Source organism: Sulfitobacter sp. PR48, from assembly GCF_028807335.1.
GTDB lineage: Bacteria > Pseudomonadota > Alphaproteobacteria > Rhodobacterales > Rhodobacteraceae > Sulfitobacter.
In genome coordinates this window covers 447,911-505,581 of record NZ_JARAMM010000001.1, presented here as the reverse complement: position 1 = coordinate 505,581, position 57,671 = coordinate 447,911, and the positions used below count along the sequence as shown (strand labels likewise).

The following is a 57,671-nucleotide window of genomic DNA, read 5'->3' as shown; positions in this document are numbered from 1 at the left end:
ACCGGCAAGGCCGCAGCGGCCAAGGACAACAGGTCGGCGTTCCAGCCGACCCGCGATGTGATTTCGACAACAACCGGTGCCGGATCGACACCGCCGCCGCCGTCGCCTGTGACAGCGGAAAAGAAGTCCGGCAGCATTTTCCTGCCGCTTGTGCTGGGTGGTGTGGTTGCGGCGGCCCTGGGGTTTGCCGCGTCAGAGGCGAACCTTCTTGGATTGCGCAGCCAGGGTGGTGATCTGCGCAGCGAGCTTGAAAAGCAGTCAGCCGAGATTGCGGCCCTGAAAGATGCAGCGCCGCCCCAGGTGGACCTGAGTGGTCTGGAACAGGAAATCGCCGGGTTGTCGGAAAATGTGCAATCCTTCGAGAGCCGGATTGCGGCACTTGAGGCGCGCCCGGTTGCGTCATCCGGCGATGGCGGCGGTGGTGATACTTCTGCCTATTCCGCCGAGCTGGCGCAGATGCAGGCCGCCCTGGAAAAACAGCGGTCCGAGATCGAGGGATTGCTCAAGAATGCGCAGAGCATCGAAGAGGCGACAGCCGCATCCGCGCGCGCCGCTGCTGTTCAGGCAGGCGTGAGCAAACTGACAGCTGCGATCGGCACGGGATCAGCCTATGACGGGGCTCTGGACGCGCTCAAGGAGGCGGGCGTGAATGACTTGCCGCAAGCGCTGGTCGATGGTGCGGCTGACGGGGTCGTCACGCTGAACAACCTGCAAAGCCGGTTTCCCGATGCGGCCCGCAGCGCATTGGCTGCAGCACGGGCAGGCGGGTTTGATGCCCAGGACACCGGCGGTGTGACCGGCTTCCTGCGGCGGCAGCTTGGCGCGCGGTCGGTTGAACCGCGTGAAGGGACCGACCCCGATGCGGTTCTGTCCCGTGCAGAAGCTGCGGTGCGGGATGGCCGCCTGTCCGTCGCGCTGGAAGAAATCGGTACCCTGCCCGAGGAGGCACAGTCTGCCATGTCTGACTGGATTTCCGACGCGCGCCGCCGCGCCGCAGTCGAGGCTGCGGTCAATGACCTGTCACAAAGCCTGACGGCAAACTGAGGAGACCCCGATTATGCTGTGGTCATTGATTAAGATCGTCTTGTTCGTTGCCGTCGTGGGGGCCCTGGCCTGGGGCGCCGGGTTTCTGTTGGAAAGCCAGGGTGGCGTACAGCTGACCTTGCTGGGAACGGAATACAGTTTCGGACCGCTGCAATCCGTCATCGCGGTGATTGTCCTGCTGCTTGCGGTCTGGGTGCTGCTCAAGATCCTGGCCCTGCTGCTGGCTGTCTGGCATTTCCTCAACGGGGATGAGACTGCGCTGACCCGCTATTTCGACCGGAATCGCGAACGCAAGGGGTTCGAGGCGCTTTCCGAAGGGTTGATGGCGCTGGCCAGTGGTGAAGGCAAGGTGGCGATGTCGAAAGCCGCGAAGGCCGACAAATACCTGAACCGCCCGGCGCTGACCAATCTTCTGACCGCGCAGGCGGCGGAACTGGCAGGCGACCGCCACAAGGCCGAGGAAACCTATCGCAAGCTGGTGGCCGATGAGGCAACCCGGTTTGTCGGGGTGCGCGGGATCATGAAGCAGAAGCTGGCAGAGGGTGACACGGAAACGGCCCTTCAACTGGCTGAAAAGGCATTCGCACTGAAACCGAAACATGAGGAAACCGGTGATGTGCTCTTGCGGCTTCAGGCAGAGAAGGAAGACTGGGCCGGCGCCCGCAAGACGCTGAGCATGAAGCTGAAGAACGGCCAGCTGCCCCGTGACGTGCACAAGCGCCGCGATGCCGTGCTGGCGTTGTCAGAGGCACGGGAGGTCTTTGCAGAAGGCAACGACATCGAGGCGCGCGAAGAGGCGATCGAGGCCAACCGCCTGTCGCCCGACCTGATCCCGGCGGCTGTCATGGCGGCGCAGGGGTATATTGCGCAGAACAAGCCGCGCTATGCCGCGCGGGTTCTGGCAAAGGCCTGGAGCGTTCATCCGCACCCCGATCTTGCCGCGGCGTTTGCCGCCATTGAACCGGATGAAAAACCGGCGGCGCGCATCAAGAGGTTCGCCGCGCTGACCAAGTCTCAGCCGGGGCATCCGGAGACCAAGATGCTGCAATCGGAACTGCACATCGCGAACGAAGATTTTCCCGCCGCGCGCCGCGCGCTGGGCAAGCTTGCCGAAGAAGACCCGACTGCACGTTCGGTCACGCTGATGGCGGCGATAGAACGGGGTGAGGGGGCTTCGGACACCATTGTCAAAGGATGGCTGGCACGCGCGCTGACGGTGTCGCGGGGGCCGCAGTGGATCTGCGACAATTGCCAGCACATCCATGCCAGCTGGAAACCCATCTGCGAGAACTGCAAGAGCTTTGACACCCTGGCCTGGAAGACACCCCCCATGTCCGAGGTTGCGATGCCGGGCGGTGTCCAGATGTTGCCGCTGATTGTCGGCACTGCGGATGATCAGGCAGGCGCCGATGGCGCAGGCAAGATCGCGACACGCAGTGACATCGAGGATGTTGACCTGATTGTCGAAGGCGACGAACCGCGCGCGGAAGAGGACAAGCAGGCGTCGTCCTGAAACGGGCCTCGCCGGACGCTGTCACAAGTGACGCCGCGCCGATGCGCGGGGCGCTGGCGCTGCGTTGATATCAGCCTAGCCTGACCCTCGACAGTTTTTTGACATCGGACGTTCAATTACAAGTAGAACTTCTTTCCGATATTTCGTGAAATTGAGGGCAATTTTTCCTAGAAATCCTCGAAGCGAAACAATACCAATGAGTTATGCATAATGTGAGGATAAGAATTCATGCTGAATATACAGTTTTTCCAATCGATAGACGATCTCTTCGAACTGGCTTTTTACGATCCGATTGACGACGAATTTGATGTTGACCTGCAAAACTGGTCTTCAACAGAAATCAACGTGGTGAACCCGATTACCGGGTGGACAACCTCGATCACCGGCAGCGGTTTCTCCAATCCTGAAGTGACGCTGACCGGAGTCCTCAACACACTTGAAATCCGTGATCAGAACGGTGACCTGGTCGCGTCCTTCAGCAATGCCAACTGGACTCTTGCGGCGTTCATCAACGCCATGGAAGAACTGCTGATCAATGACAACGAGGGGCCGTTCAACAACCTGCTGAACCTTCAGCCGATCAATGTGGACGCCAGTGCATCCACCGGTGCAATCGAGGGTTACCTCGACGGCGTGACCGTGCCGGTGACGGCAACAGGATCCGATTTCAACGATACGCTTGTCGGCGGTGACGGAAACGACACCCTGCTGGGCGGCGACGGATCTGACGAGATCCGCGGCGGCAATGGCAATGATTCCATCAACCCCGGCGACAACACCGATTTCGATTATATCCTTACCGGAGCAGGCAACGACACTGTCAACCTGGGCGATATCCAGGTCGGGTTTGTTGAGATCGACCACCGTGATCTGAATGCGGGGATCACTGCAACCATCAATGGCAACACCAATACCGGGACGATCAACAAGGGCGCGAACGGCACGACAACCATTCTGGATGTTGCGGGTGCGATGTTCTCCGACGGTTTCCTGCTGACCGGGTCGAACCATAACGACACGTTCAACGTGACCGTGGCAAATGGCGGATGGATGTCTCTGCGCGGTCTCGACGGCGTGGACAACTATGTGATCAACCCGAGTTCCGGCAATGTGCGCATCGATTTCCGCTCCAACTCCGTGCAAAATGGCGTGAATGTGAACCTGGCCACCGGTGTCATTGCCAACGATGGCTTTGGCAACACGGAAACGATTTCCGGGAACGGTTCTGTGTGGGAAATCCGCGGCACCCACCTCAATGACACCATGACCGGCAGCAACGGCAACGAAAGCTTTATCGGGCTTGCCGGGAATGACAACATCAACGGGGGTGGCGGTTTCGACCGGCTGCGGTTCGACAGCGGTGCGAATGTCACCAGCCTGTTTGTCGACATGCAGAACGGGACGGCCAGCGGTTTCGCGAACGGGGTTGCCCTGAACACGACCTTCACCGGGATCGAACATATCCGCGGGACGCGCAATGGCGACAACATCATCGGTGCCGATGGCGGTGTCCGGATCGAGAGTTTTCAGGGCAATGACACGCTGGCCGGTGGCAATGGCAACGACACCCTCGAAGGCGGCACCGGCAACGATATGTTGAACGGGGTAGCCGGGAATGACGTCATTCGCGCCGGGATTGGCAACGATTTGGCAGATGGCGGTGACGGTAACGATGCGCTGTTCGGTGATGGCGGCTTTGACACCATGCACGGCGGTGCGGGCGATGACACGGTCGATGGCGGTAACGGTGCCGATTCACTCTATGGTGGCGCGGGCAACGACCTGATCATTGGCTCCGACGGCTTTGACCAGCTGTTCGGTGAAGCGGGCAATGATACGCTGCAGGGCGGCAATACCAATGATTACCTCTTTGGCGGTGACGGGAATGACCTGCTGCTTGGCGGTCTGAACATCGGCACATCCACCGAGCTGCTGGACGGCGGTGCGGGCAACGATACGCTGCGGGGCGAAGGCGGGTTTGACCTGCTGCGCGGTGGCGATGGCGATGACGTGCTGGACGGCGGCAACCAGGCGGACAACCTGTACGGCGATGCCGGGAACGACACGCTGTTTGGCGGTGCCGGGTTTGACCGTCTGTTTGGCGGCACCGGGGACGATGTGCTGAACGGCGGCGATGGGCCTGATGGCCACTTTGGCCAGCAGGGCAACGACACCATCTATGGCGGCGACGGCAACGACCGGTTCTTCGGCGGCACCGGCAACGACCTGATCCTGTCGGGCAACGGCAACGACACGATCTATGCCGACAGTGGTTTTGATACGCTGAACGGCGGCGCGGGCAATGACCTTTTGTTCGGGTTCTTCAACGCGGATACCTTTGTCTTCGAGGCGGGTCACGGCAATGACACCATCGGTGATTTCGACGAGTTCAACGCCGGCGAACGGATCGATTTCAGCGGTCTTGGCACGATGAACAACCTGACCCAGGTGATGAACGCCTCGGCCCAGATCGGCAACAACGTGGTCATCAACACCGGTGGCGGCAACTCCATCCAGTTGAATGGCGTGCAGCTTGCTGACCTCGACGCGAGCGACTTCATCTTCTGAGGAAGCAATCAGCCGCGAGCGCCCCAGGGGGTGCTTCCGGCGCTTTATCTACCTTTCCAGACCGGATCGCGCTTTTCCGCAAAGGCGCGGGCGCCTTCCATCTGATCTTCGGAGGCATAAAGCGCATCGACGGTCCTGAGCTGGCGCCGGGTGATCCGGTTCATCGCATCCTGAAACTTCGAATCCTCCGCGTCGCGAACGATTTCCTTGATCGCCGCATAGACCAGCGGCGGGCCGGACGCGAGCAGGCGGGCGAGCTCCCAGGCCCGGTCCATCAGTTGATCGGCGGGCAGGATTTCATTGACCAGCCCCCAGCCCTTCGCCTCCTGCGCATCGAACCAGCGGCCGGTCAGCAGCAGTTCCATGGCGATGTGATAAGGGATGCGTTTCGGCAGTTTCACCGATGCCGCATCTGCAACCGTACCTGACCGTATCTCGGGCAGGGCAAAGGTGGCATGATCGGCGGCAAGGATCATGTCCGCGCTCAGGGCGAGCTCCAACCCGCCGCCGCAGGCAATCCCGTTCACGGCCGCGATGACCGGTTTGTTCAGATCCCGCAGTTCCTGCAGCCCCCCGAAACCGCCGACCCCGTAATCGCCATCAACCGCGTCACCCTCGGAGGCTGCTTTCAAATCCCAGCCGGGGCAAAAGAACTTGTCTCCGCCCCCGGTGATGATGGCCACCCGCAGCGCCGGATCATCGCGGAATGCGGCAAAGACCTCACCCATCTGGCAGGAGGTTTTCAGGTCGATGGCATTGGCCTTTGGCCGGTCGAGCGTGACCTTGAGGATGGCACCGTCGCGGTGGGTCTTGATCGGGGTCTCGGTCATGTTCAGTCCTTTTCAACGTCGCGCCGCAACAGGGCGTCTGCGGCGATTGCATCGTCCCTCGTACAGAGCAGAGGGTTTATCTCGACTTCCTGCAAGCCCCGGGCATGTGCCAGGACAAAGTCCTGCACCGCCATGACGGCATCCAGAATGCGGTCCATCTGCGCGGGCGGCCTGCCCCTGTATCCCGCCAGTATGGGCGCCATGCGCAGCCTGCCGATTGCTGTCAGGATAGCGTCCCTGCGGGCCGGCACCAGCAGCGAAACAGTATCATCCAGCAGTTCCGCTGATGTGCCACCGGCTCCCACGGTCAGGATGAACCCATGGGCCGGGTCATGCACAACCCCGATCAGCAGCTCGGCGATGCTGTCGGTGATCATTTCCTCGACCAGGTAGCTGTCAACCGGCATAGCCGCGGCGGCAGCGGCAACATCATCACCGCAAGTCAGGTTCAGGCGCACTGCACCTGCCTCGGTCTTGTGGGCGATGCCCGCTCCTTTCAGCGCGACCGGAAATCCGATCTCCTCGGCTGCGCTTGCCGCTTGCGCGCTTCCCTCGCAACGCCGGGATACGGGACAGCGCAACCCGTGCTCGGCGAGCAGATCTTTGGCGTCTCCCTCGGCCAGCAGAACGGGGGCCGTGGCGGGGGCCGCGACATGAACCGGATCGACGTCGCTTTCGACCGGGAGAGCGGCATGGGCGCAGGCCATCAGCGCCTCGTTCAGGCCGCAGAAAGGGGTAATCCCCTGCGCCATCAGCATATCTGCGACGTGCTCGGGCATCAGTTCGGGCAGGGTGGCGACCATGCCGTATCTCGCACCTGTCTGTTGCGAAGCCGCAATGACGGCCTCGATCACGCAATCCCAATCGGAGGGGTCACATCGGTCGCTTCGGGGGAAATCGACGATCAGCAGCGTGATCGCAATACCGGGGTCGGCCATCCCGGCAAAGGCGGCTGTCATCGCGGGCACATCCCGCCAGATGTAGGTGTGATAATCCAGCGGATTGGCCAGCGCGACACGTGGGCCAAGCACATCCCGCAGGGTGGTCTTTTGCCTTGCCCCGAGCGGCGGGAAGTCGAGCCCCGCAGCGGTGCCGGTATCGGCCGCCAGGCTGGCCTCTCCGCCGGAGCAGCTGATCGTGGCGATCCTGTTGCTTTCCAGCGGACCCGCCACATGCAGCAGTTTCAGGGTTTCGAGAAAGGTTGGTAAATCGGTCACCCGCGCAATGCCGAGCCTGCGCAGCAGAGCCGCTGCACCTGCATCCCGCCCGGCCAGAGACGCAGTATGCGAGATTGTTGCCTGCTGCGCCTGTGCCGATTGCCCCACCTTGATCGCGACGATGCGTTTGCCAAGGCTTTGCGCATAGCGGGCCAGCGCTTCGAACTTGCGCAGATCCCCGATGCCTTCGATATGCAGGCCCAGGGCCGTCACCCTGGGGTCCTGCAGTACCGCCATGCCGATGTCGGAAAGTCCGCATTGCGCCTGATTTCCGGCGGTAATCACATAGGCAAGGGGCAGGGCGCGTGCCTGCATCGTCAGGTTGATCGCGATGTTGGAGCTTTGCGTGACAATCGCGACGCCCCGTTCCACCCGCTTGCCGCCATGCTGATCCGGCCAGAGCAGCGCGCCATCCAGAAAGTTGATGAACCCGTAGCAATTCGGCCCGAGAATTGGCATGTCGTCTGCCGCCTGCAAAAGAGCGGCCTGATGATCCACGCCTTGCGCGTCTTCTGCCTGAGCCTCAAGAAAGCCTGAGGCAAAGCAGACCGCGCCGCCCGCACCGCCCCTGGCCAGTTGTCCGGCAATGTCGATGGTCGCGGCCCGGTTGACACCGATGAAGGCGGCATCCGGCGGGGCGGGCAGCGCATCGACGTCGGGAAAAACCTTCAGGCCGGAAAAGGTGCCGGCGCTGGGGTGCACCGGCCATATCTTGCCTTCGAACCCCATCTTCTGGCATTGCGCGACAACCGCACGGCACCATGCGCCACCGCCGATGACTGCGATGGACCGGGGTTTCAGCAGCCTGGACAGTTCCCGTGTCATGCGCCCAATGGCCGCAACAGGTCGCGCGAAATGATGTGGCGCTGGATTTCCGATGTCCCGTCCCAGATCCGCTCCACCCGCGCGTCGCGCCAGAACCGCTCAATCGGGAAATCGTCCATCAGGCCCATGCCCCCGAAGATCTGGAGGGTGGTGTCGGTCACCCGCGCGAGCGCCTCTGATGCGTAGAGTTTGGCAGAGGCGATTTCGCGGTTTGCCGGCAGGCCCTGGTCCAGCCGCCATGCCGCAGCAAGGGTCAGCCAGTCGGCAGCGTCGATTTCAGTGATCATATCGGCGATCTGAAAGCTGACGCCCTGGAACTTGCCGATCTGCTGGCCGAATTGCCTGCGCTCGGCCGCATAGTGCAGGGCGTAGTCGAAACACCGGCGCGCGCGCCCGACGGAGAATGCCGCAACCGTCAGTCGCGTGGCATAAAGCCATTCATTCATCACCTCGAACCCGCCGTCGACCTTGCCCAGCACCTGGGCGTCGGACAATCGGCAGTTGTCGAAGTAGAGGATGCAGTTCTTGTAGCCCTTGTGGCTGACGGAGTTGTATCCGTCGCGCACTTCGAACCCCTTGGTGCCCCGGTCCACGAGGAAGGTCGTTATCCGCTTCTTGGGTCCTTTTGGCGTTTCGTCCACGCCGGTCGCGACGAAGACGATGAAGAAGTCGGCATGTTCCGCGCCGGAAATGAAGTGTTTGGAGCCATTCACGACCCAGTCGCCGCCATCCCGCACCGCACTGCATTTCATGCCCCGCACATCGGAACCGGCGTCGGGCTCTGTCATTGCCAGCGCGTCCATCCGCTCGCCACGCACGGCGGGAAGCAGGTAGCGTTCGCGCTGATCATCGTTGCAGGCCATCAGGATGTTCTGGGGGCGGCCAAAGAAATGGGTCAGCGCCATAGAGCCGCGTCCAAGTTCGCGCTCGACCAGGGTAAAGTCGGTATGGCTGAGCCCGGCACCGCCGACCTCTTCGGGGAAATTGCAGGCATAGAAACCAAGGTCGATCACCTTTTGCCTGATCTGTTCGCCAAGTTCGCGCGGGACCTGTCCGGTCCTTTCGACCTCTGCCTCGTGGGGGTAGATCTCTTTCTCCACGAAGCTCCGCACGGTGGAGACGATCATTTCCTGTTCTTCGGTCAGTCCAAAATTCATTCCCGTTCCCTCACGCGATCCATTCCGGGGTCAGGCTATCGCTCTTGCGTAGTCGGGATGTGCAGACTTATGGTCTGACTATGCAGAGTTTGAATAATTCAGGCAAAGCCGCCACCCGCATCGGAATCCTGCTGTTTGACGGGTTTTCGAACCATTGTCTGGCCAACACGGTGGAGCCGTTGCGGGCGGCAAATCATCTGGGCCGACGGGTGCATTACCGGTGGGAATATCTGACGCTGTCGGGCGCCCCGGCTATCAGCTCAAGCGGATTGCAGATCGTGCCTGACGGACCGCTGAAGGATGCTGCGGGTGATCTGCTGATGGTGATGCCGTCATATGGGGTCAGGTCGTATCTGACTGACCCGGTGTTGCGCGGGTTGCGGTCCGCATCGGCGCGTTTCGCGAACCTGGCGGGTCTCGACATGGGCAGTTGGCTGCTGGCGGCGGCGGGGTTGCTGAACGGGCGGATTGCGACGATCCATTGGGAGGAACTGACCGCCTTTGCCGAAGCCTTTCCCGATCTGACCGTGGCGCGGGAACGCTTCATCCTGGACGGCAACCGGATCACCTGTTCCGGGGCGATGGCGAGCTTTGACCTGGTGCTGCATCTGATCGTGCAGGCGCAGGGACCCGCGCTGGCACTGGAGGTCGAACAGCTTTTCATGGCGCCGGGCGCGGCGCCGTCTGTTCCTTCGGTGACAGCCAGAACGCGGCTGTCCCGCCGCGCGGTGGCGGTGATGCAGGACCACATCGAAACTCCCTTGCCCTTGCCGCAGGTGGCCGAAGCCAGCCGATGTTCGCAGCGTGCGCTGGAACTGGCGATCCGCAAGGATTTCGATATGACCCCGCAGCAGCTGTACAAGGTGCTGCGTCTGAACATGGCGCGGCGGCTGGCGGAAACGACGTCACTGCCGCTGGCCGAGGTCGCACTGAGATCGGGCTACCGAAACGCCAGCGCGATGACACGGGCCTTTCGCGAAAGGTTCGATATGACACCGGGTCAATGCCGCAACCATGTTGATGATCAATTGCCAGACAGAGACAAATCGGATAGGACTTAATGCGCCTGATTATATGAATTAATTTACTGTTTCGGGGGAAATTCAATGTCTATCACCGTCACCAGCTCCGGGATGAGCCCGGATCACGATCCGACTGCGTTCTTCTGCGGATGCGATTCCTGCATGGCTGAAAAAGAAGAAAGCGGGGCCCTGCCTGATGATGCAGCGCCAGAGATTGGTCCCGACATCGGTGAAACGCCAGGAACCGCCGGTACGATCAACGTTGGGCAGACCATCGTCAACACGATTGACGTAGCGAATGACAATGACTGGTTCCGCATCACGTTGACCGCCGGGCAAAGCATTCAGATCACGTTGAACGGGTCGTCCGTTGGCGGCGGCACCCTGTCCGATCCTTTGGTGCGGCTATACGATGCATCCGGCAGTATTATTGACAGCGATGACGATGGTGGTCCGGGTCTGAACTCCCTGTTGAACTTCTATTCCGAAAACGGCGGCGTTTTTTATATTTCTGCTGAAGCTTACGGGTCCAATACGGGCACATATACGCTTTCGGTTCAGGAAGTAACGTTCAACCCCAATGATTCCTGGGAGGACTCGCCAGACTTCGCCAGCCCGCTGCTCGACTCGATTTCCTGGGATACACGGTTCGATCACAACGTGATCACAGTCTATTTCGGCGAGGCTGGCTATACTGCAGATGGCGTTACCTCCGAGGGTTTCAATGCCTATGAGCGGCAGCAATTCATGCGCGCTTTCGACGCGATCGAAGCCGTCACGAACCTGACCTTCAACATCGTGAACTCCGGTGACGGGGCCGATTGGGAACTGATCCTGGATACCAATGAACTGGATGGCGTCTATGGCCGTTTCAACCCGCCGGGCTATGGCGGTGACGGGAACGATGGTGTCGGCCAGTTTGCCGGCAACCTCTGGGATCGCTTTGCCGGTGGCGACCTTACCGAAGGCGGGTTCGGGTATTTCACCATCATGCACGAGTTGCTGCACGGCCTCGGGCTGGCGCACCCCCATGATACGGGCGGCGATTCGTCCGTCATGCCGGGTGTGGGATCTTCGCGGGATGATTTCGGGGACTTCAACATCAACCAGGGTGTGTTCACCATGATGTCCTATAACCCGGGGTATCACACCGGCACGCCGGGGTCGGCCCCCGCCGATGGGACCGGTGACGGCACCGGTGTTCCCTACGGCTACGCCGCCGGACCGATGGCGCTTGATATTGCCGTTCTTCAGGGTCTCTATGGGGCCAATAATTCACATAATAACGGCAATACCACCTATGTCCTGCCGACCGGCACGGGCGCGGGTGTGTTCTGGTCGACGATCTGGGATTCCGGTGGCAACGACACCATTCGCCACAATGGTGCCGGGGCGGCCGTGATTGATCTGCGGGCCGCGACCCTGGCGGTCGAAATGGGAGGTGGTGGTTTTGTTTCCGCCGTCGACGGCACCCGTGGCGGGTTCACCATTGCGGCGGGTACGGTCATCGAGAACGCGGTTGGCGGAAATGCCGGCGATCTGATTTTCGGCAACCAGGCCAACAACCAGCTTTCCGGCTTCGGTGGCTTTGACACCATGCACGGCGGCGCGGGCAATGACACGATTGATGGCGGTAACGGCGCCGATTCACTCTATGGTGGCGCGGGCAACGACCTGATCATCGGCTCCGACGGCTTTGACCAGCTGTTCGGTGAAGCGGGCAACGATACGCTGCAGGGCGGCAATACCAATGATTACCTCTTTGGCGGTGACGGGAATGACCTGCTGCTTGGCGGTCTGAACATCGGCACATCCACCGAGCTGCTGGACGGCGGTGCGGGCAACGATACGCTGCGGGGCGAAGGCGGGTTTGACCTGCTGCGCGGTGGCGATGGCGATGACGTGCTGGACGGCGGCAACCAGGCGGACAACCTGTACGGCGATGCCGGGAACGACACGCTGTTTGGCGGTGCCGGGTTTGACCGTCTGTTTGGCGGCACCGGGGACGATGTGCTGAACGGCGGCGATGGGCCTGATGGCCACTTTGGCCAGCAGGGCAACGACACCATCTATGGCGGCGACGGCAACGACCGGTTCTTCGGCGGCACCGGCAACGACCTGATCCTGTCGGGCAACGGCAACGACACGATCTATGCCGACAGTGGTTTTGATACGCTGAACGGCGGCGCGGGCAATGACCTTTTGTTCGGGTTCTTCAACGCGGATACCTTTGTCTTCGAGGCGGGTCACGGCAATGACACCATCGGTGATTTCGACGAGTTCAACGCCGGCGAACGGATCGATTTCAGCGGTCTTGGCACGATGAACAACCTGACCCAGGTGATGAACGCCTCGGCCCAGATCGGCAACAACGTGGTCATCAACACCGGTGGCGGCAACTCCATCCAGTTGAATGGCGTGCAGCTTGCTGACCTCGACGCGAGCGACTTCATCTTCTGAGGAACGCGTAACTTTGCCGACAGGAATTTGTCTGCGGCTTCACCTTTTTGAAATTCCCCCCTATGACAGGGGGGAATTATTTTTTGCACTGAGCATTGAGGTTTATCGATGGTTCGTTCGTTCAAGACGCCCTATACCCGCCCGCAGCTGGGAGCTTATTTCAAAGGCGTGATGCAGTACCATTATCGCGATGTGATGTGTAACAAGTCACCCTTGGACATCGCATTGTTCCTGCACCTGATTCATGCGGCCAAACCGGCAACTTATATTGAGATTGGCACCAAATTCGGCGGATCGGCCCTGCTGATGCGCGACATTGCCAAGATGTACGACATGGACATGAAGATCGTCACCATTGACCGAAGCCCGCCCGAGGTGGACAGCCGGTTTGATGGCATCCAGTTCGTGCAGGGCAATGTTATGGACATGGAAGGGACGTGGGCACGGAACAACCTGTTCGATCTGCCGCGGCCCTGGCTGATCTGCGAGGACAGCGCGCATACCTATGATGCCTGCATGGGCGTGCTCAGGTTCTTTCAAGAGCATCTGTACAAAGGCGAATACCTGGTCATGGAAGATGGCATTCTGGCGGAGCTTGACCTGGGCGATAAATTTGACGGAGGCCCCAGTCGCGCGCTGGAGGAATTCCTGGACAACAATCCCGGCGTTTACGAGATCGACACCAGCTATTGTGACATGTTCGGGATCAACGCCACGACGAACCCGAACGGCTATCTGCGCAAGCTGTAAGCGAGACTTGGAAAAACTGCCATGACGACACCGGAATTCTCTGAAAACATCAGGTTGATCATCTGGGACCTGGACGAAACCTTTTGGGACGGGACGTTGACCGAGGGCGGCATCTCTTATCGCGACGATCACCATCAGCTGGTTATTGACCTGGCCAAGCGTGGCATCATGAGTGCGATCTGTTCGAAGAACGAACATGAACCGGTCGAGGCGTTGCTGAAGGAAAAGGGGCTGTGGGACTATTTTATCTTCCCCAGCATCGACTGGACGCCGAAAGGCCCCCGGATCAAGGCGATGCTTGAGACCATCGGGTTGCGGGCCGCATCGACCCTGTTCCTGGACGACAATGCGATGAACCTTGCCCAGGCCGAACATGTGAATCCGGGTCTGAACTGTGCCTTGCCGGATGTCATTCAGCATCTGCGGGACGCGCCGCAGTTGCGCGGCAAGGATGACAGCGGCCTGACCCGCCTGGCGCAGTACAAGGTCACCGAGAAAAAGGCCGAAGCGGCAAAAGTCACCGGCGGCGACACCGCGGCCTTTCTGCGGCAGTCCAATGTAAAGGTCTTTATCGAATACGACGTTGAAGCGCATCTTGACCGGGCCGTGGAACTGGTCAACCGCACGAACCAGCTGAATTTCACCAAAAACCGGCTGCCTGACGATCCTGAGGTGGCCAGGCAAGAGTTGAGCAAGAGGCTGGCGCATAACACGACCGATGCGGCATTGATCCGTGTGCGTGACGATTTCGGCGATTACGGTTTTGTGGGATTCTACATGACCAGGCGGGTGAACAATTCACGGACGCTGGAACATTTCTGTTTTTCCTGCCGCACCCTGAACATGTACATTGAGCACTGGGTTTATGCATTCCTCGGCCGTCCGCGCCTGACCGTGGAAGGCGAGGTACTGTCAGATGTCCATAATCCCGATATCGACGTGGACTGGATCACCCCCGCCAACATCGAAGACATGGATGCGCCCAGTGCAGGCGCTGATCTGAGGTTCGATCACATCTTCGCGCGGGGCGGCTGTGATCTGGCAAGTCTGATGCATTACTTCACGCTGCATGCCGACAAGATCGTGGAAGAATTCAACGAACCCAGGAATGGACAAATGTTCCGCCGCGATCATTCGGCGTTCCTGATGCCTGCGCTGGAGGGGGGGCTGACCCCTGCCCAGATCGATGCGGCCGCCGGCCTTGGTTACATGCCAGAGGACTTTCACAGTGACCTGCCGGATCTTGGAACGGGCCATGGGCTTTACTTCCTGAGCTTCTGGGCCGATTCGGATCTCCCCATCTACCGGCATCGTGCAACTGATTTGCGTGTGCCCTATTGGCTGATAGGGGCCCAGAACCACAACCTTATCGACCGCGCCGACTTGCGCGCCACCATTGCGAAGACCGATCTTCATAAGGAACGTCTGGAGGTTCTGTGCAGGGACTATGAGTATGAGGGAATCATGTCTCAGTCAGAGATGGAGCAGCGGTATGCAGCGGTACTTGACCAACTTCCCGCAATGGCCGAGGTGGTGATGATCCTTGCGGCTGAGCGTGGTCCCCTGCATTTCAAGGACCCGAACAAGCCGTCGCATCCATTTCATCAGCGCCTGAACGCGGCGCTTAGAAATGTGGCACAGGGCCGGACAAACGTCATGTTGCTGGACCCGGCGGCGCTGATTGAGGGTGCTGAGGATATGATCGACCTCAACCACTTCAAACGCGATGTCTATCATCGTATGTACCGCGCCATATTGGACCGGTTCACAAACGCCAAAGCTGCCTGAGCGGCCAAGAAGACTTCAGATCGGAAATCGACTAATGCCCAAGACCTTCAACAATCTCTTTCTGAGCATCGGTGCCATGAAAGCCGGGACAACCTGGCTTTATGCGGTTCTGGCACAGCATCCGGCGCTCCACTTTGCGCTGGAGAAAGAGATTCACTATTTCTACCACAAGTATGTCGACAAGAACATGCTGAGCGAAAAGTACCGGCTGGCAGAAGCAAAGAACCGGTACCTGATGCGGTATGACCCTGAAAAGGCGAACATCGACGCGATCCAGAAAAACCTGCATTGGGTCAGCGCCTATCTGAACCGTCCGGTGGATGATTTCTGGTATCGCAATCTGTTCCAGATGCGCGACCGCGAGATCTACGCCTGCGACTTCTCGAACCTCAATGCCCAGCTCCCGGTGGAAGCATGGCCGCAAATTTCCGCCAAGTGCAACAATCTCAGGGTGCTCTATACCATGCGCGACCCGATCAAGAGGTTGTGGAGCCATGCCAAATTCCACCTTCAGATCACCGGTGCTGTGGACAACCTGAAGACCTGGGGCCCTGATCAGTTCAACGAATTCGTGCGCCGTCCGCACATCTGGCGAAACGCCGAATACGGTCAGGTCCTACGCACGATGCGCGAGGGGCTGGACCCGAAACAGCGAAAAGTCATCTTTTACGAGGACATCCACGCGGACCAGCGTGGCATGTTGCGGCAAATTGAAGAATTTCTGGGCCTTCCGGCCTTCAATTACTCACAAGCAATCCTCGACCGTCGGTTTACAGAAAGCGTCAAACACGAAATGCCGGCATTCTTCCCCGAGCTGTTTGCAGACGACATCAAACGCATACGCTCGGAAATTGAAGCCGAAGGATTTACCCTGCCCGTAAAATGGGGCTGACAGTGCCTCACCTTGCGGGGTTATTTATCCATCATTTCGCGGTGGTAGCGCCGGAGCAGGAAGAGCCCTGCCATCAGCGTGACCAAGCCGATCAGTATCGGGTAACCGATTGAAACATAATTCGGATGATAGAACGGATAATATCCGTCTCGCATCATGCCGACGATATGGATGAGCGGATTGTACCAAAGGTATTTGGCGTATTGCTCTGGAACACTATCAAACAAGAAGAAAATACATGAGATGATAAGCAGCGGTCGATTCAGGATCGCCCAGGCCGTCTGCCAGATCGGGTATGAGAGAATCATAAAGGAGTTCAATGTGCCGATCCCGGTCGCCAGAAAGACAAGCATGACGTAGGCGGTCACGATCTTTGTAAAATCAAAGGTCGTCGATACGTTGGAGATCGAAAGGATAAATATCACGACGATGCAGTGCACTGACAACAACGTGACCAGGCCGAGAAGCAGCCTCGCTATGAGCGCATCGACGAAAGTCACCCTAGGATAGGCCAGCAGTGCCCGATTGAACATCATTGATTGGCCCAGTTTTCCCGACAAATCTATATACATCAAAAGTGGCAAGATGCCCGTGGCGTAGAAAAGGGAAAAAACAGTTCCCAACGGCGGTGATCTGAAGCCTGCAGAGAAGATGAGAGTCAGCAATGCGATACCTGCCGCCGGTTCAAGAACGGCCCAGACATACCCGCCGGGTGAACGCCCGTAGGTGGTCGCAATTTCGCGAAGGATCAGCGCCATGATCGCCCTGAAGGACGCAAAAGACGTGCGCTGCTCACGCAGAGTGGCTGTTTGTTCTGTCGACATCGGGCCATCCCTCCTGTCTGGATACCACCTGCGTTCTGATGTAACGGTACGCGAGATAAGGCAAGTTCTTTAGACAGAAAAGACATCTCAATGGCTGAACCCAAAGTGCAAACTCCCAAGCCGGCCGGAAATGCTCAGCCGAAAACGCCGAACGAAACATCGGCAAAGGCTGACAATCAAGCGAGCCAGCCCGCAGCCAAGCCCGCTCCGGACGCCGCGAAACCCGCAGCAGCCGGAACAGACCCGAAACCGGCGACTCCAGCACCTGCGGCCAAACCGGCCGGAAACGCTCAGCCGAAGCCGCAAAATCCTGCACCCGCGGCCAAACCGGCAGCCCCAAAACCGGCAGCCGGGGCCAAGGTTGATTCTGATCTGGCGGAGCCCGCGCCGCCGCGCCAGCAGCCCGGAGAGGCCAAGATCCCTGTTGGCAGGACTGCAATTCCCGCGAAAACCAAGGGGCGCCACGTTTTCTTGCTGTCTTCCTTCGTGTTTGTCGTTCTTGTGCCCGCGTTTTTCACGGCTTTCTATCTGTGGACCCGGGCAGCAGATCAATATGCGTCCGACGTGGGGTTCTCTGTCCGGACGGAGGAAAAGAGTTCGGCCATCGAGCTTCTGGGCGGCATAACGGAATTGTCCGGCTCCAGTTCATCAGACACGGATATTCTATACGCGTTCCTGTCCAGTCAGGAACTGGTCCGCAAGGTCAATGCCAAAGTGGATCTGCGCGCGATCTGGTCCCGCGTCGATATAGAACAGGACCCGTTCTTTGCCTTTGATCCTTCGGGAACGATTGAGGATCTTCAGGATCATTGGGATCGGATGATTTCGATCGTGTATGACAGCGGAACAGGTCTGATCGACCTGGAGGTCCTGGCCTTTGATCCCGTAGATGCGCAGAAAATCGCGCAGGCCATTCTTGAGGAATGTGATTCCATGATCAACGCGCTTTCCAGCATCGCGCGGCAGGATTCCATCAAGTACACGCTGGAAGAACTGGAAAACGCGGTCGAAAGGCTGAAGAATGCGCGCCGGACGCTGACGGAATTTCGCAACAGAACACAGATTGTGGATCCCAGCATCGACACGCAGAACCAGATGGGTCTGCTCGTTACCCTGCAGCAACAACTGGCTGATTCGCTGATCGAATACGATCTGCTGCAAGACACCACGCGGGAAAACGATCCTCGCGTCACACAGGCTGAACGCCGGATTGAAGTGATCAATGCCCGCATCGCATCAGAGCGGCGCAAGCTGGGGCTCGGTGAAAATGGCGGCAGCGGCGAAGCCTTTGCCAACCTTGTCGGCGAATATGAGGGTCTGATTGTGGACCGCGAATTTGCCGAACAGGCCTATACGGCCGCTCTGGCTGCGCATGACGGGGCATTGGCAGAAGTCCGCAAGCAAAGCCGATATCTTGCAGCGCATGTGAAACCGACATTGGCAGAAAAGTCCGAACACCCCAAACGGGTCAAGATCATGTTGTTCCTGCTGCTGTTCAGCTTCTTCGTGTGGTCGATCCTGTGCCTGGTCTTCTACAGCTTGCGGGACCGCAAGTAGGAGCGTCCGATGATCCAGCTGGATAACCTGACCAAGTATTTTCGGACGCGAAACGGATATCAAACGATTGTCGAGAACCTGACGGCAACGTTTCCGACAGGGGCGTCCGTGGCTTTGTTGGGCCGCAACGGTGCGGGCAAGAGCACATTGCTGAAGCTCATTGCCGGGACGATCCGGCCGACATCGGGCCGGGTACTCTCGACGGGAAGCATCTCGTATCCTGTTGGCTTTGCCGGGTCATTTCACCCCGATCTGACAGGTGCGCAGAACACACGTTTCGTGGCGCGATTGTACGGGTACGATACGGACAGCCTGCTTGAGTTCGTGACCGAGTTTGCGGAGTTGGGCGGCCATATGCACATGCCCTTGCGGACCTATTCCTCTGGTATGCGCGCGCGTCTTTCTTTCGGGGTCTCCATGGGGATTCCATTCGATACCTATCTGGTCGACGAAATTACAGCAGTTGGTGATGGTGCCTTTCGGGCGAAATCGGCAGCAGTTTTTGATGATCGGATGGAAAGATCCGGTGCCATCGTGGTAACCCACTCGCCCCCGATGGTCCGCCGCATGTGCAACAAGGCTGTTGTTCTCGAAAACGGGGATATCCAGTTTTTCGACGATATCGAAGAGGCGCTGGAGCTGCATGAAATGCAGATGAAGCAGCCGCCAAACCGGTAATCAGTTTGCCAAGAGCCTGTGCAACAGAGCCCGGGCCCGTTCATCAAAGACGTCTGGTGACCATTCGCGGTGCCAGACCGTTCTGATCTGCTGCCGCAGCGCGCGGTCAGCAGCACGCGCATTGCGAAGAAACTCGGTTACCTGTTTGCCAGATGTTTCCAGATCGGAAGGGTCAATCTTGATGCCCATCGGATGCCTGTCGACCAGCGCATCGGCACCTTCGAAGTCGGCCAGGATAATGGGCAGCCCGGCCTCAAATGCCTCAAGGGTGCCGATGGGTGTTCCTTCGTAGCGCGATGTCAGCAAATATGCGTCTGCGGCCCTCAGCAAAGGGCGAACATCCTGCACCGGACCGATGCAATAAATCCGGGCGCATGTGGCTGCGGGGACAAGCCCGGCGATTTCGGCCTGGAACTTTTCCGTATCCGTTCCCGTACCGCACAGCATCAGATGGGTGTTTTCTGGCAGATGGTTCATGAGCCGCACAGCACATGCGTAGTTCTTTTGCCGACCGGCGCGTCCGGTCATGACGAGGGTGGGGTCCTTCGGGCGGGTGAAAGGGGGCAATTCACCCAGGTCGGAACAATTGGGCAGAACGTGAATGCCATGGCGCGCCAGGCGACTTGCCCCGATCATTTCCCGTGCGCGATCCGCCATGTCCTGGGACAGGAAAATGATATTGGTCGGCGGGCACGTCCGCATCAGGGCCTTTTCCAGCGTCAGGGACAGAAAGCTGGCGTAGGGTTTGTGCCCCTTTCCATAGGGCAATCCGTGAATGGTAAATGCGGTCGTACCCTTTGGCCGCCACAGCCGCAGCGCCAGGGCCATCCGCCCCATCAGAGAGGGAAACCGGGGGTGAATCCAGGTCAGGTCGGCCTGTGATCCGCGCAGAAATGCCAGAAGGCCCCGCCAGCCCCGCCAAATATGCCCCAGCGACAACCTGCTGCTGAGACCGCTCAATGTGATGTGGCGGGTGCCCAGCTCTGCCAGCGCATCGTAACCGCCATGGTTGATGTCGCTGATCACTGTCACGTCTGCAATGCCGTCAAACGCCTTGGCGAGGTGGCAGATATGACGCGGCACACCGGATGGAATGCCTTCTCCTCCGACGAGAAGCACCTTTGGCAATGGGTCAGATCCGGCCAAGTGTTGCGGCCCCCCAAAATCCGATGTTGCCCAGCACAGTTTGCCGGAAGGGCCCGATGCGGCGCAAACCCGTAAGCCGGGGCATGAACGGCGCGCCGCGCGCAGCAGAGAATTCATCGAGGATTTGCCGGTTCTCCTCTGTCAGCAAGCTGCGCGCCTGATCCAGCGCGAGGATATTGCTTTGCAGCCGGTCAGAGAAGGCACCGCGCAGAACGGCCAGTTTGCGTTTGGCCTGTTGTGCCAGGCTGTGGCCTGCACCGATCACGTTGGCTTCATGCTGCCGGTACAGCAGGCAGGGAGGCCCGTTGTCAAAGATGACCTGGCCCCCGGCGCCGGTGATCAGAAGGTAGAGCCACCAGTCATGGGCAAAAACGCGGTCCGTCAGCTGCGCAGCCTCGCGGGCAAGGCGCGCTGCAGCGGGATTGAGCAGGATCGCATTTCCCGAAGCAACGTTTTCGATCAGGGCATTGCGAAAACAACATGACCTTTCGATCAGGGGCGAGGGATGCCGCTGATCCGTTTCGGGCCGCCAATACCATCTGCGCGCGGCATAAAGCGTCGGAATCTCGCCGCTGTCCTGCAACGCTGCCATCCCGCGCGCCAATTTGTCCGGCATCCAGATGTCATCCTGATCGGCAAAACCGACATGGTTCGCATCGTCGGGAAGATCGCGTATCAACTGCATGAAATTGGCGGAAAACCCCAGTTCAGGGCCTGCTTTGACAACCACCTGTCCAGGGTGTTTGGCGGCAAAGTTCTTCAGAACCGATGGCGTATCGTCGGTCGAGCCATCGTCGCTGAAGATCACGTGCCAATGGGGGTAGCTCTGTTCGGAGATGCTGCCGAGTTGTTCAGGCAGGAAGGCGGCACCGTTGTGGACACCCATCAACAGGGTCACATCCTTGGAAGGCAGGAGGTTATCGGGGGGCGTCATGTGGTATGTCCGTCCATTCCAGGGCCACGAATGGTGTAGATATTCGGGCTGAACTAGACTATCCGTGCCGCGGCGGAAAGCTCAAGGGAACACTTTTGTGGCAAGACTTTTCAGACTGAATTTGATTCGACGTTTTATTTCCAGCTATCGCGAAGAAGGACCAGGAGAAGCATTTCGCAAGGCCCGTACCTATACCGGGATGAAGCTGCGCAAACTGGGCGCGGGCACCATTGGCCAGACGGCGCAGGGGGTTGCGCGATCTGACGACCAATACCTGCATGGCATTTGGCAGGACCTTGCCCGCAAAGAGGCTTTTCATATCATGACGGCCCCCGCCGTTTTGCAGAAACGTCGCCAGATTGCGATGATCGGTGACCTGAACCTGCCGCAGTGCCGAAAGTACCGGGTGGAGCAGTTGGCAGCCTTCTGGCAGGGGCGTGGGGTTGATTTCGAGTATTCGCATTACCAGGATGTTCCGCGCTCGGCGCGCATCATGCAGAATGCAACACATCTGATGGAATATCGCCTGCAGACCATGCCGGTGACTGAAATGTTCCGGTATGAGGCACGGCGGTTGCGGCTGCCGGTGCTGTATGATCTGGATGATCCGCTTTTCTCTGTCTCTGCCTATGAAACTTACCGCAACATGGAATCCGTCGGCGCCAAACTGAAGGCGCATTTCCTTTCGGAAGCGCCAAAGTACCTTGGCATGATGAATGGTGCGGACATCCTGCAGGTGTCGACTCCGGGCATGGTGGAACATACCGGGCTTTACACATCCAGACCTGTCCACCTGCGCCGGAACTTCGCCGATCAGGAGACACTGGATGCCGGGCGTCTGGCAATGGCGACCCGCCCCGAAGACGACGGCATTTTCCGCGTGGCCTTTGCGAGCGGTTCACAGGGTCACGAGATTGATCTGGCGGAAATCCTCGAACCGCTGGCAGCGTTCATCCTGGATGATCCCAACCGTCGCCTGATGCTGATCGGTCATTTCAAGCCTGAACACCTGCCAGAGGGGCTGATCAAACAGGTAGAGACGACAAAATTCGGGACCTATGCCCTTTATCTCGAAGCGCTTGCGCGGGCGAATTGCGCGGTGATGCCGCTGTGCGACGATATCTTCAACCGGTGCAAGTCTGCTGTCCGGGTGCTGGATGCCTCTGCGGTGGCCGTGCCTTCGCTGGTTGGAACGGTTGGAGATTTGGCCGCGGTGGTGAAGCATGACCAAACGGGTTTTGTTTGTGCCCAACCCGCTGACTGGATCGACGCGTTGGAGGCGCTGGCGGCCGATCCTGCGTTGCAGCGCAAGTTGGGACAGGCGGCGCGGGAAGAACTGGAAACACGCTGGCACGGTTCAGACGGTACGCATATCATTTCGCCCGAAATCCTGAAGTGGGTCGAAGCATGAGCGCACACCATATTCTGCTCGCGAATGTCTTTTTTGCGCCGTTCTCCTATGGGGGCGCGACCGTGGTGGCAGAACAGGTCGCCCATGCTCTGGTCGACAACCATGGTTACCGGGTGACCGCCGTTTCCATGTGCTGCCGTTATGACCTGGCACCCTACGTTGTGGTCAAGTCAGAGCAGAACGGCATCACCAACTACCTGATCAACGTGCCGGCCAGCCGCAGTTACGGTGAACTTTACGATAACCCGAATGTCACGTCCCGACTGGCTGAGCTGATCGCGACATTGCAGCCGGATCTGGTGCATGCGCATTGCATCCAGGATATGGGCACCGGCATCCTGACCGCTGCGGCAACGCATGATGTGCCGGTTATTCTGAGCATCCACGACTTCTGGTGGATCTGTGACCGTCAGTTCATGATCAAGGTGGATCAGCAATACTGCGGGCAAAGCCCTGTCCGGATTGAACAATGCAAAGGCTGTGTCGACAACTTCTGGGCGGCAAAGATGCGGTTTGACCACGTCCGGCAGATCGCTCAGAAAGCGGCGCGCATCACCTATCCCAGCAACTTCGCTCTGGATCTGTGCGAGGCTTCCGGTCTGGCACCTGGCAGCGGGGTGGTTTGGGAAAACGGGGTGCATCACCCCAAACAGGACTTTTTCCAGCGTCAGGCTAAGCGGCGGGAAAAGGACAACCGGTTGAGTTTCGGGTTTGTCGGCGGGCCATCGCAGATCAAGGGTTGGCCATTGATCAAACGGGCGTTTTCCGAAGTCGATACCGAGGATTTCCGCGTGGTTCTTGTGGACGGGTCGCTGGATGGCACCTGGTGGAAGGACCATACCTTCGACGACCTGCCCGGCGACTGGGAAGTGCACCCGAGATTCTCGCAAGAGAAGATGGACGATTTCTATGCTGAGATCGACGTGCTGCTGTTCATGTCACAGTGGAAAGAGACCTTTGGCCTGGCCATTCGCGAAGCGCTGGCCCGTGGCATTGACGTGATCCAGACGGACAGTGGCGGAACAACGGAACATGGTGCGATTTCCCCAGACAAGCTGATCCCGATCGGCGCACCGGCAAGCCAGTTGAAAACCCAGGTGAAAGAGGCGATCGACGGACATCCGCATGCGCAGACAGTGCATTCAGTCGCCAGTTTTGACGATCAGGCGCGAGAATTCGACGCCATCGTCAGGGATGTTCTGGCCAACGTCAAAAGATGAAGTCGCTTGCGTCCAGGTCCCCGAGGTCGGTCTGCACCAGACGGATGGAGCTGCTGCTTCCGGTTTCGATGATCACGTCCCAACCGGCCTGACGGGCGTTTCCCAGCACATCTGCGAAGGCTGCGAACCGGGACAGATGCGAAAAGTCGATCAGTTCCAACGGGTTTGTCGCATCGAAATCGGCGATGGTGTCGTTGCCATGGTTCGCGGCAAAGACAAAGGTATCGGCATTGAAACTGCCCACCAGCATGTCGTTGCCTGCCCCGCCGATCAAAGTGTCAAAACCCGCGTCTCCGTAAACCGTGTCGTTCCCGGTGCCGCCATCGATGATGTCATTGCCGGTTCCGCCAAAGAAACGGTCGCCGCCTTCACCCCCCCAAAGGGTGTCGTTTCCCGCCTGGCCGAAGTGGCCATCACCGCTGTCACCGCCTGAAATCATATCGTTGCCGGTGCCACCGAACAGGCGGTCGAAACCCGGACCACCCAGAAGTGTGTCATTCCCGGCCTCGCCGTATAGGTTGTCAGCCTGATGGCCGCCGTCCAGCACATCGTCGCCGTCACCACCGTTCAGCAGGTCGAATCCGGCATTTCCGAACAGTGTGTCGTTGCCTGCCTCGCCAAAGATGCCATCGACGCTCAGACCATAGTTGATCCCGGCGCTGATCCAGTCGTCGCCATCCCCGCCATAGACCCGGTCAGGCGTGGCGCCGGACCAGATGGTGTCATTGCCGGCCCCGCCGTAAATCCGGTCGTATCCGGAACCGCCGAGGATGAGATCATTTCCATTCCCGCCATAGATCGAATCCGCGCCATCGCCGCCGGACAGTGAATCCGCGCCGTCGCCGCCGGTAAGGGTGTCGAACCCGTTTCCACCCAGCAGCAGATCATCGTCGCCGCCGCCATGGATCAGGTCGTTGCCGCCACCACCGCTGACCCGGTCATCGCCGGCGCCGGATTCGATGGTGTCGTTGCCTGCGTTTCCAAAGACGCCATCCGCATTTCCCGTCGTCCGGATCATGTCCGGCGTATTTGAGGCATTCAGGTCTCCCGGGCGGCGCGTCAGGGTCAGGTTTGGTGCATTGACCCAGGCGGGGTGTGTCGGCGCTTCGCCGGGCATTTGTGTCACGGAAGGGCTTGTCGGCGGGTTTGGTTCAGGATCCGTCGGTGTCGGTGTCGGTGTCGGTGTCGGTGTCGGTGTCGGTGTCGGTGTCGGTGTCGGTGTCGGTGTCGGTGTCGGTGTCGGTGTCGGCGTCGGTGTCGGGTTGGGTGCCGGGCCATCGTCATAGGCATCTGGATCGGTCTCGATCCTGCCGCCGGTGATCAGGTTGAGATGGTTGAAATCCCGTGCGTTCAATGACCCGCCATTGGCGGAGCGCACCTCGATCACCTCATTGCCAAGGATGAATTCCGCGCCCCAGTTGCGCTGCTGTATCCGCAAGCCGCCGATGCCCGCCAGCTGGCCGAAGGCCGACAGGTCGATCTGATCGTATTCGATCTGAAAGTCTCGGATGATATCGCGCGCGCCGTCCTGCGACAGGATGAACAGATCCGCGCCTGCGCCGCCGGTCAGGGTATCCTGCCCGGCACCGTCCATGATGATGTCGTTACCTGCACCGGCGGCGATGTTGTCCGCGCCGCCTTGCCCGGCAAGAATGTCGTCGCGCGCTGTGCCAGAGAGCGCACCACCCGAGGCCTGCGCCGACAGGCTGGAACCGAGGTTCGGCAAGTTCACGCTGAACTCTGACAGATAGGGTGCGGCTTGGGTCGAGACCCAGATCCGCAAACCATGCGGTGTGGCCATGGAATCAACCGCTGTGATCCCGTTCAGCGGGGCCTGCGCTGTTCCCTCCATGGTCTGGACATGCTGCAGGCGGCCACCGGGCAGCATCGCAAAAAGGCTGAGCCCGGCGTCGGTCCCTGCTGCGAGGATGTAATCCTGCCCGCTGATGGTGACACAGGTCACATGGCTGGCACCGGCGAACCTGGTGTCCAGACCGTCCAGGATGTGATCCACCGGGTGCAGCCCGTTCGAGGTGACTTCAAGCACCGTCAGCGAATTGCTGCCCGAGCTGGCGACGACGACGAAAACACCGCCATCGAGCGTATGCGACACTGTCATCGCGCCAGGCTGGTCGACCCAAAGCCCGTCACTGGCGTCCACATCCGTGACATGCCGCATGACGCCGCTTGCGTCTTGCCGGAACATGCTGATTGTATCCTCGGCCCCGTAGCTGACAAAGCCGTAGGTCTGCCCGTTGTGAACTGTCGTGACGATGTCCGTGGCACGGGCATTGTCCATGGCATTGCCCTGGTTGATATCTGACACGTTCAGCGTGCTGCCCGCGCCGAATGAAAGATTGACCAATCCGCCGCCGCGCAGGGCGGCCAGCCCGCTGTTGCCGTCGCCTGTCAGCTCCATCTCCGAGAAATGGCCAAGGTTCTGGCCATTTGCCGAGACATTGACCGCACCGTCGAATGCTGCCCCGTGACCGTCGGAATCCAGGCGCAGACCGTTGAGCGTGGCGCTGTTCAGCCCGGCCATGAACAATTGGGGGCCGTTGGCGGTTTCCCGCAGGACAAGATCGGTTGATTCGAGTGTGAGATAGCGTTCGGCCAGCGCATAGGCCCCGTCCTGCCGTGTGGCTCCTGCCGCCCCGCCGATATCAAAGGCTGTTACCCAGCCGCCACCCCGGGTGACGGCATAAAGCATCGTACCCCCTGCAGTTTGAACCAACTGAAGATCGTTGATCCCGACCAATGCCCCTTGTTGTGATGCGATCAGAGGATTTTCCACAGAAAAGACTGCACGTACCATGCCACCAGCTCCCAATTACCCGGTGCCATTCCTGGCAGTTGAACGTGGGCGGGGCTGGGAGCGAATGTGGCCATACCGGGGCCGATAAGGCGCATTTTAAAGGTTATCTGTTGCGTAAAATTTGGGTCAAACGTTCGCTGCATGGCGGCTTGTTTACCTTCATTTGCCAATCCTCACGGCGACCGCAATGGAAAGACCCCGTAAAGGATATTTGGATGCCAGAGACTTCCCCGGCCCTCGCCCTGCCCTATTTGCAACCTGCGCAGGCGCAAAAGCATGTCACCCACAATGAAGCGCTGCGTATCCTGGATGCGGTGACGCAACTCTCGGTGCTGAACGCAGAACTCGGCACGCCCCCGGCGCTTCCGGCTGATGGGGATCGCTATATCGTCGCTGCTCCCGGCGCTGATGCCTGGGCGGGTCAGGACCACAACATCGCATTGTGGGTGGACGAAAGCTGGCAGTTCTTTGAGCCCGGCACAGGCTGGCGTGCCGATATCGCAGGCTCGGGCGAGACGTTGCGTTTCGACGGTACGGCATGGGTGGCACCTGCCGCACCCGAGATCGACATGCAGAACCTGCCCCTTGTCGGGGTGAATGCCACGGCAGACACGACAAACCGTCTGAGCGTTGCGGCTGATGCAACCTTGCTCTCTCACGCGGGTGGGGATCACCAGGTCAAGATCAACAAGTCGGTCGCCAGCGACACCGCCAGCCTGCTGTTCCAGACCGGATTTTCCGGGCGCGCCGAAATCGGGACCTCGGGGGATGATGATTTTGCCATCAAGGTAAGCGCGGACGGCACGACATTCGTGCGGGCCATCCAGGTCGACCGAACCACCGGCTCTGTGATCATTGGCGAAGGGGTGGGCACCCAGACACTTTCGGTCATGGCCGAGGATGCACCCAGCGTGCGGGTGCATAACACGGGCGGAATCGGAGGCGCATCATTCATCATGTTGGATGAGCCGTCAGGCGGGAACTGGAAGTTCAAGATCACCGGCGCCGGCGATTTCAAGCTGCGCGACGAAGCAAATTCAGAGGATGTTCTGAAGATCGACAAAGCGACGATGGTAACCAGCCATTTCGGCCCTGTGCAATTGTGCAGCTATTCCGTTGCGACCCTGCCCAGTGCCGCAACGGCGGGTGCAGGTGCCCAGGTTTATGTCACCGACGAGACGGGCGGCGCTGTTCCGGCCTTCTCGGATGGCACCGACTGGCGGCGGGTCACGGACCGAACTGTCGTTTCATAGGCGGTAATCCCCGGCATTGTCCGAAACTTCGGCAGTGCCGCCACTCGCGCCGTGACATTCTCAGGCCTGCTTGCTAAAGGCAGAGCGATTGAGAATGACGGAGCAATTTCGTGGACTTTATTACTCGGACCAAACTCCCCGGCGTGGTCTTGCTGAATCCACCGCGATTTGGTGACAATCGTGGCTTCTTTTCCGAAAGCTGGAATCGCAAAAAGCTTGCTGATCAGGGCATTGACCTTGATTTCGTCCAGGACAACCATTCGGTTTCTGCTGCTGTCAATACGGTGCGCGGGCTGCATTTTCAGTCCCCGCCGCATGCGCAGGACAAGCTGGTGCGATGCGGCCGTGGGGCACTCTTTGACGTGGCCGTCGATATCCGTAAGGGGAGCCCGACATTCGGCCAGTGGGTCGGATACGAACTGACGGCCGAGAACGGGTTGCAGCTTTTGATCCCGGCGGGGTTCCTGCATGGCTTTGCGACCAGGGCACCGGATACGGAAATCATCTACAAGTGCAGCGATTATTACGCGCCTGAATGTGACGGCGCCGTGCGTTTTGATGATCCTGACATCGGGATCGACTGGGGGTTGAGTGGTGATGCCGTCCTGTCCGAGAAGGATGGCAAGGCCCCGCTGCTCGCCGATTTTGAAACCCCGTTCCAATTTGAAGGTGCAGCATGAAGATCATGGTAACGGGTGGCGCCGGCTTCATCGGCTCCGCTGTCGTGCGACTTGCCGTGGCGCGTGGTCATGACGTCGTCAATCTGGATGCATTGACCTATGCGGGATGTCTCGAAAACCTCGACAGCGTCAAGGACAGCCCGCTTTACGCGTTTGAGCAGGTCGATATCCGTGACCGTGCGGCACTGGACGCGGCCTTTTCAAAACATGCGCCCGATGCGGTGATGCATCTGGCTGCAGAAAGCCATGTGGACCGGTCCATCGACGGACCCGGCGATTTTGTCGAGACCAACATCACCGGCACCTACAACATGCTTGAGGCTGCCCGTGCCTATTGGGTGACGGCGGGAAAGCCTGAGGGGTTCCGGTTCCACCACATCTCCACCGACGAGGTCTTCGGGTCGCTGGGTGAAACAGGCATGTTCACCGAGGATACGCCCTATGATCCGCGGTCGCCCTATTCGGCCTCCAAAGCGTCGAGTGACCACCTGGTGCGGGCGTGGCACGAAACCTATGGGTTGCCGGTTGTCCTGACGAACTGCTCGAACAACTACGGGCCGTTTCATTTTCCTGAAAAACTGATCCCGGTGATCATTCTGAACGCTTTGGCGGGCAAGCCGCTGCCGGTCTACGGGCAGGGGATCAACGTGCGCGACTGGCTTTTTGTCGAAGATCATGCTGACGCTCTCTTGCTTGTGCTGGAAAAGGGCGTTCTGGGCCGAAGCTATAACATCGGGGGCGAGAACGAGGCCCGCAACATTGATATCGTCAGGAAAATCTGCGGTATCCTGGATGAGAAGCGGCCAAAGGACACCAGGTACGAAGAACAGATTGCCTTTGTCGAGGATCGTGCGGGGCATGATCTGCGCTATGCAATTGACCCGACACGCATCAGGACCGAACTGGGCTGGCGGCCTTCCGTCACGCTGGACGAGGGGCTGGAGCGGACCGTGCAATGGTATCTCGATAACGAGGACTGGTGGCGCGCGTTGCAGGCACGCGCGGGTGTCGGTGAACGGCTGGGCGTCAAAGCCTGAAGCAACCATCGGAAGGAAGCCACATGACCATTCTTGTTTTTGGTGAAACCGGTCAGGTCGCGCGGGAGCTGGCCCTGCTGGACGGGACGAAATGCGTGGGGCGGGCAGGTGCCGATCTTGCTTCTCCGGAGGCCTGCGCGGCCCTTATCAAGGCGGAACGCCCCGGTGCCGTGATCAATGCGGCGGCCTTTACCGCCGTGGACAAGGCCGAGAGTGACGAGGCACTGGCAACTGTTGTCAACGCCGACAGCCCCGGTGCCATGGCGCGGGCCTGTGCCGACCTGGGGATTCCCCTTGTCCATATCTCGACCGATTATGTGTTCGAGGGGGGCGGGACCCGGCCCTGGACAGCTGACGATCAGACCGGCCCGCTGAGCGCCTATGGCCGGTCGAAATGTGCCGGCGAGGAAGCGGTGCGGGCGGCAGGCGGCACCCATGCAATTCTGCGCACCTCCTGGGTTGTTTCGGCGCATGGAAACAACTTTGTTAAGACCATGTTGCGGCTTGGTGCCGAACGTGATGTCCTGACCATCGTGGCGGACCAGATTGGCGGACCGACAGGCGCGCGGGAAATCGCCGCTGCCTGCCATTCCATCGCCGGACAACTGGCAGCCGATCCCGAAAAGACCGGGACCTATCATTTTTCAGGTGCCCCCGACTGCAGTTGGGCAGATTTCGCGCGGGCGATCTTTGACAAGGCCGGGGTGTCCTGCGAGGTCAGGGATATCCCATCATCAGATTATCCGACCCCGGCGGTTCGGCCGTTGAATTCGCGCATGGATTGTTCCGAGACGGAGCGCCGTTTTGGCATTTCACGGCCCGACTGGCAGGCCACACTCACGCATATTTTAAAAGACATTGGAGCATCCGGATGACACAGCGCAAAGGTATTATTCTGGCCGGCGGTTCGGGCACGCGCCTGTACCCGATCACGATGGGCGTCAGCAAGCAACTGCTGCCGATCTATGACAAGCCGATGATTTATTATCCTATTTCTGTCCTGATGCTGGCCGGTATTCGCGAGATCGCGATGATCACGACGCCGCAGGATCAGGATCAGTTCAAGCGGACCCTCGGCGACGGCAGCCAGTGGGGCATTTCGCTAACCTATATCACCCAGCCCAGCCCGGACGGGCTGGCGCAGGCCTATATCCTTGCCGAAGATTTCCTGGACGGCGCGCCTTCGGCGATGGTTCTGGGGGACAACATCTTTTTCGGTCACGGGTTGCCCGAACTGCTGGCAGACGCGGATGCGCAGGAAAGCGGCGGGACGGTATTCGGCTACCATGTGTCCGATCCCGAACGCTATGGGGTGGTGGGATTCAACAAGGATGGCGTGGCGCAATCCATTATCGAAAAGCCGGAGAAGCCCGCCTCCAATTACGCGGTGACGGGGCTTTATTTCCTGGACGCCGACGCGCCAAAGCTGGCCCGGCAGGTCAAGCCGTCAGAGCGTGGCGAGCTGGAAATCACCACCCTGCTTGAGATGTATCTGGCCAAGGGCGCGCTGCGGGTGAACCGCATGGGGCGCGGATATGCCTGGCTTGATACCGGCACCCACGCGAGCCTGCTGGATGCGGGTAATTTCGTGCGGACGCTGACCACCCGGCAGGGTCTGCAGACCGGTTGCCTGGAAGAAATCGCGCATGATCTGGGCTGGATCGACGATGCACAGCTGACGGAACGGGCTGAGCTTTTCCGCAAGAACGGCTATGGTGCCTATCTGGCCTCCATGCTGAAGTAACGCAGGCCTGCGGTACCGCCTTGGTTGTCGGCCTGCACATGAAGACATGTCAAAAATGACATGTCTTCATTTGAACTCTGGATTTCAGATAAAGGGCCGCTGAGCGGTAAGCCGCAAGTCCGGGGGAGAGCTACCCCTTTGCGCCCTGGCCGCGCGCATAGACGTCTTCATAGCGCACGATGTCGTCTTCACCCAGATAGCTTCCGGTTTGCACCTCGATCAGCTCCATCGGAACCTTGCCGGGGTTTTCCATCCTGTGAACGGCGCCAAGCGGGATGTAGACGGATTCGTTTTCACAGACCAATTGCACCTTGTCGTCGATGGTCACCTTTGCCGTTCCGGCGACCACGATCCAATGTTCCGACCGGTGCACATGGCTTTGCAGGCTCAGCGCGGCGCCGGGGGTCACCACGATACGCTTGACCTGGAACCGCCCGCCCAGGATCAGGGTTTCGAAAAAGCCCCAGGGGCGGTGATCCCTGGGAAAGGTATCGGCCTGGGGAATGTCGCGCCTGCGCATTTCCTTGACCACATTGCCAACCTCGGCCACACGGTCCCGGTGGGCGATCAGCACCGCATCCGGCATGGCCACCGCAACGATCCCGTCCAGCCCGAGCCCGACGATCTGTTGCCCATCGTTTTCAGACCGCAAAAGGCTGTCCTTGCAATCAATCGCCAATGCAGTGCCCTGCAAAGCGACACCATTTGCATCCGTTTGTGCATGTTGATGCACCGCCGTCCAGCCACCAAGATCGGACCAGTCGCCGTGATGTTCGATCACGCTCAGGTTGTTCACCTTTTCCATGATCGCGAAATCAACGGAAATGTCTTCGCATTGTGCCCAGGCCTCTGGATCCAGGCGCAGGAATCCCAGGTCGGGCCTGGCGGCGTCGACTGCGGCCTGCACATGTTTCAGCATCTCGGGCGCATGGGCCGCATAGGCATCCACCAGCGTTCTGGCGGTGTACATGAAAATGCCCGCGTTCCACAGATACCCGCCGGCCTCCAGCATCCGCTCGGCCTCTGCCAGCTTGGGTTTCTCGACAAAGCGTTTCAGCGGCACCGCTGTCGCCCTGTCCCCTTCACCCAGTTCGAGGTAGCCATAGCCGGTTTCCGGGCGGTCCGGTGTGATCCCGAAGGTCACGATCTGCCCCGCCAGGGCCGCCGCCACGCCGGATTGCACGCTTTCGCGAAACTTTTCCGCCTGCGTGATGTAATGGTCAGAAGGGGCGGCGAGCATCAGGGCCTCGGGGTCCGACTGCATCTGTACAAGGGCGGCCGCCAGCAGCGCGGGCGCCGTGTTGCGTGCCTGCGGTTCGATCAGCACAGCGCCGGGATCAAGGCCCGCGTCGGCCAGCTGCTGTGTCGCGATAAAACGGAAATCCGAATTGGTCACGATCATCGGCGCGGCATAGCCCGGCCCCGACAACCGCGTGGTCGACTGCTGGTACAGGCTGCCCTCACCGATCAGGGCGATGAACTGCTTGGGGAAACTCTTGCGGGACACGGGCCAAAGCCGCGTTCCCGAGCCTCCGCAAAGGATAACCGGGGTGATCTCCTGTGCTGTCATCACATTGTCCTCGTCGTTGTTCCGGGCGACCTTAACCCTCCCAAAGCGGCGGGAATATGGCGCGGGGAGCGGCCTGTGGAATTTGTTGCCAACTGCGGTTTTCAGACTCTGGACTGTTTACGCATCGGAAACAATCGGGGGATGCGGTAGACGATCAACAATCAGCACGCCCGCGTTTTCGGTGACCTAGAGCCTGGCCAATTCCCTGATCGCCTCGGGAAGGGGGTAGTGATGATTGCCGACGAAGAGCCCATTGGCGTCGATGTAATCGGCATTCGCCAGTACCCCGTGAATTTCGTGCTCGATGTGTTGCATGACCTCGTTCTTGGCAAAGTTTCCGGCCACGATGGGACGGCACTCAAAGCCCTTTTCCCCCAATTCGCGGACCAGTTGCGCCCGTGTTCCGGCGTGTTCTTCCCGCAGGACCAGCGAAAAGCCGAACCAGCTTGATTTGCCGATCTCGCGCTGGATCATGAAGCGCGGATGCCCTTCAAGCGCTTCCTGCAGCAGCGCGCCATTGGCCTGCCGGCCTTCGACCAGCCCCGGCAGCTTCCTGATCTGCTCCCGCCCCAGCGCGCCGGACATCTCCAGCGGTCGCAGGTTGTACCCCGGCAGGACAAAGCGAAAGCTCTCTTCAAAGGGATCGTCCGATTTTTCACCCGTGACGTGGTTGAACTTGGGCAGGTTCCGGGTCCAGCCATGGGCCCGCAGGGACAGCATGACGTGATACAACTCCTCGTCATCGGTCACGACCATGCCGCCTTCCATGGTCGAGATGTGGTGCGAGAAGAAGGACGAATAACTGCCCATCACGCCGAAGGTGCCTGCCTGCTTGCCGTCAAAGGTAGCACCCATGGATTCGCAATTGTCCTCGATCATCACGATGCCGCGCGGTTCTGTCAGGGCTTTGAGCCGGGCAAAGTCATTGGGGTTGCCCAGCAGGTTCACCACCATCAGCGCGCGCGTCTTGTCGGTGATCGCGGCCTCCAGCGCATCAAGGTCGTAGTTCAGCGTTTCGCGGTCGATGTCCACGAACTTCAGCCGCAGGCCGTATTGCGACAGGGGATAATAGGTGGTGGACCAGCTGACCGCAGGCACGATCACCTCGTCCCCCCGGCTCAGTTTCAGCGCGGCGTTCCTGGTGTAGAACAGCGCCGCTGTCATCAGCAGGTTTGCGGAAGACCCAGAATTGACCATGACCGCGAATTTCGAGCCGAAGAGATCGGCGAATTCTTCCTCATAGGCGCGGACCTCCGGCCCCATGGAGAACATGTCGGATTTGATCACCCGGTCGATGGCGGCATATTCCGCGTCGTCCCAGGAGGACGTGGCAAGGGGGTAGGTAAAGCTCATGACGCATGGTGCTCCAGGTAATGGCGGTAGGTCTTGGCGATCCCGTCGCGCAATGTGGTCGGGGCCTGCCAGCCCCAGGCGGTTTGCCGGTCGGTGGCGCAGAGTTTCTGTTTCATGCCGACAGGGCGGGACAGGTCGTGGGTGAATGTCCCCTGCCAGCCGATCACCCCGGCGACGGTTGCGTAGTAATCGTTGATCGAATGATCATGACCCAGCCCGATGTTCATGGCACCGGGAAGGCTGGCCGGATCCTGCACCGCTTTCCAGACGGCATCGGCCAGATCTCCCGCATACATGAATTCGCGCCGCGCGGTGCCGTCGCCCCAGATTTCAACCGTATCGGCCCCGGTCTGTTTTGCCTCGTGCACCTTGTGGATGATCGCCGGCAGCAGGTGCGAGGCTTTAGGGTCGAACTTGTCATATGGCCCATAGAGGTTGCAGGGGATCAGCGTCTTATACTGCGCTTCGGGGTCTTCAGCGCGGATATAGTCGCAGAGTTTCATCGCCATGATCTTGGCAATGGCATAGCCTTCGTTCGTGGGTTCCAGCGGACCGGTGAGGATGCTTTCCTCCCGCAGGGGGTTTTGCCCCTCTGCGGGATACATGCAGGTCGAGGCGAGGTTGATCAGCCGTGACACCCCTGTGGCGCGTGCGCCCATGATGACATTGCGCCCGATGGCGATGTTCTGTTCCAGGAATGCCACCGGATGCGCCATATTCGCCTGGATGCCGCCGACGCGCCCGGCGGCATGAACGATCACGTCGGGCTGCTGTGCGGCGATGTAATCGGCGGTCTGGCGGGCATCCGTCAGATCCACCTCGGCAGAGCCGGGGGCCAGCACCTGCCAACCGGACGCCGCCGCATGTTCGCGGATGTTGCGGCCCACCATGCCACCGCCACCGGTGAGAAAGAGCTTGCCCGCCACCGCTCAGTCCTCGCGCGACATCTGCGGATCATAGCCGTGATCCTTCAGCACCCGTTCGCGCTGGGCGTTGCGCAGGTCGTTTGCGACCATTTCGGCACACATCTCCTGCGCGGTGATCTGGGGCACCCAGCCCAGCTTGGCCTTGGCCTTGGAGGGATCACCCAGCAGCGTTTCCACCTCTGCCGGGCGGAAATAGCGCGGATCGATGCGGAAAATCACGTCCCCCTCGCGCAGTGCCGGGGCCTTGTCGCCGGTGATTTTGTCGACGATGCCGATCTCTTCCACGCCGCTGCCTTCGAACCGCAGGGTCAGGCCCAGCTCGGCCGCTGACCATTCGATGAACTGGCGCACGGAATACTGGACGCCGGTGGCGATCACATAGTCCTCGGGCCTGTCCTGCTGCAACATCATCCACTGCATGCGCACATAGTCCCTGGCATGCCCCCAGTCGCGCAGTGCGTCGATGTTGCCCATGTAGAGGCAGGGTTCCAGCCCCTGTGCGATGTTCGACAGGCCGCGTGTGATCTTGCGGGTGACAAAGGTCTCGCCCCGGCGCGGGCTTTCGTGATTGAACAGGATGCCGTTGCAGGCATACATCCCATAGGCCTCGCGGTAATTCACCGTGATCCAATAGGCGTACATCTTGGCCACGGCATAGGGGCTGCGGGGGTGAAACGGTGTTGTTTCGGTCTGCGGGGTCTCCTGGACGAGGCCATAAAGCTCCGACGTCGACGCCTGATAGAACCGCGTCTTCTGGTCCATCTTGAGGAACCGGATCGCCTCCAGCAGGCGCAGCGCTCCGGTGGCATCTACATCAGCGGTATATTCCGGAGCTTCAAAGCTGACCGCGACATGGCTTTGCGCGCCAAGATTGTAGACCTCATCGGGCTGCACCTCGGCCAGGATGCGGGTCAGGTTCGAGGTATCGGTCAGATCACCGTAATGCAGGTGAAAATTGCGGTTCCGCTCGTGCGGGTCCTGAAAGATGTGGTCGATCCGCTGGGTGTTGAACAGGGATGCGCGGCGCTTGATCCCGTGCACTTCATAGCCCTTTTCCAGCAGGAGTTCGGCCAGGTAAGAGCCGTCCTGCCCTGTGACGCCGGTGATGAGTGCTTTTTTCATGTGACTTTCCTGCCGTAACTTTCTGTCCTTCTATGTCATCAGATGGCATAGGCCAATACGCTCGGCATTGACGATGCCTGACAGCCGGTGTTCGGTGTGTCCAACCAGAGGAGCCGTCTCATGTATGTAATCGACCCGCCCAAGCAGGCCAGCCTTGCCGTACAGGGAAGCGAAAACCGGTTTCCGATCCGGCGGATATTCTGCGTCGGCCGGAATTACGAAGCGCATGCCCGCGAGATGGGCAAGGACCCGACGCGCGAGGCGCCGTTCTTTTTCACAAAGCCGGCGGATGCCGCATTGGATACGCCCTGCACGATCCCCTATCCGCTGCTGACCGAGAACCTGCATTACGAAATCGAATTGATCATCGCCATCGGCAAGGGCGGCGTGCGGATCGCCGAAGCTGATGTGATGGACCATGTCTGGGGTGCATCCGTGGGTCTGGACATGACGCGCCGCGATCTGCAGGGCGAGGCCAAGGAGATGGGCCGCCCCTGGGACTGGGGCAAGGCATTCGACCAATCAGCGCCGATTGCCCCGATCAAACCACTGGCGGAGGTCCCCAGTATCGAAAAGGGGCGCATCTGGCTGGCGGTGAACGGCAAGGTTCGGCAGGACGCGGACCTTTCCGACCTGATCTGGTCAGTGCGTGAACATGTCTCGATCCTGAGCCATTCCATGGCCCTGGCACCCGGCGACGTGATCATGACCGGCACACCCGCTGGCGTGGGGGCCGTTGTTACCGGTGACGTGATCACCGGCGGTGTCGAAGGCATCGGCGAGCTGGAAGTCACCATCGGGCCGCGCGCATGAGCGATCTTGTCCTGCATAATTATTTTCGGTCCTCCACCTCCGTCCGGGTCCGGGCCGCGCTGAACCTCAAGGGGCTCAGCTATGACTACGTCCCGCTTTCCCTGCTGAAGGGGGAGCAGGCCAGCGCCGAACACCTGGCACTGAACCCTTCGGGATTGGTCCCGACGCTGGTCACGCCGCAGGGTGCGCTGCCGCAATCTCTGGCGATCCTCGAATGGCTGGACGAAGTGCATCCGGAGCCGCCGCTGTTGCCGGCTGACCCATGGGGCAGGGCGCGGGTGCGCAGCCTGTCGCAGATCGTCGCGCTGGACATCCACCCGGTCAACAACCTGCGCATCCTCCAGCATCTGGAGGCTGAATTCGGCGTGGACGCGGCGGGCAAGGCGGCCTGGTTCCGCAAGTGGGCCGGGGCGGGCATGCAGGCGCTTGAGGCGCGGCTGGCCGCTGAGCCTGAGACCGGAAAGTTCTGTCACGGCGATACCGTTGGGCTGGCCGATCTGTGCCTTTACGCCCAGGTCCTGAACAACGCGCGCTTTGAGGTCGATATGAGAAACTGTCCGACCATCCTGAGAATTCACGACAATTGCATGGCGATCCCCGCGTTGGAACAGGCCACGCCGCCGTACCAGCCGGATGCTTCAACGCCCCGCCTTTGACCAAAGGCAGATCACATCGCCAATGTCCCGGGAGCGCGTAGCGCGGCAGGGTATTGGCGATGCAATATCAAGGCGGGGCGTCCTATCTGATCGGATGTTCTGAAAGGAAATCGAGCAGGCGGGATGCGACATCGCCCGGCGCATCCCAGATGATCGAATGCCCGGCATTTTCCACGGTGAATTCGGTCTTCTTCACGATCCCGTCGAAACCCGGTTTCGCCAGGGCAGGCGGCACAAGGATATCCTGCGCGGCATAGAGGATCAGCGCCGGGCAGGTGATGTCTGAAAGGCTTGCCTCTGGCCGGAAGAGTTTGAAGGCGTCAATCTGATGGGCCATCGCGTCCGGGGATTGCGCATAGGGATAGGCCAATGCAGCCTTGAGCGCCGCTTCGGCATTGCCGGGATCGGTGAAGAACGCGGGCCCGAAGATCCAGGGGTAGAGCGCGCGCAGCCATGTCTCCTCGCCCATTGGCATCCGGCGGATGGCCAGCAACGCGTCGAACACCGCCGTTGTGCGCGGGCTGCGCACCCGGCCCGAGGCCATGACGGTTGCGGATGCAACCCGGTCTGCGAACAGACCGGCAATCTCAAGCGTCATCAGCCCGCCCATCGAATGCCCCGCCACGTGAAACCGCGCATGACCCAGATGGTCCATCAGCGCGATCACGTCGCGGACCATCAGGTCCATTGTCGCCGGCGCGTCCTTTGGCGTTGTGCGTCCAGTGCTGCGGTTGTCAGGGCGGATCAGCGTGAAACTGTTGCGAAGCAGGGGCACAAGGGGTGTCCAGGCGGCACTGTCGCTGAGCATGCCCGCGAGCAGGACCAGAGGCGGTCCGTTCCCTTCGACTTCATAATGCAGGGACAGGTCGTTCAACGCGAGATCAGGCATTCAGATCACTCCAGCAGGGCAAGAGGTCACCGGGGCGTGGCGACGCGTGAAAGATCGCGCGGGCGATGGCGCGGGACAGGCACAGGGCGGCGGCATGGCCGATCATCATCACATCACCGGGGGTGCCGCCCCCGGTGCTGAGCGCAAAGACCAGATCGCCATCATGTGGCGTATGCGCCGGGACCGTTGCGCGACCGATGCCGTCATGTGCCGCGACGGCGACGCGGTGACACTGCGCCTTGGTCAGTGCGGCGTTGGTGGCGACAATCGCGATGGTGGTGTTTTCCCGTGGCGTTTGCGCGCGCAGCTTCCGGCTGTCCAGCGACATGCCAAGGCCGCTGGCGGGATCCGGCCCCAGACCGCCGAATTCAGCCCCCACCTCGAAAGGTGCAGCGTAGAAATGCCGGTCCCCCGGTGTGGTCACGGCCCCGACCGGATTGGCAGCGACAAGCGCCCCCACCGTGGTGCCATCCGGCAGCACGAGGGAAGCAGAGCCAAGTCCGCCCTTCATCATCGCGCTCAGCGCACCGGTGCCTGCACCGGCTGTCCCCAGTTCGAATTCAAGCGTTGCCGCGTCGAAGGCCCGCCGCCCCAGCGCGCGATATGGGTTGTCGGACCAGGTCTTGTCCCCGCCATTGAGCAGGTCGAACAGGATTGCCCCCGGTACAAGCGGGATGACGGCACCGCCCACCTGAAAACCGCGCCCCGCCGCGCGCAGCCCGTCAACCACGCCGGAACAGGCGTCGAGCCCGAATGCGGAGCCGCCCGAGAGCACCAGCGCATCCACGGCTTCGACGGATTTGTCCGGGGCAAGCAGATCGGTCTCGCGCGTGCCGGGAGCACCACCCATCACATGCACCGATGCGGTAAAGGGCGCATCCCCGACAACAACGGTCGTGCCGGATTTCAGCATCTCGTCCTGCGCGTTGCCGACCCAAAGGCCGGGGACATCCGTGATCAGGTTTCTGGGGCCGGTGTTCATGGGGCACGCCTGCTTTGGTTCGGGAACAGCATCTGAAAAGGCATCTGGTCAGATGCGGGGTTTCGCGGCGGCGGTTGCCGGGTCGCCGGTGTTCGGCACACCCTTTGGCTCGATCAGCAGAACCTCGCATTCCTGATCGGCGCGCGGCCGGTGGGTCACGCCTTTCGGCACGACAAAGATTTCCCCGGCCTTCACTGGATGCGCCTCGTCTTCAAGCTCCATCACCATTTCCCCCTTGAGCACCAGAAAGAAATCATCAGTGTCCTCGTGCAGATGAAACGGGAAAGCGCCCTGGAATTTGACAACCATGACGTCATTGTCGTTGTAATCCGCGATCACATGCGGATCCCAGTGGCTGCTGATCCGGGCCAGCTTCCCGGCGAGATTGACGGTCTTCATATGCAGCGGCCGCCGTCGACTTCCATGGCGACACCGGTGATCATGCTGGCTTCGTCCGAGCAGAGGAACAGCGCCGCATTCCCCATGTCCTGCGGGGTCGAGAACCGGCCAAGCGGGATGGTGGACAGAAACTTCGCCCGCATTTCCGGCGTGTCCTCGCCCATGAAGCTTTTCAGAAGCGGGGTTTCTCCCGCGACCGGGTTCAGCGCGTTCACCCGGATGCCCTTGGGGGCGAGTTCGACCGCCATTGTCTTGGTCGCGGTGATCATCCAGCCCTTGGAGGCATTGTACCAGTTCAGGTTCGGACGGGGCGAGACACCGGCGGTTGAGGCAATGTTGAGGATCGCACCTGCCGCGCGTTCCTTCATATGCGGCACCAATGCGCGGGCGGTCAGGTAGACCGACTTCATGTTCACATTGAATACGCGGTCAAAATCCTCTTCCGACACTTCATCAAGAGGGGTCGGCAGGTGAGTCACACCCGCATTGTTGATCAGGATGTCCACATGGCCCCATTCCTCGATCGCCGTGCGGCACATGTCGCTGACGGAAAGGCCGTCGCTGACGTCGACGGTATGTGCGATGGCGTGATCGCCCATTTCCTGCGCCAGATCGCTTGCGGCGGAACCGTTCAGATCGGCGATCATGACGCGCGCACCGTCTTGCAGGAACCGACGCACGATGCCGGCCCCGAACCCGGAGGCGCCGCCGGTGATGATGGCTGTTTTTCCGGTCAGTCTCATGGCATGGGCTCCTTCCAATTGGGTGAGGACTCTACTGTGCCGCCTGTCGGATGGCTTGCCAAGCCCGCTCAGCGTTCGACGCGAAAAGAGAAACTTCCTGCCTGATTGGCAGTTCGCGGCGGGCGGCGCGTGATTTCGCAGACACCTTCGCAGGCCTCAAGGCAGTGCTGCCAGAAAACCATCGCCCCCGCCGGGTTCCTTGCCACGCCAAGCACCCAATCCCCGCCAAGCGCGAGAAATATCATCTCGGCGGCCTGGGTTCCGATGCCCTGATGCCGGTGGGCGGGCAGGATGGTGAATTCGGTCAATTCGTGGGTCCCGTCGGGGTGGTTCCAGACCAGGGCAAAGCCGATGGGCTCGCCGTCCTGTTCGATCAGATAGGGATGGCGGCCGGGTTCGATCCAGTAGCGGTCCAGCGCATTGGGAAAGAAGGCCGGGCCATTTGGCAGCACCTCCCGGAAATAGCTGCGGGCCATCCCGTCAAGGACGGCGCGGCGCGACTCCGGCACCGGGGCTATGGAAATCCTGGCCGTCATTCTGCCGCGTGAATTTGCGGCAGGACCGGGGCTGCGTCGATCAGGCTGCGGGTATAGGGGTGCTGCGGGTTGTCAAAGGTTTCCGCTGTCGGCCCTTCTTCGACGATCTTGCCCGATTGCATGACCAGCACCCGGTCGGTCACGGTGCGTACCACCGACAGATCATGCGAGATGAACAGATAGGTCAGATCATAGGTGCCGCAAAGCTCCGCCAGCAGATCGAGGATCTGCGCGCGCACCGAGACATCCAGCGCGCTGACGGCCTCGTCGAACAGGATCAGCTCGGGCCGGATGATCAGCGCGCGGGCGATGGCGATGCGCTGCCGCTGCCCGCCGGAGAATTCGTGGATGTACTTGCGGGCGTCCGCCGGGGTCAGCCCCACGGCGGTCAGCGCCTCGTCAATCGCCCGTGTCCGGTCCGTGCCGACTGGCGGGTCGGGCAGCAGGTGAAACGGTTCCGTCACCAGACGGTCCACCCGATGCCGGGGGTTGAAACTGCCAAAAGGGTCCTGGAACACCACCTGCATCTTGCGCCGCACCGCAAGGTTGGGCGCATTGCCCGAGAATACCGGCGCGCCGTCCAGTGTGATCGTGCCGGACTGAACCTGCTCAAGCCCCAGCACCGCGCGGGTCAGGGTGGATTTTCCACACCCCGACTCCCCGACAAGGCCAAGCCGCTCGCCCCGGTGGATGGTAAAGGACACGTCATCCACGGCACGGAAATACCCCGCCGGGCTGAACAGGGTCGTGCGCGGCAGACGGTAGTCGCGGCTGACATTCGTGACCTCAAGCAATGGTGGCTGTGCGGCGACCTCGGGCAGGGAAACCTGGTGGCCGGAGGCGGCGAAGAGCATCCTGGTATAGGGATGATTCATATGCCGCAGCAGATGCCTGGTTTCACCCTCTTCCACCACCTCGCCCTCGCGCATCACGGTGATGCGGTCTGCCATGTCGGCCACCACGGCGAGGTCATGGGTGATCATCATCAGGCCCATCCCGTCGGCGCGGGCCAGATGCTTGAGCAGGTCGAGGATCTGCGCCTGGGTCGTGACGTCCAGCGCGGTGGTGGGTTCGTCGGCGATCAGCAGGCGGGGCCGCAGCGCGATGGCCATGGCGATCACCACACGCTGGCGCTGGCCGCCCGACAATTCATGCGGATAGCGGCCAAGCGGGAACCGGTCCTGCGGCAGGCCCACGCGGGTCAGCGTCTCTGCCGCGCGGATCTCAGCGGCGGCACGCGATATGCTGCGGTCGTGGATGCGGATCGTCTCGGCGACCTGCGCGCCGATGGTCTGCACCGGATTGAGCGCGGTCATCGGCTCCTGAAAGACCATGCCGATGTCGTTGCCCCGGATGCCGCAGAGCGTCTTTTCGTCCTGCTGCGTCAGGTCCGTCTCGCCCAACATGATCCGGCCCTTTATTTGCGTTCCCTTCGGCAGGAGCTGCATCGCTGCCAATGCCGTCAGCGATTTGCCCGATCCGCTTTCGCCGGTGATGGCGACGATCTCCCCCGCGGCGATGGACAGGGTCACGTCCCGCAGTATGTCGAGACCGTAGATCGACAGTGACAGGTTCTGGATCGACAGCAGGCTCATGCGCGGACGACCCGCAGCCGAGGGTCGAGATAGTCACGCAAACCGTCGCCCATCAGGTTCAGGCCAAGCACTGTCAGGATGATCGCAAAGCCCGGCACCAGCGCCATATGCGGCGCAATGCTGACCAGCGTCTGCGCATCGGCCAGCATCCGGCCCCAGGAGGGTGTCGGCGGCTGCGCGCCCAGGCCAACATAGCTCAGCGCCGCTTCGGCAAGGATACCCAGGGAGAACTGGATGGTGCCCTGCACGATCAGCAGGTTGGTGACATTGGGCAGGATATGTTCGACCGATATGCGTGCCGCGGATTTGCCTGCCACCCGCGCCGCAAGGATGAACTCGCGCTGCCACAGCGACAGGGCCGCACCCCGTGTGATCCGGGCAAAAACGGGTATGTTAAAGATACCGATGGCGATGATCGCGTTGATCGCGCCCGCGCCGAAGATCGCGGTGATCAGGATTGCGATGACAATGCTGGGAAAGGCAAAGACAAGGTCGTTGCCGCGCATGATCAACTCGTCAAGCCAGCTGCCCTGCCGTGCGGCGGCCCATAGCCCGAGGGGAATGCCCAACCCCATGCCGATGCCCACCGCCACCAGCGCCACCGCGATGGAGGTGCGTGCGCCGACCATGATCATGCTCAGGATGTCGCGCCCGAAATGATCGGTGCCCAGCAGATGCACCGCGTTGGGCGTTTGCAGCTTGTTCGGTATGTTCAGCGCCACATGATCATAGGGTGTCCAGACAAAGCTGATCAGCGCCGCAAGCACGAAGAGCGCCGAGAGCATCCCGCCAAGGATCAGATTTCGCCTCATGACCGCGACCTCAGCCGGGGGTCCACGGCGGCATAGGCAAGATCGACCAGAAAATTGACCACGATGACCGAAAAGACCAGCAGCATCACCACCGATTCCACCACGATCAGGTCGCGGGCCGAAATCGACTGGAACACCAGCCGCCCCAGACCGGGCAGGTAGAACACCTGTTCGATGATGATCGACCCGGCCAGCAGGAAGGAAAACTGTAGCCCGATGATGGTCAGCACCGGAATCAACGCATTGCGCAAGCCGTGCCGCCACAGCGCCTGCCGCTCTGTCAGCCCCTTTGCGCGGGCGGTGCGCATGAAATCCTCGCCCAGCACATCCAGCAGCGACGACCGCATGACGCGTGCAAGAATGGCCGCCTGTGGCAGGGCAAGGGCTATGGCAGGCAGGGTCAGCGCATGCATCCCGGCCCAGAAACCCTTGTCCCAGCCGACAAAGCCGCCGGCCGCGAACCAACGCAGGTTGATGGCAAAGATCAGGACCAGCATCATTGCGAACCAGAAGTTCGGGATGGCAACGCCAAGCTGGGTGGCCCCCATGACGCCGATGTCGCCCGCCTGTCCCCGGCGCGACGCGGCAAAAATCCCGGCGGGAAAGGCCACGGCGGTGCTGAGCGCGAGCGCATAAAGTGCAAGCGGCAGGGAGACCCACAACCTGTCTGCCACCATCCCGATCACCGGTGTGCGATAGGTATAGGAGGTGCCGAAATCGCCGGTCAGCATGCCGCCGACCCAGGCCAGGTATCGCGCCACCTTCGAAGTATCCAGGCCAAGTTCGGTACGCAGCGCGGCAAGGGTTTCAGGCTGCGCGTTCATGCCCAGCATGAAGGACGCCGGATCGCCGGGTGCCACTTCGATCACGGCAAAGATCACCAGCGAAGCGACAGCGAGGCTCAGCAGGAGGGAGAGCAATCTTTTGAATGTATATCTGACCATTTTTCCGAAGGTTATGCGCAGTGGTCGGAACCGTCCAGTGGATAAGATCAGGGCGGTGCGCCTGGCGGTCGGATGGTCCGGTTGTGGCTTTTGAATGTCTTAAGACATAGGGGCAGAAAGTTATTCGCTTCAAACGAAAAGAAAGATCAGAAAATTTTTATAAATAAAAGCAATGTATTGAGCGGCGCATCACGCAGGTTTCGCCGGGCTGCACCGGGCCGTCACGGAACTGCCCGCCGCCGTGAGTGTTGGTTCTTCAACAGTAAATCAAGGAGTATGATTATGAATTTTGTCGTAAAAACAATCGCCGCCGCAAGCCTGATGGGCAGCGTTGCCGCACCCGCCCTTGCCGATGCGCACATGAGCACTTCCATGACATGTGCCGAATACAAGGCATTGACCCCCGAAGAACAGATGACCGTTGCCTCGATGGCAATTGCCGAAATTGACGGCGAAACCGACGGAATGGTGACCGATGGCAATGCCAAGGCAGACCAGGGCACCATGGGAACCACCTCCGCCGAGGAAGCGACTGACGGTACTTCCGAAACCGGCAGTGTCATCGACGGTGAAGCCCAGGCGGTCGAGCCGACCGGCGGCAATACCGCGGCATCCAACATGACGGCAGTGCCGATGGATGAAGCTGCGATGGAAGCTTTCATGACAATCTGCGACCAGAATCTGGACGCCATGGTGTCGGAAGCTGCAGCAGGTCTTGACGGCACCAGATAAGACCTGTTTCTGAATGACCGGATCAGGGCGCCTTCGGGTGCCCTTTTTCGTTTCTGCCCGACAGAGATGGCATTTGTGTGGTGGCAGGTTAGATTTGGCCGATGAGGCAGCCCCTGTTCATCGGTCACGACATTTACCGCCATTCGACCTACGGCCGTTGGCACCCTTTGCGGGTGCCGCGCGTGTCCACGGTCATGGATCTGGCGCGGGCGCTGGGCTGGATGGAGGAGGGCCAATTCATCAGATCACCCCGCGCCAAGCCCGAAGCGCTGACCCATTGGCATACCCCGCGCTATATCGCGGCGCTTCAGCGGATCGAGAAGGAACAGGCCGCGACCCCGGCAGATTTCGAGAACCATGATATCGGCAGCGTGACGAACCCGGTCTTTCCGGAGATTTTCCGCAGACCGGCGACGGCGGCGGGCGGTTCGATCCTTGCCGGTGAACTGTTGAAGGATGGCGGGACGGTCTACAGCCCGGCAGGTGGCACGCATCACGGGATGCCGGACCGCGCCAATGGTTTCTGCTATCTTAACGATCCGGTTCTGGCGATGCTGTCCCTGCGGCATCACGGGGTCCGGCGAATCGCTTTTTTGGACATAGACGCACATCACCCGGATGGGGTGGAGGTCGGCTTTGCCGGTGATCCGGATTGCCTGATGATGTCGATCCACGAAGAACGCCTGTGGCCCCGCACCGGCCCGCTGGAAAACGACGGTGGCGGAAATGCCTTCAACCTGCCGGTGCCGCGCGGATTCAACGATACCGAAATGGCCTTTGTCAGAGAGGAATTCCTGATCCCGCGCCTGCTGTCGTTTCAGCCCGACGCCATCGTGTTTCTATGCGGTGCCGATGGTCTTGAAGAGGACCCGTTGTCGCACATGCAGCTCAGCAACAATGCCCATTGGGACGTTCTGCGCGCCATCCGGGGGCTTGCCCCAAGGCTGCTGGTTCTGGGTGGGGGTGGGTACAATCCGTGGTCGGTGGGCCGGATGTGGGCGGGCATCTGGGGCATACTGAATGATCATGCGCTGCCCGGTCTCTTGCCTGCCCCTGCCGAAGCCGTGCTGCGCGCGTTACGGTTCGACGGGAACCGGCGGGGCAGGAACCCGCCGGAGCACTGGTTTACCACGCTGCAGGACAAGCCGCGCCCGGGCATCCTGCGTGACGAGGTTGCGCAGCGCGTTGACCATCTGAACAAGCGTCCGGTGATCTAGGCTCAGTGGACATTCATTTCCGACTGAAACGGGTGGTGGAAGATGAACGCCACAGGCCCTGGGGTCAGCCCATCCGTTCGATGGCCAGCGCGATCCCCTGACCGCCGCCGATACACATGGTGATCAGGGCGCGCCTGCCGCCGATCCGCTCAAGCTCGTACATTGCCTTGACCGTGATGATCGCACCTGTTGCCCCGACGGGGTGGCCCAATGCAATCGCGCCACCATTCGGGTTCACGATTGCGGGGTCAAAGCCCAGTTTCCGGGAAACCGCCACCGCCTGCGATGCAAAGGCCTCGTTGCTTTCGATGACATCGAAATCGCCGGCCGTCAGCCCGGTCCGCGCCAGCAGGTTTTCAACCGCGGGCACGGGGCCGATCCCCATCACCTCAGGCCTTACCCCGGCGTGGGCATAGCCGATGATCCGCGCACGGGGGGTCAGGCCGGATTTCTCAGCTGCTTCAGCGGTGGCCAGAACGACCGCAGCCGCGCCATCGTTGATTCCGCTGGCATTGCCCGCCGTCACGCTGCCGTCCTTCTTGAACACCGGGCGCAGGCCTGACAGCGCCTCTGCCGTGGTGGCCTTGGGATGTTCATCAACCTCGAAATTGACCGTATCGCGCTTTACCCGGATCTCGACAGGGGTGATCTGTTCCTTGAAATATCCTGCCGCGATGGCCGCCGCCGCCCTTTGCTGACTCTCCAGCGCGAAGGCGTCCATGTCCTCGCGGCTGATCCCGTGTTCCGCCGCCACGTTTTCCGCAGTGACGCCCATGTGGCCGCTGCCAAAGGGGCAGTTCAATGTCCCCAGCATCATGTCCAGCGATTTGACATCGCCCATCTTCTGACCCCAGCGGGCGTTCTGAAGGAGGTAGGGCGAACGCGACATGTTCTCTGCCCCGCCGGCAAGGCCGAATTCCGCGTCACCCAGCATCAGGGATTGTGCAACCGACACGATGGCCTGCACACCGGACCCGCACAGGCGGTTCACGTTCATCGCCGGAACCACGTCGGGCACACCCGCCTGCATGGCGGCGACACGCGACAGATACATGTCGCGCGGTTCGGTGTTGATGACATTGCCAAAGGCAACATGCCCGATGCGATCAGGGGTCACCCCCGCGCGTTCCATCGCGGCTTTCGCCGCAGCAGTCCCCAGGTCGATGGGGGGTGTACCGGCCAGTGACCCGCCAAAAGTGCCAATGGCGGTCCGTGCGCCACCCAGGATAACGATGTCTTGTGTCATGACGGTTCCTTTGATGTTTGTTCGAATATGCCGCAGCTCTTGCCGGATGTCAGGAAAAGCCTGCCGGGACCTCACGTCAATTCCATGTGTTGCGCGTTGGTCGGTTGTTGACTTTCACCCGGGCGCGGTCAATTCCTCCGTCATGACGGAAAGCTCTGACACAATGTTGACCCAGCTGCCTGCGCGCCTGAAACAGGCGCGGCTGGGGCAGGGCCTGTCGCTTGAGGCGATTGCGAAATTGTCGGGTGTGTCCCGGTCCATGGTCAGCCAGATCGAGCGGGGAGAATCATCGCCCACCATTGCGACGTTGTGGAACCTGACCCGTGCCTTGCAGGTCGATTTCGCCGGTCTGCTGGACGGCGCGCCACAGGTGTCGCGGATTGAATTGCTCAGGGCACAGGATGTGCCGGCCATCAACAATCTTGGTTCCGGGTGCCGGATTCGCATCCTGTCCCCGCCAGAGGAGGCGGGCAGGCATGAGGTTTACGATCTTTACATTGCCGCCGGTGGTGCTCTGGACAGCCAGCCGCATGCGCGGGGTGCGCGCGAGCATCTGACCGTGATCGAAGGCCGCATCAGCCTGCGCAGCGGGGAAAGCGCGCAGGTGCTGAATACATCTGACACCGCCCGCTATCCTGCGGATGTGAACCATTGCATCGCTGCGCATGAAGGTCCGGCACGGGCCTTTCTGGTGGTACATTACGCCTGAAGCGCGCGCGTGTTTCTGCTATAAAAGAAAATTTCCGGAATATTGGATATTTAGGTTTTGTGCCGTGATGCGCCATGTTAGAGCAAGGAAAAGGACATGCGCATGACCCAGGCCTATCTGAACCATATCGAAAACATCCTGACGCAGATTGATGCGGACGGCATGATGAAGAAAGAGCGGATGATCACCTCCGCCCAGGCCGCGACAATCAATGTGGGCGGGCATTCCGTCATCAACCTCTGCGCGAACAACTACCTGGGGCTGGCCGATCACCCCGAGCTGATCGCGGCGGCGCAGGATGCGATGGGCCCCAAAGGGTTCGGCATGGCCTCTGTCCGCTTCATCTGCGGGACGCAGGATATTCACCGTGAGCTTGAACAGAAGCTGGCGGCCTTCCTGGGCAAGGATGATTCCATCCTTTTCGCCGCCTGTTTCGACGCAAATGGCGGCCTGTTCGAACCGCTGTTCGGACCGGAAGATGCCATTGTCTCGGATGCGCTGAACCATGCCTCCATCATCGACGGCATCCGGCTTTGCAAGGCCAGACGGTATCGTTACGCCAACAGCGACATGGACGATCTGGAAGGGCAGTTGAAACTTGCCCGGGAGGACGGCGCACGGTTCATCCTGATCGCGACGGATGGTGTGTTCAGCATGGACGGCTATCTGGCGAAACTGCCTGAGATCACCGCGCTGGCAAAGAAATACGAGGCGCTGGTGATGGTGGACGATTGCCATGCCACTGGGTTCATGGGGCCAAAGGGCGCGGGAACGCCCGCCCATTTCGGGGTGGATGTGGACCTGCTGACCGGCACCCTGGGCAAGGCGCTGGGCGGGGCCATCGGCGGCTATATCGCAGGGCCGCAGCCGGTGATCGACCTGCTGCGCCAACGTGCGCGGCCCTACCTTTTCTCCAATTCCCTGCCGCCTGCCATCGTCATGGCCGGGCTCAAGGCGTTGGACCTGGTCGAGGCGGGCGACGACCGGCGTGAGAAGCTGTTCGCGCATACCGCCTATTGGCGCGCCGGTCTTGAGCGGCTGGGGTTTGACCTGCTGCCGGGTGAACATCCCATCGTTCCGGTCATGCTGGGTGAAGCGCAGCTGGCGCAGGACATGGCCGCGCGCCTGTTCGAGGAGGGCGTCTATGTCTCGGGCTTTTTCTTCCCGGTTGTGCCGCGCGGACAGGCGCGGATCCGCACCCAGATGAATGCGGCATTGACGCGCGATGAGCTGGATCGCGCGCTGACGGCGTTCGAGGTGGCGGGCAAGGCCTGCGGGGTGCTGTCATGACCAACGAGATGAAGGCGCTGAGCAAGCTGCATGCGCGAGAAGGCCTGTGGATGACCCATGCCCCGGTGCCCGAGATCGGTGCCGACGACGTGCTGATCAAGATCAACAAGACCGGCATCTGCGGCACCGACATTCATATCTGGAACTGGGACGACTGGGCGGCAAAGACCGTGCCCGTGCCGATGATCACCGGTCACGAATTCGCGGGCGAGATTGTCGAGATCGGGCGCAATGTCGAAGGGCTGGAGATCGGGCAGCGCTGTTCGGGCGAGGGGCATCTGATCGGCAAGCAATCGCGGCAATCGCGTGCGGGCAAGTTCCACCTCGACCCGGCGACGCGGGGCATCGGCGTGAACGAACAGGGGGCCTTTGCGCAATACCTCAAACTGCCCGCTTTCAACGTGGTGCCCTTGCCCGATACGATCAGCGATGACATCGGCGCGATCCTGGACCCTCTGGGCAATGCCGTACACACTGCGCTGAGCTTTGACCTTGTGGGCGAGGATGTGCTGATCACCGGTGCCGGGCCGATCGGCATCATGGCGGCGGCGGTGGCGCGGCACGTGGGTGCGCGGCACGTGGCAATCACCGACATCAACCCGGCGCGGCTGGAACTGGCGGCCAGGGTCGCGGATGTGGTGCCTGTCAACGTGGCCCAGGAAGACCTGCGCGACGTCATTGCCCGCCTGAAGATGAAGCAGGGTTTCGACGTCGGCATGGAGATGTCGGGGTCACAGGCTGCACTGGATCAGATGGTCGAGGCCATGACCATGGGCGGGCGGATCGCCATGCTGGGCATACCGCCGGGAAAATCGCCGGTGGACTGGAGCCGCATCGTGTTCAAGGCGATCACGATCAAGGGCGTCTATGGCCGCGAGATATTCGAGACCTGGTACAAGATGATCGCAATGCTGGAAAACGGGCTGGATGTCTCGGCCATCATCACCCACCGGTTTGGCGTTGATGATTTCGAAGCCGGGTTCGCCGCGATGAAGTCCGGCCAGTCGGGAAAGGTTGTGCTGGACTGGAACTGAGGCAGGTCACGCCGGCGTTTAGCTTTCCGGCGTGAGTGGGTTGCGGCCCTTGTCGGTGAGTGTCCAGCAATTGCTGCCCTCAAAGACCGCCGCCGTCAGCGGTTGCCCGTATCCCGCCCCGCTGTCGAGATTGATCCGGTTGCCGTAATGCGTTGCCTGATCGACCGGCGTATGACCGTGCACGATGATCTTGGGGTGCGGTTCCGCATATTCGTGAAACTCATTGCGAATCCACAACAGGTCTTCCTCGTCCTGCCGGGACAGCGGGATGCCGGGGCGAATGCCCGCATGACAGAAGAACAGCGCATCGGTCTCGTGGCACAGGTCCAGCCCTTTCAGGAATTCAATATGCGCCTGTGGAACCGCCTTGCGCGCCGCTTCGTGGACGGCCAGCATCCGGTTCCGTGATCCAAAGTCGACCCCGTAGGATTCCAGCGTGGTGTCACCGCCCAGCCGCCGGTGCAGCCAGTAAAGCTCGACCGGCAGATAGGCCTCGTGCTGGGGGTAATCGCGCATGAACCATTCGAACATGCGGTCATGATTCCCCTTGATGAAAGTCCAGGGTCGGTTGCTGCGTTGCCCCTCGATCAGCAGATCGAGCACGCCGCGGCTGTCCGGGCCACGGTCGGTGTAGTCGCCCAGAAAAACGATCCGGGCGTCGCCGCCACCATCGGCTTCGATCAGGGATAGCACCCGCTGCAGTTCCTTCAGCTGGCCGTGAATGTCGCCGATGGCGTAAATGGGATCAGTCATGCGCAGCAGGTAGCGCAGGCCGACCCGCAAGAAAAGCCCTAGCCGTCAGCCTGACGATATGCGTCAAGCGGCGCCAGGATATCTGCGATGACACCACGGATCCAGATATGTGCAGCTGCATTGGTGCGGCGCCGGTGCCAGATCATGCCAATCATCGGCTCCGGCATGACGACAGGGGGCGGCAGAACCTGCAGGTTCAGCTTTGTGCTGATCTTTCTTGCCAGTTGATCGGGGACAACCGCAACATAATCGGTTTCAGCCACGGCGCTGCACACGCCGTACATGACCGGAAGTGTCATGACGACACGTCGGTTTCGGCCAACCTTGGCCAATGCGGCGTCAGCCATCGCCGCAAGGTTCCCTTCCGGCGAAAACAGGACATGGCTGAGATCGCAAAAGGTGTCGATGTCGATTTCACCGGGCGTCGGCAAGGCTGCCAGCCGCGGATGCCCGCGCCGCGCGATCATGGAAAAACGCGCACGGAACATCGGCTGCCATTCCATCCAGGACGGGCCTTCCATCTGGGGCACCATGGCCAGGTCAACATCCTGCCGTTCCAATGCACCGGCGAAGTTGTCCGGCACCAGATCGACAAGCTGAATGCGAACGCCGGGTGCCTCCTGCGCAATTTTCTCCGCCAGCTGCGGCATCAGCATCTCGGCAAAGAAATCGCTGCCCGACAGGCGAAACCGGTCGTCCGCGATGCTGGGATCGAAACGCGGCGGGCCTGAAAGTATGGATTCGGTTTGATCCAGCAATGTCCGCAGTGGTTCGGCAAGTGACAGGGCATAGTCGGTTGGTTCAAGCCGGGGACCGATCCGTATCAGCAGAGGGTCGTTCAGCGCGGCACGCAACCGCGCCAGCGCAGCGGATACCGCCGGTTGCGAAAGCCCGATCCGCTGGCCCGCGTGGGTCGCTGACCGGGTTTCCAGCAACGCGTCAAGAACGCGGAGCAAATTCAGATCAAAGCTGCCAAAATTCATATCATCTATAATGATAATACATTTAATTAATTTTTTATATGGCGAAATTTATGGCATAGTATCAGCACGATTTTTGCAAAAAAGTCATTCTTTATGGGGGCTGCTCCTCGCTTCTGCGTGGCAGCCCTCTTTTGCGGACGGTGCTGTGTTCGTGTGGATTGGAAACTGGATGAATTGGAAGGGCAAATGAAAGGTCTGGCATTTTATTTTTTGTTGGTGGGTGTGCTTTCGGTGCTGGTCGGGATGGTTTGGGGCATTCAGATGTCAGCCACGCACGATCATGGCCTCTCCCCCGCGCATGGGCATCTCAACCTGATCGGCTGGGTCAGCATGACGCTGTTTGCCCTTTATTATCACGTGGTGCCCGGTGCCGCGCAAAGCCGCCTGGCGATGATCCACTTTGCCGTCTCCGTGGTCGGGCTGATCGTACTGGTGCCGGGCATTGCCATCGTCCTGTCGGGCGGTACGGAATCGCTGGCCAAGCTCGGTTCAATGATCACGGTTGTGGCCATGCTCCTGTTTCTTGCAGTGGTGCTGCGCAACCGCGCGGCCTGAACGAAAAAGGGCGCTCCTGCCGGAGCGCCCTTGAACTGCTTGTCAGGCCACGTCGAACTGCAGGGGCTTGATCTGTTTGAACATGCCCGTCGCGCGCAGTTTCTGAATGACCGGCTCGGGCACGACTTCATCCACATAGAGCAGCGCAATGGCTTCGCCCTTTGCGGCAGAACGTCCCAATGTGAAGTTGGCGATGTTCACATTGTTTTCGCCCATGGTCTGGCCCAGCGTCCCGATGATGCCAGGCACGTCCTCGTTCGTGGTATAAAGCATATGCTCGCCGATCTCGGCGTCGATGTTGATGCCCTTGATCTGGATAAAGCGCGGCTTGCCGTCGGAAAAGACAGTGCCCGCGATGGATCGCTCGCGTTTTTCAGTGACCACGGTGACCTTGACATAGCCGTCAAAGACCCCCGATTTGTCCTGATTGGTGGTGCTGATCTGGATGCCCTTTTCGCGTGCGACGACCGGGGCGGAAACCATGTTCACGTCCGGGTTGGCGCGTTTCATGATGCCGGCAACCACACCGCAGTTCAGCGCGTCGAGGTTCATTTTGCCGACCGAGCCGTCGTAAAGAATGTTGATCGCCTTGATCGGTTCATCTGTCATCTGACCGATGAAGGCCCCCAGATGTCCGGCCAGCTTGACCCACGGGCCCATGACCTTGGCTTCCTCGGCAGTGACGGATGGCATGTTCAGCGCGTTGCTGACGGCACCTGTCAGCAGGTAATCCGCCATCTGCTCGGCCACCTGCAGCGCGACGTTTTCCTGTGCCTCTGTCGTGGCGGCACCGAGGTGCGGGGTGCAGACCACGTTGGGCAGGTTGAACAGCGGGTTCTCGGTGGCCGGTTCGACCTTGAAGACGTCAAATGCCGCACCCGCCACATGGCCGGATTTCAGCATTTCGGCCAGCGCCTCTTCGTCCACCAGACCGCCACGGGCGCAGTTGATGATGCGCACGCCTTTCTTGGTTTTCTCCAGGTTCTCGCGGCTGAGGATATTGGCGGTCTGATCGGTGTAAGGGACGTGCAGGGTGATGAAATCGGCACGTTTCAGCAGTTCGTCGAGTTCGACCTTTTCGACGCCCATCTTCTTGGCCTTCTCGTCGCCGAGGAAGGGATCGTAAGCGACGACTTTCATCTTGAGGCCGCGCGCACGGTCGCAGACGATGCCGCCGATATTGCCCGCGCCGATCACGCCCAGCGTCTTGCCGGTCAGTTCGACACCCATGAACTTCGACTTCTCCCATTTGCCGGCATGGGTGGAGGCCGAGGCTTCTGGGATCTGGCGGGCCACGGCGAACATCATCGCAATGGCGTGTTCGGCGGTGGTGATCATGTTGCCGAAGGGCGTGTTCATGACGATCACGCCTTTCTTGGAGGCTTCTTCCTTGTCGATGTTGTCGGTGCCGATGCCGGCGCGGCCGATGACCTTGAGATTCGGCGCATTGGCGAGGATCTTTTCGGTGACCTTGGTTGCGGAGCGGATGGCAAGGCCATCATAATTGCCGATGATCTCGGCCAGCTTGTCCTTGTCCTTGCCCAGGTCGGGCTGAAAATCCACGTCGATGCCGCGGTCCTTGAAGATTTGAACGGCGGCGTCGCTGAGCTTGTCGGAGATGAGTACTTTGGGGGCCATTGCTGTGGTCCTTTGTGGGATGGGGGAAGGTGCGCAGTGAATGCGCACCCTACGGGTCATGCGTTGGGGGTGCCTTTATGGCGCACCGATCATGCGTTGATTTCGGCCTCGAAGGCCCAGGTGAGCCAGGGCAGCATCGCCTCGATGTCGGCGGTCTCGACGGTACCGCCACACCAGATGCGCAGACCGGCGGGGGCATCGCGATAGGCACCGATGTCCAGCGCCACGCCCTCGTCTGCCAGCCGCTTGGCGACAGCCTTGGCAAAGGCGGCACCGTCGGTGATGCGGTCATCGGTGAACTTCAGGCAGACCGATGTGTTGGAACGCGTGGCCGGGTCTTCGGCCAGGTTCGCGATCCAGTCGTTCGCCTCGCAGAAATCGAAGATCGCCTGCGCGTTGGCGTCGGCCCGCGCGATCAGGCCCTTCAGCCCGCCCACGGATTTGGCCCAGTCCAGCGCCAGCAGGTAATCCTCGACGCAGAGCATGGAGGGCGTGTTGATCGTCTCGCCCTTGAAGATGCCTTCGTTCAGCTTGCCGCCTTTTGTCAGGCGGAAAATCTTTGGCAGGGGCCAGGCGGGTGTGTAGCTTTCCAGCCGTTCCACCGCGCGGGGGCTGAGGATCAGCATGCCGTGGGCCGCTTCACCGCCCAGCACCTTCTGCCAGGAGAAGGTGGTCACATCCAGCTTGTCCCAGGGCAGGTCCTGCGCAAAGGCGGCCGAGGTCGCGTCGCAGAGGGTCAGGCCCGCACGATCCGCCGGGATCGCATCGCCGTTCGGCATCCGCACACCGGAGGTGGTGCCGTTCCAGGTAAAGCAGACATCGTTGTCGTAGTTGAGCGCCGCCATGTCGACGATCTGGCCATAGTCGGCCTCGTGCACCGTCGCTTCGATCTTGAGCTGTTTGACCACATCGGTGACCCAGCCCGCGCCGAAGGATTCCCAGGCGACCATTTCGGCAGGGCGTTCGCCCAGCAGGGACCACATGGCCATCTCGAAAGCCCCGGTGTCAGAGGCAGGTACGATGCCGATGCGGTAATCCGCCGGCACACCGAGGACCTCGCGGGTCGTCTCGATTGCCGCAAGCAGTTTGGCCTTGCCAGGAGCGGCACGGTGGCTGCGCCCCAGGGGAGCGGATGCCAGCTTGGTCAGATCGAATGTGGGGATTTTGGCACAGGGGCCGGAAGAAAAACGCGGATTAGCCGGCCGCGTTGCCGGTGCAGTAATAGCCATTGATGCTACCCTCTCAGATAAGCGCCCTTCGTTGGGGAAGGGTGTCCCAAGGCTGCGTTTAAGGGGTTGGTCAGGCTGGCGCAATCTGAAAAACGTGTCTAGAACGCCGCCTTGTCGCACATTTGCGACCTGAATGACGCGGATCGGAAACTTCGGATGTACACAGTTGTCTTGCTGACCTCACCCCAAGCGCGGACTCTTGAGCCCGCATTGGTCGAAAACCTGCGCAATGCCTGGGGCGGCGGCGAAGCAGTCTGGCTGGCGCCGGACGAGGCGGCGGAATTCGGGATCGCGCAGCAGCCCGACAATTTCGAGGCCGTCTGGGAGGAGTGTCAGAAAATGGGCGTCGATCTGGTTGTCGTGCCGACCGCGAATCGCCGCAAACGGATGTTGCTGGCCGATATGGACAGCACGATGATTCAGCAGGAATGTATCGATGAACTGGCCGATGAGGCCGGTGTGGGGGCAAGGGTCAAGGACATCACGGCGCGTGCGATGAATGGCGAGTTGGATTTCGACGGCGCATTGCGCGAGCGGGTCGGTCTGCTGAAAGGATTGCCGGAATCGGTGATCGGCAAGGTGCTGGCGGAACGGATTACCCTGATGCCGGGCGGTCCGGTGCTGCTGGCGACGATGAAGGCGCAGGGCGGCCATGCGGCTCTGGTCTCCGGCGGCTTTACGGCCTTTACGGCAAAGGTCGCCGCTCTGCTGGGTTTTGACGAGCATCGGGCCAACACCCTGCTGGTCGACAAGGGTATGTTGAGCGGTGAGGTGGGGATGCCGATCCTGGGTAAACAGGCAAAGGTCGATGCCCTGGAGCAGATCACGGCGCGGCTGGACATCGCCGAGGCGGATGTGATCGCTGTCGGGGACGGGGCGAATGATCTGGGGATGTTGAAACGTGCGGGCCTTGGTGTGGCGCTGCACGCAAAGCCTGCCGTAGCCGCGCAATGTAATGTGCGGGTGAATTTCGGTGATTTGACCGCGTTGCTTTATGTGCAGGGCTATGCGCAATCGGATTTCGCCGCCTGACGGCGGCGATCCGGTGGGGGCGCTGCCCCCGTCCTTCGGACTCCCCCGGGAATATTTTTGCCAAAAAGAATCAGAGGAGTTCGGCAGCAGGTTTCAGCACACCTGTCACGATCTCTCGTCTGTTGGTGATCGGGGCGTTCATGCGTTTGAGCGTGGCGGGGTGGTTCGGATCAAGGGCGCCGAGTTTGACCAGAATCGCGGCGATGGCGCATTCCGCGGCACGCGTGGTGCCGCAGGCCGCCTTGAGGGCGATGCCCAGCTTCTGCTCGGGCAGGATGGCGATGAAGAAGCCTTCGGCGCCGGTTTTCAGGGCGACCTTGCCGTCCATCGCGCGCATCAGCTCGGTGCAGGCCCGACCCTCGCCCGCGACAAGCTCCGGGTGCAGGCGCATCGCCTGATGCAGGCGGGTTTCGGCGGCGCCATCGGGCGCGGCGGCGAAACGGGCCATGGCGCGTGCCATGCCGTGCAGCGTGCAGGCGTGGTTCGGAGCCGAGCAGCCATCAATGCCGTAGCCGGGTGAAGTCTCTTCTGTGATGTCTTCGAAGGCG

Annotated in this window: 51 protein-coding genes (2 of these 51 running past the window's edge); 26 read left to right on the top strand and 25 right to left on the bottom strand. The window is 60.6% G+C overall.

Features of this window, described 5'->3' with window-relative positions; translation table 11 throughout:
• The 3 genes from PVW51_RS02430 to PVW51_RS02420 all read left to right on the top strand — a co-directional run.
• A protein-coding gene (locus PVW51_RS02430) for a COG4223 family protein (RefSeq protein WP_274573462.1) crosses the window boundary here: on the top strand, positions 1-1,044 show its 3' portion. The gene continues 225 nt to the left of window position 1, outside the view; 1,044 of the gene's 1,269 nt are visible here — the last part of the coding sequence; its start codon lies off the left edge, out of view; its stop codon occupies positions 1,042-1,044.
• Positions 1,045-1,057: 13 nt separating this feature from the next.
• Complete coding sequence (locus PVW51_RS02425) at positions 1,058-2,557, top strand: heme biosynthesis protein HemY (RefSeq protein ID WP_274573461.1); 1,500 nt, start codon at positions 1,058-1,060, stop codon at positions 2,555-2,557.
• A gap of 228 nt (positions 2,558-2,785) precedes the next feature.
• Positions 2,786-5,125 (top strand): calcium-binding protein, encoded by a 2,340-nt coding sequence (locus PVW51_RS02420; RefSeq protein ID WP_274573460.1) that lies wholly within the window; start codon positions 2,786-2,788, stop codon positions 5,123-5,125.
• A 44-nt stretch (positions 5,126-5,169) separates the two neighbouring features.
• Here the strand turns inward: PVW51_RS02420 and PVW51_RS02415 are convergent, their stop codons facing one another.
• The 3 genes from PVW51_RS02415 to PVW51_RS02405 are packed head-to-tail and all read right to left on the bottom strand — an operon-like array spanning position 5,170 to position 9,154.
• On the bottom strand, positions 5,170-5,955 hold the full coding sequence (locus tag PVW51_RS02415) for a carnitinyl-CoA dehydratase (RefSeq protein ID WP_269363125.1): 786 nt from the start codon (positions 5,953-5,955) through the stop codon (positions 5,170-5,172).
• Positions 5,956-5,957: 2 nt separating this feature from the next.
• Positions 5,958-7,997 (bottom strand): acetate--CoA ligase family protein, encoded by a 2,040-nt coding sequence (locus tag PVW51_RS02410; RefSeq protein WP_274573459.1) that lies wholly within the window; start codon positions 7,995-7,997, stop codon positions 5,958-5,960.
• On the bottom strand, positions 7,994-9,154 hold the full coding sequence (locus PVW51_RS02405) for an acyl-CoA dehydrogenase family protein (protein WP_274573458.1): 1,161 nt from the start codon (positions 9,152-9,154) through the stop codon (positions 7,994-7,996). Before PVW51_RS02405 ends, PVW51_RS02410 begins: the two co-directional genes overlap by 4 nt.
• 80 nt (positions 9,155-9,234) lie before the next feature.
• Here PVW51_RS02405 and PVW51_RS02400 point away from each other — a divergent pair, with 80 nt between their 5' ends.
• The 5 genes from PVW51_RS02400 (at position 9,235) to PVW51_RS02380 (ending at position 16,066) form a co-directional block, all read left to right on the top strand.
• Complete coding sequence (locus PVW51_RS02400) at positions 9,235-10,215, top strand: GlxA family transcriptional regulator (RefSeq protein WP_274573457.1); 981 nt, start codon at positions 9,235-9,237, stop codon at positions 10,213-10,215.
• A gap of 45 nt (positions 10,216-10,260) precedes the next feature.
• Entirely contained in the window at positions 10,261-12,636 is a 2,376-nt protein-coding gene (locus PVW51_RS02395) for a pre-peptidase C-terminal domain-containing protein (protein ID WP_274573456.1), read from the top strand.
• Between the two features lie 108 nt (positions 12,637-12,744).
• Complete coding sequence (locus tag PVW51_RS02390; protein ID WP_274573454.1) at positions 12,745-13,386, top strand: CmcI family methyltransferase; 642 nt, start codon at positions 12,745-12,747, stop codon at positions 13,384-13,386.
• Between the two features lie 21 nt (positions 13,387-13,407).
• A complete protein-coding gene (locus PVW51_RS02385; protein WP_274573453.1) occupies positions 13,408-15,174 on the top strand; it encodes a hypothetical protein in 1,767 nt (588 codons plus the stop codon).
• A gap of 34 nt (positions 15,175-15,208) precedes the next feature.
• Positions 15,209-16,066 (top strand): sulfotransferase family protein, encoded by an 858-nt coding sequence (locus PVW51_RS02380; protein WP_274573452.1) that lies wholly within the window; start codon positions 15,209-15,211, stop codon positions 16,064-16,066.
• 20 nt (positions 16,067-16,086) lie between these two features.
• Here PVW51_RS02380 and PVW51_RS02375 read toward each other — a convergent pair whose 3' ends face one another.
• The gene (locus tag PVW51_RS02375; protein WP_274573451.1) at positions 16,087-16,890 is read right to left on the bottom strand and encodes an ABC transporter permease; all 804 of its coding nucleotides are present in this window, start codon (positions 16,888-16,890) and stop codon (positions 16,087-16,089) included.
• 471 nt (positions 16,891-17,361) lie between these two features.
• On the opposite strand from PVW51_RS02375, the gene PVW51_RS02370 reads away from it, so the two are divergent.
• Positions 17,362-18,447 (top strand): capsule biosynthesis protein, encoded by a 1,086-nt coding sequence (locus PVW51_RS02370; RefSeq protein WP_274573449.1) that lies wholly within the window; start codon positions 17,362-17,364, stop codon positions 18,445-18,447.
• A gap of 9 nt (positions 18,448-18,456) precedes the next feature.
• Entirely contained in the window at positions 18,457-19,125 is a 669-nt protein-coding gene (locus PVW51_RS02365) for an ABC transporter ATP-binding protein (protein WP_269363112.1), read from the top strand.
• Here PVW51_RS02365 and PVW51_RS02360 read toward each other — a convergent pair whose 3' ends face one another.
• Together PVW51_RS02360 and PVW51_RS02355 are read right to left on the bottom strand one after the other, a co-directional pair.
• Positions 19,126-20,244 carry a glycosyltransferase family 4 protein gene (locus PVW51_RS02360; protein WP_274573525.1) on the bottom strand — a complete coding sequence of 373 codons (1,119 nt, stop codon included), beginning with the start codon at positions 20,242-20,244 and terminating at the stop codon, positions 19,126-19,128.
• Between the two features lie 13 nt (positions 20,245-20,257).
• A complete protein-coding gene (locus tag PVW51_RS02355) occupies positions 20,258-21,205 on the bottom strand; it encodes a glycosyltransferase (RefSeq protein ID WP_274573445.1) in 948 nt (315 codons plus the stop codon).
• Positions 21,206-21,326: 121 nt separating this feature from the next.
• On the opposite strand from PVW51_RS02355, the gene PVW51_RS02350 reads away from it, so the two are divergent.
• A complete protein-coding gene (locus PVW51_RS02350; RefSeq protein ID WP_274573443.1) occupies positions 21,327-22,616 on the top strand; it encodes a glycosyltransferase in 1,290 nt (429 codons plus the stop codon).
• Positions 22,613-23,836 (top strand): glycosyltransferase, encoded by a 1,224-nt coding sequence (locus PVW51_RS02345; protein ID WP_274573441.1) that lies wholly within the window; start codon positions 22,613-22,615, stop codon positions 23,834-23,836. Before PVW51_RS02350 ends, PVW51_RS02345 begins: the two co-directional genes overlap by 4 nt.
• On the opposite strand, the gene PVW51_RS02340 is transcribed toward PVW51_RS02345, so the two are convergent.
• Positions 23,826-26,546, bottom strand: coding sequence for a calcium-binding protein (locus tag PVW51_RS02340; protein ID WP_274573440.1), 2,721 nt, complete (start codon positions 26,544-26,546; stop codon positions 23,826-23,828). The genes PVW51_RS02345 and PVW51_RS02340 overlap by 11 nt on opposite strands.
• A 320-nt stretch (positions 26,547-26,866) precedes the next feature.
• Here PVW51_RS02340 and PVW51_RS02335 point away from each other — a divergent pair, with 320 nt between their 5' ends.
• The 5 genes from PVW51_RS02335 to rfbA all read left to right on the top strand — a co-directional run bounded on the left by PVW51_RS02335 (position 26,867) and on the right by rfbA (position 31,365).
• Positions 26,867-27,904: a DUF2793 domain-containing protein gene (locus PVW51_RS02335; RefSeq protein WP_274573439.1), complete on the top strand. Its 1,038-nt coding sequence runs from the start codon at positions 26,867-26,869 to the stop codon at positions 27,902-27,904.
• Positions 27,905-28,014: 110 nt separating this feature from the next.
• Positions 28,015-28,584: a dTDP-4-dehydrorhamnose 3,5-epimerase gene (rfbC, locus tag PVW51_RS02330; protein ID WP_274573437.1), complete on the top strand. Its 570-nt coding sequence runs from the start codon at positions 28,015-28,017 to the stop codon at positions 28,582-28,584.
• The gene (gene rfbB, locus PVW51_RS02325; RefSeq protein WP_274573436.1) at positions 28,581-29,621 is read left to right on the top strand and encodes a dTDP-glucose 4,6-dehydratase; all 1,041 of its coding nucleotides are present in this window, start codon (positions 28,581-28,583) and stop codon (positions 29,619-29,621) included. The genes rfbC and rfbB overlap by 4 nt, the downstream gene beginning before the upstream one ends.
• A 23-nt stretch (positions 29,622-29,644) precedes the next feature.
• The gene (gene rfbD / locus PVW51_RS02320; RefSeq protein ID WP_274573435.1) at positions 29,645-30,496 is read left to right on the top strand and encodes a dTDP-4-dehydrorhamnose reductase; all 852 of its coding nucleotides are present in this window, start codon (positions 29,645-29,647) and stop codon (positions 30,494-30,496) included.
• A complete protein-coding gene (rfbA, locus tag PVW51_RS02315) occupies positions 30,493-31,365 on the top strand; it encodes a glucose-1-phosphate thymidylyltransferase RfbA (RefSeq protein WP_269363095.1) in 873 nt (290 codons plus the stop codon). The genes rfbD and rfbA overlap by 4 nt, the downstream gene beginning before the upstream one ends.
• 130 nt (positions 31,366-31,495) lie before the next feature.
• Here rfbA and PVW51_RS02310 read toward each other — a convergent pair whose 3' ends face one another.
• From PVW51_RS02310 to gmd, 4 genes are all read right to left on the bottom strand, one after another.
• Positions 31,496-32,935, bottom strand: a complete 1,440-nt coding sequence (locus PVW51_RS02310) for a mannose-1-phosphate guanylyltransferase/mannose-6-phosphate isomerase (RefSeq protein ID WP_274573434.1) — start codon at positions 32,933-32,935, stop codon at positions 31,496-31,498.
• Between the two features lie 186 nt (positions 32,936-33,121).
• Complete coding sequence (locus PVW51_RS02305) at positions 33,122-34,288, bottom strand: DegT/DnrJ/EryC1/StrS family aminotransferase (RefSeq protein WP_274573433.1); 1,167 nt, start codon at positions 34,286-34,288, stop codon at positions 33,122-33,124.
• Positions 34,285-35,214, bottom strand: a complete 930-nt coding sequence (locus tag PVW51_RS02300) for a GDP-L-fucose synthase family protein (RefSeq protein WP_274573432.1) — start codon at positions 35,212-35,214, stop codon at positions 34,285-34,287. Before PVW51_RS02300 ends, PVW51_RS02305 begins: the two co-directional genes overlap by 4 nt.
• Before the next feature lie 3 nt (positions 35,215-35,217).
• Positions 35,218-36,336 carry a GDP-mannose 4,6-dehydratase gene (gene gmd / locus PVW51_RS02295; RefSeq protein WP_274573431.1) on the bottom strand — a complete coding sequence of 373 codons (1,119 nt, stop codon included), beginning with the start codon at positions 36,334-36,336 and terminating at the stop codon, positions 35,218-35,220.
• Positions 36,337-36,456: 120 nt separating this feature from the next.
• On the opposite strand from gmd, the gene PVW51_RS02290 reads away from it, so the two are divergent.
• On the top strand, positions 36,457-37,149 hold the full coding sequence (locus PVW51_RS02290) for a fumarylacetoacetate hydrolase family protein (RefSeq protein ID WP_274573430.1): 693 nt from the start codon (positions 36,457-36,459) through the stop codon (positions 37,147-37,149).
• On the top strand, positions 37,146-37,805 hold the full coding sequence (maiA, locus tag PVW51_RS02285) for a maleylacetoacetate isomerase (protein ID WP_274573429.1): 660 nt from the start codon (positions 37,146-37,148) through the stop codon (positions 37,803-37,805). The genes PVW51_RS02290 and maiA overlap by 4 nt, the downstream gene beginning before the upstream one ends.
• Before the next feature lie 82 nt (positions 37,806-37,887).
• On the opposite strand, the gene PVW51_RS02280 is transcribed toward maiA, so the two are convergent.
• The 8 genes from PVW51_RS02280 to PVW51_RS02245 all read right to left on the bottom strand — a co-directional run bounded on the left by PVW51_RS02280 (position 37,888) and on the right by PVW51_RS02245 (position 44,705).
• Positions 37,888-38,694, bottom strand: coding sequence for an alpha/beta fold hydrolase (locus tag PVW51_RS02280; protein WP_274573428.1), 807 nt, complete (start codon positions 38,692-38,694; stop codon positions 37,888-37,890).
• The gene (locus PVW51_RS02275; protein WP_274573427.1) at positions 38,687-39,676 is read right to left on the bottom strand and encodes a P1 family peptidase; all 990 of its coding nucleotides are present in this window, start codon (positions 39,674-39,676) and stop codon (positions 38,687-38,689) included. Before PVW51_RS02275 ends, PVW51_RS02280 begins: the two co-directional genes overlap by 8 nt.
• Positions 39,677-39,724: 48 nt before the next feature.
• A complete protein-coding gene (locus PVW51_RS02270; protein WP_274573426.1) occupies positions 39,725-40,075 on the bottom strand; it encodes a cupin domain-containing protein in 351 nt (116 codons plus the stop codon).
• The gene (locus PVW51_RS02265) at positions 40,072-40,818 is read right to left on the bottom strand and encodes an SDR family oxidoreductase (protein ID WP_274573425.1); all 747 of its coding nucleotides are present in this window, start codon (positions 40,816-40,818) and stop codon (positions 40,072-40,074) included. The genes PVW51_RS02270 and PVW51_RS02265 overlap by 4 nt, the downstream gene beginning before the upstream one ends.
• Positions 40,819-40,886: 68 nt before the next feature.
• On the bottom strand, positions 40,887-41,354 hold the full coding sequence (locus PVW51_RS02260; RefSeq protein WP_269363076.1) for a GNAT family N-acetyltransferase: 468 nt from the start codon (positions 41,352-41,354) through the stop codon (positions 40,887-40,889).
• Positions 41,351-42,949, bottom strand: a complete 1,599-nt coding sequence (locus PVW51_RS02255) for an ABC transporter ATP-binding protein (protein ID WP_274573424.1) — start codon at positions 42,947-42,949, stop codon at positions 41,351-41,353. The genes PVW51_RS02260 and PVW51_RS02255 overlap by 4 nt, the downstream gene beginning before the upstream one ends.
• On the bottom strand, positions 42,946-43,761 hold the full coding sequence (locus tag PVW51_RS02250; RefSeq protein WP_269363072.1) for an ABC transporter permease: 816 nt from the start codon (positions 43,759-43,761) through the stop codon (positions 42,946-42,948). The genes PVW51_RS02255 and PVW51_RS02250 overlap by 4 nt, the downstream gene beginning before the upstream one ends.
• Positions 43,758-44,705 (bottom strand): ABC transporter permease, encoded by a 948-nt coding sequence (locus PVW51_RS02245; protein WP_114274116.1) that lies wholly within the window; start codon positions 44,703-44,705, stop codon positions 43,758-43,760. The genes PVW51_RS02250 and PVW51_RS02245 overlap by 4 nt, the downstream gene beginning before the upstream one ends.
• A 282-nt stretch (positions 44,706-44,987) precedes the next feature.
• Here PVW51_RS02245 and PVW51_RS02240 point away from each other — a divergent pair, with 282 nt between their 5' ends.
• Together PVW51_RS02240 and PVW51_RS02235 are read left to right on the top strand one after the other, a co-directional pair.
• Positions 44,988-45,437 (top strand): hypothetical protein, encoded by a 450-nt coding sequence (locus tag PVW51_RS02240; RefSeq protein ID WP_269363069.1) that lies wholly within the window; start codon positions 44,988-44,990, stop codon positions 45,435-45,437.
• A 101-nt stretch (positions 45,438-45,538) separates the two neighbouring features.
• Positions 45,539-46,654, top strand: a complete 1,116-nt coding sequence (locus PVW51_RS02235; RefSeq protein WP_274573423.1) for an acetoin utilization protein AcuC — start codon at positions 45,539-45,541, stop codon at positions 46,652-46,654.
• 64 nt (positions 46,655-46,718) lie between these two features.
• Here the strand turns inward: PVW51_RS02235 and PVW51_RS02230 are convergent, their stop codons facing one another.
• Positions 46,719-47,900 carry an acetyl-CoA C-acyltransferase family protein gene (locus tag PVW51_RS02230; RefSeq protein ID WP_274573422.1) on the bottom strand — a complete coding sequence of 394 codons (1,182 nt, stop codon included), beginning with the start codon at positions 47,898-47,900 and terminating at the stop codon, positions 46,719-46,721.
• 142 nt (positions 47,901-48,042) lie between these two features.
• Here PVW51_RS02230 and PVW51_RS02225 point away from each other — a divergent pair, with 142 nt between their 5' ends.
• The 3 genes from PVW51_RS02225 (at position 48,043) to tdh (ending at position 50,933) form a co-directional block, all read left to right on the top strand.
• Positions 48,043-48,609, top strand: coding sequence for a helix-turn-helix domain-containing protein (locus PVW51_RS02225; RefSeq protein ID WP_269363065.1), 567 nt, complete (start codon positions 48,043-48,045; stop codon positions 48,607-48,609).
• 102 nt (positions 48,610-48,711) lie between these two features.
• Entirely contained in the window at positions 48,712-49,899 is a 1,188-nt protein-coding gene (locus PVW51_RS02220) for a glycine C-acetyltransferase (protein ID WP_274573524.1), read from the top strand.
• Positions 49,896-50,933: an L-threonine 3-dehydrogenase gene (gene tdh, locus PVW51_RS02215; RefSeq protein WP_274573421.1), complete on the top strand. Its 1,038-nt coding sequence runs from the start codon at positions 49,896-49,898 to the stop codon at positions 50,931-50,933. Before PVW51_RS02220 ends, tdh begins: the two co-directional genes overlap by 4 nt.
• An 18-nt stretch (positions 50,934-50,951) precedes the next feature.
• Here the strand turns inward: tdh and PVW51_RS02210 are convergent, their stop codons facing one another.
• Positions 50,952-51,686 carry a metallophosphoesterase family protein gene (locus tag PVW51_RS02210; protein ID WP_274573523.1) on the bottom strand — a complete coding sequence of 245 codons (735 nt, stop codon included), beginning with the start codon at positions 51,684-51,686 and terminating at the stop codon, positions 50,952-50,954.
• Positions 51,687-51,724: 38 nt separating this feature from the next.
• Positions 51,725-52,642, bottom strand: a complete 918-nt coding sequence (locus tag PVW51_RS02205; protein WP_274573420.1) for a LysR family transcriptional regulator — start codon at positions 52,640-52,642, stop codon at positions 51,725-51,727.
• A gap of 180 nt (positions 52,643-52,822) precedes the next feature.
• On the opposite strand from PVW51_RS02205, the gene PVW51_RS02200 reads away from it, so the two are divergent.
• Positions 52,823-53,224, top strand: a complete 402-nt coding sequence (locus PVW51_RS02200) for a hypothetical protein (RefSeq protein WP_338019730.1) — start codon at positions 52,823-52,825, stop codon at positions 53,222-53,224.
• Between the two features lie 42 nt (positions 53,225-53,266).
• Here the strand turns inward: PVW51_RS02200 and serA are convergent, their stop codons facing one another.
• Complete coding sequence (gene serA / locus PVW51_RS02195) at positions 53,267-54,862, bottom strand: phosphoglycerate dehydrogenase (RefSeq protein ID WP_274573419.1); 1,596 nt, start codon at positions 54,860-54,862, stop codon at positions 53,267-53,269.
• An 89-nt stretch (positions 54,863-54,951) separates the two neighbouring features.
• A complete protein-coding gene (locus tag PVW51_RS02190) occupies positions 54,952-56,091 on the bottom strand; it encodes a phosphoserine transaminase (protein WP_274573418.1) in 1,140 nt (379 codons plus the stop codon).
• A 156-nt stretch (positions 56,092-56,247) separates the two neighbouring features.
• Between PVW51_RS02190 and serB the strand changes: the two genes are divergently transcribed.
• Positions 56,248-57,123: a phosphoserine phosphatase SerB gene (gene serB / locus PVW51_RS02185; protein ID WP_274573417.1), complete on the top strand. Its 876-nt coding sequence runs from the start codon at positions 56,248-56,250 to the stop codon at positions 57,121-57,123.
• A 70-nt stretch (positions 57,124-57,193) separates the two neighbouring features.
• On the opposite strand, the gene PVW51_RS02180 is transcribed toward serB, so the two are convergent.
• Positions 57,194-57,671 carry the final stretch of an asparaginase gene (locus tag PVW51_RS02180; protein ID WP_274573416.1) on the bottom strand. It continues 503 nt past the right edge of the window, so the window shows 478 of its 981 coding nt (coding positions 504-981); its start codon lies beyond the right edge, outside the window; the stop codon is at positions 57,194-57,196.

What these genes read in the sequence shown, in the direction of transcription:
- tdh (WP_274573421.1), top strand. Translation starts at nt 49,896, where the DNA reads ATGACCAACGAGATGAAGGCGCTGAGCAAGCTGCATGCGCGAGAAGGC.
- PVW51_RS02380 (WP_274573452.1), top strand. Translation starts at nt 15,209, where the DNA reads ATGCCCAAGACCTTCAACAATCTCTTTCTGAGCATCGGTGCCATGAAA.
- PVW51_RS02415 (WP_269363125.1), bottom strand. Translation starts at nt 5,955, where the DNA reads ATGACCGAGACCCCGATCAAGACCCACCGCGACGGTGCCATCCTCAAG.
- PVW51_RS02290 (WP_274573430.1), top strand. Translation starts at nt 36,457, where the DNA reads ATGTATGTAATCGACCCGCCCAAGCAGGCCAGCCTTGCCGTACAGGGA.
- rfbA (WP_269363095.1), top strand. Translation starts at nt 30,493, where the DNA reads ATGACACAGCGCAAAGGTATTATTCTGGCCGGCGGTTCGGGCACGCGC.
- PVW51_RS02250 (WP_269363072.1), bottom strand. Translation starts at nt 43,761, where the DNA reads ATGAGGCGAAATCTGATCCTTGGCGGGATGCTCTCGGCGCTCTTCGTG.
- PVW51_RS02305 (WP_274573433.1), bottom strand. Translation starts at nt 34,288, where the DNA reads ATGAGCTTTACCTACCCCCTTGCCACGTCCTCCTGGGACGACGCGGAA.
- rfbD (WP_274573435.1), top strand. Translation starts at nt 29,645, where the DNA reads ATGACCATTCTTGTTTTTGGTGAAACCGGTCAGGTCGCGCGGGAGCTG.
- PVW51_RS02265 (WP_274573425.1), bottom strand. Translation starts at nt 40,818, where the DNA reads ATGAGACTGACCGGAAAAACAGCCATCATCACCGGCGGCGCCTCCGGG.
- PVW51_RS02225 (WP_269363065.1), top strand. Translation starts at nt 48,043, where the DNA reads ATGACGGAAAGCTCTGACACAATGTTGACCCAGCTGCCTGCGCGCCTG.
- PVW51_RS02270 (WP_274573426.1), bottom strand. Translation starts at nt 40,075, where the DNA reads ATGAAGACCGTCAATCTCGCCGGGAAGCTGGCCCGGATCAGCAGCCAC.
- PVW51_RS02400 (WP_274573457.1), top strand. Translation starts at nt 9,235, where the DNA reads ATGCAGAGTTTGAATAATTCAGGCAAAGCCGCCACCCGCATCGGAATC.
- PVW51_RS02405 (WP_274573458.1), bottom strand. Translation starts at nt 9,154, where the DNA reads ATGAATTTTGGACTGACCGAAGAACAGGAAATGATCGTCTCCACCGTG.
- PVW51_RS02390 (WP_274573454.1), top strand. Translation starts at nt 12,745, where the DNA reads ATGGTTCGTTCGTTCAAGACGCCCTATACCCGCCCGCAGCTGGGAGCT.
- PVW51_RS02410 (WP_274573459.1), bottom strand. Translation starts at nt 7,997, where the DNA reads ATGACACGGGAACTGTCCAGGCTGCTGAAACCCCGGTCCATCGCAGTC.
- gmd (WP_274573431.1), bottom strand. Translation starts at nt 36,336, where the DNA reads ATGAAAAAAGCACTCATCACCGGCGTCACAGGGCAGGACGGCTCTTAC.
- PVW51_RS02375 (WP_274573451.1), bottom strand. Translation starts at nt 16,890, where the DNA reads ATGTCGACAGAACAAACAGCCACTCTGCGTGAGCAGCGCACGTCTTTT.
- PVW51_RS02260 (WP_269363076.1), bottom strand. Translation starts at nt 41,354, where the DNA reads ATGACGGCCAGGATTTCCATAGCCCCGGTGCCGGAGTCGCGCCGCGCC.
- PVW51_RS02425 (WP_274573461.1), top strand. Translation starts at nt 1,058, where the DNA reads ATGCTGTGGTCATTGATTAAGATCGTCTTGTTCGTTGCCGTCGTGGGG.
- PVW51_RS02190 (WP_274573418.1), bottom strand. Translation starts at nt 56,091, where the DNA reads ATGGCTATTACTGCACCGGCAACGCGGCCGGCTAATCCGCGTTTTTCT.
- PVW51_RS02220 (WP_274573524.1), top strand. Translation starts at nt 48,712, where the DNA reads ATGACCCAGGCCTATCTGAACCATATCGAAAACATCCTGACGCAGATT.
- PVW51_RS02340 (WP_274573440.1), bottom strand. Translation starts at nt 26,546, where the DNA reads ATGCTTTATGCCGTCACCCGGGGTGGCGGCTGGGTAACAGCCTTTGAT.
- PVW51_RS02335 (WP_274573439.1), top strand. Translation starts at nt 26,867, where the DNA reads ATGCCAGAGACTTCCCCGGCCCTCGCCCTGCCCTATTTGCAACCTGCG.
- serB (WP_274573417.1), top strand. Translation starts at nt 56,248, where the DNA reads ATGTACACAGTTGTCTTGCTGACCTCACCCCAAGCGCGGACTCTTGAG.
- PVW51_RS02245 (WP_114274116.1), bottom strand. Translation starts at nt 44,705, where the DNA reads ATGGTCAGATATACATTCAAAAGATTGCTCTCCCTCCTGCTGAGCCTC.
- PVW51_RS02420 (WP_274573460.1), top strand. Translation starts at nt 2,786, where the DNA reads ATGCTGAATATACAGTTTTTCCAATCGATAGACGATCTCTTCGAACTG.
- PVW51_RS02365 (WP_269363112.1), top strand. Translation starts at nt 18,457, where the DNA reads ATGATCCAGCTGGATAACCTGACCAAGTATTTTCGGACGCGAAACGGA.
- PVW51_RS02235 (WP_274573423.1), top strand. Translation starts at nt 45,539, where the DNA reads ATGAGGCAGCCCCTGTTCATCGGTCACGACATTTACCGCCATTCGACC.
- maiA (WP_274573429.1), top strand. Translation starts at nt 37,146, where the DNA reads ATGAGCGATCTTGTCCTGCATAATTATTTTCGGTCCTCCACCTCCGTC.
- rfbB (WP_274573436.1), top strand. Translation starts at nt 28,581, where the DNA reads ATGAAGATCATGGTAACGGGTGGCGCCGGCTTCATCGGCTCCGCTGTC.
- PVW51_RS02310 (WP_274573434.1), bottom strand. Translation starts at nt 32,935, where the DNA reads ATGACAGCACAGGAGATCACCCCGGTTATCCTTTGCGGAGGCTCGGGA.
- PVW51_RS02395 (WP_274573456.1), top strand. Translation starts at nt 10,261, where the DNA reads ATGTCTATCACCGTCACCAGCTCCGGGATGAGCCCGGATCACGATCCG.
- PVW51_RS02210 (WP_274573523.1), bottom strand. Translation starts at nt 51,686, where the DNA reads ATGACTGATCCCATTTACGCCATCGGCGACATTCACGGCCAGCTGAAG.
- PVW51_RS02230 (WP_274573422.1), bottom strand. Translation starts at nt 47,900, where the DNA reads ATGACACAAGACATCGTTATCCTGGGTGGCGCACGGACCGCCATTGGC.
- PVW51_RS02345 (WP_274573441.1), top strand. Translation starts at nt 22,613, where the DNA reads ATGAGCGCACACCATATTCTGCTCGCGAATGTCTTTTTTGCGCCGTTC.
- PVW51_RS02280 (WP_274573428.1), bottom strand. Translation starts at nt 38,694, where the DNA reads ATGCCTGATCTCGCGTTGAACGACCTGTCCCTGCATTATGAAGTCGAA.
- PVW51_RS02240 (WP_269363069.1), top strand. Translation starts at nt 44,988, where the DNA reads ATGAATTTTGTCGTAAAAACAATCGCCGCCGCAAGCCTGATGGGCAGC.
- serA (WP_274573419.1), bottom strand. Translation starts at nt 54,862, where the DNA reads ATGGCCCCCAAAGTACTCATCTCCGACAAGCTCAGCGACGCCGCCGTT.
- PVW51_RS02275 (WP_274573427.1), bottom strand. Translation starts at nt 39,676, where the DNA reads ATGAACACCGGCCCCAGAAACCTGATCACGGATGTCCCCGGCCTTTGG.
- PVW51_RS02255 (WP_274573424.1), bottom strand. Translation starts at nt 42,949, where the DNA reads ATGAGCCTGCTGTCGATCCAGAACCTGTCACTGTCGATCTACGGTCTC.
- PVW51_RS02385 (WP_274573453.1), top strand. Translation starts at nt 13,408, where the DNA reads ATGACGACACCGGAATTCTCTGAAAACATCAGGTTGATCATCTGGGAC.
- PVW51_RS02355 (WP_274573445.1), bottom strand. Translation starts at nt 21,205, where the DNA reads ATGACGCCCCCCGATAACCTCCTGCCTTCCAAGGATGTGACCCTGTTG.